The following is a 57,433-nucleotide window of genomic DNA, read 5'->3' on the forward strand; positions in this document are numbered from 1 at the left end:
TGTAACAATATCCGTAGTCGAAATTGAGTCAATTTGATAAGGGAGTTCTTTTCTTAAATGAGGTGTTAAAGTATCCCCAACATATGCCGATGTACCTGCTCCAGTAAAAATAATCCGTGCCTGTTTGGCAATCAGCTTTCGACTGATAAAATCCTTAATGACCGCTTTTTGTTTTTCGATAATACTAACTGTCTGAAGCCAGAGTTCCGGCTGTTGAAGAATTTCTTTTACAGTGTGCTGCGCGCCTTTTAGTTCTTCTTCGTGTAAATTTTTTACTGAACCCATAGGAATTCACTCCATTCTTGATATCTATTAACTTTCTTATAAAGGGCTGTTTCCCATCCTTTTTACCGAAGTTCGATACAGACATCCAAATAATCCGGCATCCGCTTTTAACTTGCTTAAATGCACCCTTTTTCAATCCCCTCCTGGAGCGGGTTTTGCACTATATTTTTAAGTTCCTGTTTTATAAGATCAAGAAATTCAGGCTGGTTAATAATAACCCCTCCACCAACCACGACCAAATGTGGATCGACTATGGTAAATAGCTGATGTAATCCTCTTGCAATACACCTTGCAGCTCTATGAATCATCTCAGAGGCCTGAAGGTCTTCACGATGATATAGATCCATCACTTCAGCAACGGTAAATCCCGGGTTAAATATTTTATTTGCGTTTACTCCAATGGCCGTTCCTGAAGCAAGATTCTCTAAGCTTATGAGTTCATCCCCATTATCCAATAGAGTGAGTCCGATCTCTCCAGCAATTCCTGCTCCTCGCAAAAACTTACCTTCAGATAGCAGACATGAGGAAATACCCGTACTAATCGTTACATAGGCAAAAGTCTCCTTTGCCATTTTCCATTCAGTCCATTCACCATAAGCAGCCATATACACATCGTTATCCATCACTATTTCTGCATTAGGATAAAATATCTTGAGCTTTTCTCTAAGGGGAAAATTCCTCCATGGCAGATTATTTTGATAAACAGCAAGCCCATTAACTGAATCCACTTTTCCTGGAATCCCCAATCCAATGAAGCTGATTTCTTCCGGTTTTAGTTTTTCGGCTTCCATTATTTGAAAAAACAAGGCAAGTATACGTTCAAATAGCGCATTTGCATCAAGTGATATACTGCCAGCCTGTACTCGTTGTTTTAATGTCTTTTCATTATCAGAAACAAAGGCAGCTGCGATCTTTGTACCGCCGATGTCAGCTACTAATGCTGTCATATTTCTACTCCCTTCTGAATGGTTTCAACAATTGCATTACAACCCATCTATAGGAAGATGGGTTGTTGGTACAAGTTAACGGAAAATTTAACTCATAGCCTTGACACTATGAGTCATTAATACTTATTAGGTCAGTTCAGTATAGAAACGGCAGCGGTCACCGCGGACAATAGATCGGCAAAACTCTACAGGCCTACCTTCTTTATCAAATGCTGTCCTTTCTAATAGTAATGCAGGAAGACCTTCCTTGGTTTGAAGAAACTTGCTCTCATCTCCCCGGATTAGAACTGGTTCAAAAGCTTCTTTTGCTCGCGTAACGACAACATTAAATTGCTGATCGAGCAAATCATATAGTGATATCGAACCAACTTCATTTAACTTGGTCATATCAGATACCGTCTCTTTTGTAAAAAAAGATGATTCCAGAATAAAGGGTTCGTCATTCGCACATCTCAAGCGTTTTAATTCAATGACATTGCTGTCATTTTTCATTTGCAGCCCTTCTTTAATTTTGGCACCAGGCTTGACTTCCCGAATATCTATAATAATGTCTTTAGGATTCATTCCATGTTCTTTAAGGACTTTGCTAAAACTATAAAAACCCATTAATGGCTGCTGAAACTTGGGCTTTGAAACAAAAGTGCCTTTGCCTTGGATTCTATACAGAACCCCATCCTGAACAAGCTCTTCGATCGCTTTTTTTACTGTATTCCTGCTTACCCCATACTCTTCCATTAATTGATTTTCAGAAGGAACTTTGTCTCCAGTATTCCAATTACCATTGTCTACCGAATCCTTTAATATCTCTTTAAGCTGATGGTAAAGCGGGATAATACTATCGTGCTGCAATTGTTTCATTGAATCCATTTCCTCCAGTTCGTGCTTTAGCAATATTAATTATTTGAAAATTTAATTAAATTATACCATTTCAAGTTACCGTGTCAACCCAACAACCCGTTTTATATGGTATCAATTAATGGGCATTTTCGATAATAGTCTGAAATTAGCCAATAATCTATTACCCGCCTCCAATAAACACTCTTCGAAGATGGATTGTTGGGTTAAGTGGATTCAAATAAAACTTATAGAAAACCAAAAGAGGAGTTTTTTGAATCTGAAAAAATATAAAATAATTTTCTTTTTATTTTCCTCCCGTAACAGCAATCCCTTCAATAAACTGCTTCTGCAGGAAGATAAACAAGATTAGCATTGGCAAGATGGCTAAGAATGATCCAGCCATAAGAATTGGGTAATTAGTCAAAAATTGACCCTGAAGTGAGGATAATCCCACTGATAGAGTCATAGACTCAGGAGAACTATTGACAATCATCGGCCACATCAATTCATTCCAGCTCCAGAGTGTTGTAAAGATCCCAAGAGCGATTAAACCCGGCTTTGCAAGCGGGAGCATCACCTTCCAATAAATTTGGAAATGATTACAGCCATCTAGTCTGGCTGCTTCCTCCAATTCTTTTGGCAGTCCCATAAAAAACTGCCTCAATAGAAACGTGCCAAATGCGCTGAATAAACCCGGTACAATGACGGCCTGAAGGGAATTGAGCCAGCCTAATTTCACCATTATCATATATTGCGGCAATAGAAAAACTTGCCCAGGCACCATTAAAACAGTAAGCGCTAACAAAAATAGAATGTTCCTTCCCGGAAATTCAATTCTGGCGAATGCATATGCAGCTAATGAACATAAGAACAATTGGCCGGCTGTTCGAAGAACTGTAATAATTACGGTATTGTACATAAATTTGAAAAAGGGCAGGAGTCCAAATACCTCTTTATAATTTCCCCATTGAAAGTCTTCGGGAATCAAAACCGGGGGACTTGAATCGACTCAGCATATGTCTTTAACGAGGTAAGGATCATCCATAGGAAGGGCAGAACCATTGCTGCAGCCCCAATAATCAGGATGAAATGGAAAAGGAATGTTTTACTTGTAATAAGCTTAATTGCTCTGTCCATCAACACCACTCCCTTTAATCATAATGAACCCACTTTTTCTGAAGAACCATTTGGATGGCTGTAATAATTAAAATGACCGCTAATAAAAGAACGGCAATAGCCGCAGCATATCCTTTATCATTTAATACAAATGCATGCTGATAGAACAAATAGACTATAGACTGTGTACTTTCAAGCGCGGTGCTGCTTTTCCCAATCATCATGAAAATCAAATCGAATACTTGAAAAGCACCAATCAGTGACATAATGGACACAAAGAAAATAACCGGTGAAAGCAGCGGCAGTGTAATTTTAAAAAATACAGTGACAGGGCCTGCCCCATCTATTTCTGCTGCCTCATAATACATCTTTGGAATACCTTGCAGCCCTGAAAGAAAAATGACCATATTGTAGCCAATACCGCTCCAAATCGCTACTGCGATAATCGAATATAAAGCAATACTGGGATCACTTACCCACTGTGGCCCGTCAATTCCGGCCAATGATAATAAATAATTAAACATCCCATAGTCTGCGTTATATAGCCATTTCCAGACCATCGCAATGGCAGCTGGCATAGTGATGACTGGTAAAAAGTATAAAGTACGGTAAATAGATTTACCTTTGATATTCTGATTTAAAAGAACAGCCACAATAATGGAAAGGAAAATTCCAATCGGCACGGTAAAAATGATATAGATGCTTGTGTTTTTAAATGCTTGCAGGAGAGTTGCATCCTCAAGCAATCTCTTATAATTGTCTAAGCCTGTCCATTCATACTGTCCAAATGCACCCCATTCGGTGAAGCTAAAGTAAAAATTCTGAACAATGGGCCAGAGATAAAAAATAAACAATCCCAGCATTGTAGGTGCAATCATAAGATAAGCCCAAAAATAGTCTGAACGCTTCCTTGTTTTGGCGAGGCTCGAAACCTTTATCCTTTTGGCTGATTTTACTTCTGTCTGAAGAGGTACTTCCTTCAAAGTCATCCCTCCTTATTAGAATGGAAGAGAAGAATAGCAAAATCCTTCTCTTCAATTAGTAATTACTTGGACAATGCCTCATTTGCTTTCTTTGTCAGCTCTTCTGCTGCTTCTTCAATACTAATTTCCTCACTCCACGCCTTTTTAAGTACATCTGTTTCGTACTGCCAGATTTCCCCCGTGTTTTCCACACTTGGCAGAGGCACTGAATATTCTGCTCCATCAATAAATGCTTGAAGGTTTAAATTAGGGACTGATTCTTTCCATGCATCCTGTGTACCATTAAATGCAGGAATAACGGTTCCTGTCTTGGCATAGACTTCTGCTGCTTCTTTAGAACCAAGGAATTGAAGAAACTTCCAGGCTTCTTCTTTATGTTTTGTATTCGAAGATATTACATTGGAAAGCCCGTGAATAGAAACGGCACGTTTTTTCCCTTGTGGAACCACCGCTACATCTAAATCGGGATTTTTCTTATATTCAGGAACCATCCAAGGACCATCAAACATCATCGCTATCTTTCCAGAAGAAAATAATTCAGAAGCCGCCGTTTCGGTCATCTGTGCTTGAGTAGGAGAGAGTCCTTCTTTAATAAAGCTGACATTGTATTCTAATGCCTCGATTGCTTCAGGCTGGTCGAACCCTACAGACTTACTATCCTTAGAAATGATATAGCCGTCATTCTGCCAAATGAAATCATAATATCCGCCTTGATTCCCCATCAATGCCGCATAGCCCCAAATTCCCTTTTCTTTGTCAGTCAGCTGTTTTGCTGCTTCCTTCAATTTCTCCCAATCCCATGTTTCATCCGGGTAGGACACTCCAGCTTCATCGAAGATTTTCTTGTTATACCATAGCCCAGTTGTATCGTAATCTTTAGGGATCCCATAAATATCTCCATCTACCGTGTACAGATCAATCAATGATTCCGGATAATTATCTAAGCTATAGTTGTCCTTTTCCGCCATTTCACTTAATGGGAGAATGACCTTCCCTTCTGCATACTGAACAACGTGTGCACCATTCATCCATAAAACATCTGGCAAAGCACCTCCCGTTGCCGCTGTTTCGAGCTTTTGAAAGTATTGGCCATAAGGAGTGATTTCTGTTTTCACTTTAATATCCGGATATTTTTCATTAAATAGCTTAATAATTTCTTCAATCGCAGGAACCTGCTTTTTATCCCAAAAACCATACGTAATCTCAACCTTGCCATCTTTTTCTCCGCCGGATGCTGCATCACTATCACTGCAGCCAGATAAACCAATCAAACCTAATACAACGGTTACCAGCATGATGATCCATTTCTTCATCCCATTTCCCTTCTTTCCTAAAGTTTTTTGTTAACCTAACTCTAAACATAAGGGGTTTATCTCTAGATGAATCAAAATGTTATGGACAATATGACTTTTATAACGTTCACCACCTCCTTGGATAACGTTTTCCAAACACCCATTTTTCTGCATTAAGAACAATCTTAACTGGTCAAATATATTACAACACTGCTTAAAGAGCTGTGCTCACAAACTTTTAAACTTGTATATTGCCAATTAAACCAAGATAATATTCATCTATATTGATAGATTGTCCCTGGTTTAATCGTGACTCTTCCGCCGCGAATGCCATTAGATGACTTCTTACAGATGCGGAAACAGAAGTAACACTGTCATTTTTATTACCGTTCCGGACTTCTTCCAGGAAAAGTCTCATAATTCCGCGGTCTCCACCGCCATGCCCGCCTATTGGCTGACCAAAATGGATCACAGTTTCCTGCCTGGTTAGGAAATCATAAATTGTGATTTTATTTTCTTCCATGTTCCCGCGGATTTCACCTTTGGTTCCCATTATTTGTACGATTCGAGTTTGTTCTCTTGTAAAGCCGCACATGCTGAAGGTTGCAGTTGCCCCGCCATCGAATTCCATATTGACGACCTGATGGTCAACGACATTATTATCTGAACGATATACACACTTTCCATAAGGGGTTTTATTCAAGGCTTCAATTATGCCTTCATTTGTATAGTCTTCTGTGAATTTTTTTGCCCATCCTCTTCCTTCACCGAGATAATACCGTCCTGCATGGAATGGACACTCCAGCTCGGCAGGACATCCATCCAAGCATCGCAATGGGGCTCCTTCCGGGGCATTTTCCGCTTTAAAATGCATCAGGGATCCATACGAACTTAATCGTTTACATGGTTTTTCCAGTATATATGAAATGATATCCATGTCATGACAGGACTTCTGGAGGATCATCGGACTTGATTTTTCTTTGTTATTCCAATTGCCTCTTACAAAGCTGTGTGACATATGCATAACTTCAACATTTTCATTTAATTGAAGAGATACAACATCACCGATCTCCCCTCTGGAAATTACCTTCTTAATAGCTTTCCAAAAGTCGGTATACCTGAGCACATGGCAGATGGTCAGCTGCCGGTCATATGTTTTAGCTTGCTGTTCCATTAATATACATTCCACCGGGTCTGGTGACATTGGTTTTTCCAAGAGGACATGATACCCTTGCTCTAAAGCTCTCATGGTAACTTTGAAGTGATTTCTATCCAGGGTGCAGATAATGGCAATATCGGCAATTTGTTTGTCCAGCTGTGAGATCTCTTCCCATGATTCATAGCAATTTTCATTTGGAATCTGATGTTCTTGCTGGATTCTCCCTCTCCTTTCCTTATTTGGTTCTGCAACAGCAATAATCTTTAGTTCATGCGGATAATCGAGCGCATACGGTGCATATGCTCTCGCCCCTCTGTCTCCAGCTCCTATAAGGAGCGCTGTCATTGTCTTCATGTAAATTTCTCCTCTCTATTGAGCCAAATAAATCCGGAAATTTTCCGTTTTTTTATCCAAACGTTTTCCAAGCGTTTTTAAAAAAAGAACCGATTAGGTCCGTTTTTTAGAAGATGATTCACGAATAACTAACTCAAATGGTAAAATAATTTTGATTGGCAGTACTACTTTTTCCTCTACCATTTCCATAATCGTTTTCGCGGCCATTTTCCCCATTTCATATTTTGGGATTTCTACTGTTGAAAGCGGCGGTGATGAATATTTCCCCATTTCAATATTATCCACTCCAAAGAAAGCAATATCTTCGGGTATTCTTAACTTATTTTCTATAACTGCTCTCATTGCGGCCAGTGCCATTAAATCACTTGCACAAACCATAGCTGTCGGCAAATCTCCCGGACTGCTTTTAATGAGCTGATTCATTCCCTCATAACTATTTTCCATTTTCCATCTGGTATTGATTACCCATTCATCCCGAATAGAAAGGTCTGCTTCTTTCATAGCAGATTGATAACCTTTAAATCGTAATTCTTCATTTAAGTCCTGGAAGGCTGCATTAATTCCACCGCCGATAAACCCAATATCACGATGCCCCAGACTCACTAAATGCTGTACAACTTTTTCCAATGCGGCCACACGATTATAATCTATTATGGCAATATCTTTATCGGAATAGTAGAAGTCAAGTCCCACAACAGGAATCGTTTGCTGTATGTAATCAATTAAGCTCTCATCAATACTGTCTATCAGCAGCAGTCCTTCAATACCCAGATCATGAATGGTCTTAAGAAGAAGTGCTTCATTCTCAATCTCATCCTTCGTAATACTTATCAATGTATAATCATTTTCTGTTAAAGTATCACGAATACCAGTATAGATATTAGAAAAGTATGGGTTGATTTCAGCCTGTGTAGGATTGGCAACCCATCCAATTTTCATTGTCCTGGCATCACTTTTATTTTGTCTGTTGTTAACGAGATTTCTTGCATGCTGATTAGGTGTATACCCCAGCTCTTTGACAGCCTGCCAAATTTTATTTCTCGTTTCCTGGTTAACATTCCGTGTCTGGTCATTCTGAATGACTCTGGAAACAGTAGAAATAGAAACTCCAACATACTCCGCAATATCCTTTAATCTAACCACAAAACACACCTCTAGGCTGTAACTTCCTGCAGTAATCGCCGGAATTTTTTGAATTTAAATAGACTATAGCACCTGGATTTATTTTAAGTCAATAGCTTTTAATATTTATTTATTTCTAATAAACTCCTTCCAGGCTGTAATCCCACCCACTAAAACAGTAGCATTGAATTCTTTTTCAGAAAGGACGGCTGCACACCGAGCAGCTGAATTTCCTGTTGTACATGCAACAATTATTTCTTTCCCCTGTGGCAAAGAGTCAGTTTTGGCATCGAAAGTGTGATTTAAGATATGTGTTTTTGGTATATTTAAACTTTCGATGTTAGAACCTTCTAAATGATACGCTTTGTATTTTTCCTCTGCTCTTACGTCTAATAAGGTGACATTCTCTTGCTTCATTTTTTCATATAATTCTTTTGGAGTAATTTTGTTAAGTGCCAATTTAATCTGCTCCTTCAATTTAACTTTAATTTAATTTTACGACAGATGGAAGGATTTCTCACGATTCAAAGAATTAAGATAGGACGTCCACGCTGCACAATACATTTACAGTATGGACAGACCCATTTATTTTTCATTTTTAAGCTTTATTATTCCCACTCACACCTAACACCTGTCTTGCCATCTCCACATTTTCCTCCTCCCCGGAAACTATAGCAAACTCTGCTATGGCAACTGGAAATGCTGCTTCCAATTCAATGATGTGCTCTTTCATCTTAGGCCATGTGTATCCCCCTGCTTCCCGATATGCTTTAATGAGGGATTCAAGCCCATCTTCACCGAATGCTTTATATTGGAATACAAAGTCATTTGATATATCTGAGACCTTTGCTTCAGTCCAATCTATTAAACCTGTTACATTTGCGTTTTTATCAACTAAAGTATGGCCTGCATGTACATCACCATGAATAAACCCCGTTTCCATTGGCCACAGCTCATCATCGGTTAACCAGGCCTGCCATCTTCTCCACAGCGATTCACCTGCTCCGAATTTTGCCTTTACTGCATCCATGCGCTCTCTCATTGACTGTCTCAGCTCTTCTGGTGTATGAACCACCAATCCAGCTTCGGCCGCCTGATCCTTTGGAATACTATGAATATCAGCCAATGCCTTTCCAAGGGTTTCATGAAAACTCTTCGGCACATTATTGATATCAATTTCCCAAACATAGTTTTGAATTTCATGGTCGATTGTCCCGGCAGGTATTCCATTTAACTTCTTATATGCAATCAATTCATTCGTATAAATGGACCAGTCTGGTGCCTGGTAATTCGTTATGTTCTTATTCACCAAATCTAATGCTTTTTCTCATCCTTCGTTCTTGGCATAACATCATCACGTCTGGGAAATCGAAGCACCCACTCATTTTCCTCCAGATCAAATGCAAAAACTACCTGAAAGTCCATCCCTGATTCATTAAATACTAACGTGTCTCCCTTAAGCATCAGACCATGACGTTCTGCAATTTCTATCACTTGCTTTTTCGTTCTACTCATTTTTTCACAACCTAACTTTTAAAAATAATACTGGTATTAAAGATTATCTTGTAAGTTCTTTTGCTGCAGCATTGAAAAGAATTTCCTGAACTGCTGGATAAATCTCCTCACCAAGATCTTTTTTATGAATAACCATTGCTAAACATGCTCGTATTACACCCGCGATTACTTCTACATCTTTATTTATGATTTTGTTAAGTTCCTTATTCTCCTTTATAAATTCCATAAGGGGAACAATGCTTCTTAAAGTATTCGTTGCTGTATATTCGTGATTTATCTTTCGGGAAACCAGGTTGTATTCTTCCAGATTGGTGATTAATCTCTGTGTTAATACATTTGATTCCAGTGCAGAAGACATTTCATCAAGCAAAACTTTTATGGCTCTGCCTGTATCCTTTTCCTGTTTCACTTTTGGCCATACCTGTCTTTCAACACTTTCCCCTTCTAAAGTTAATAACTCAAGGTAAAGCTTTTCCTTTGATTCAAAAAATACATAAAAGCTGCTTTTTGCTATAGATACAGAAGATGTTATTTCTTCAATGGATGTATTTTTCAGCCCCTTTGCTATAAAAAGCTGATGTGCATTCCGCAGCATATCCTGCCTGATTCTTTCCTTTTCTGCTTCAGAAAATTTCGGCATTTTTTTACACCTCCGGCTTAAAGATTCTCATAAACATAAAAACAATTTGATTATTTGTTTTTATAATATGCAAACTCAAAATAAATGTCAAATAGAATATAGGATTACAAGAACAGGAAGAACTCTACGCAATCCTCCATTGCCCGCTGTCAAAGCTGTCAGATACAAGCACAAGCAATTCTAAAAATCTATAAGGACAATTTATATTCGGACAATTAACATTATCCCGGTCAATATAGATTACTTTAAACGTAGTCTACGGCTTTTAGGACTCCTTCAGAATTGAATTTAACATGGATTCAATTCTGAAGGAGGATATTATCCAGAAAGTTATTAGTTTTACAAAAACACATATATATTCTCTAACATATACGGGAACTAACGAATGGACCAAAAAAGTAAAAGGAAAGGCATTATTCAATTGAATAATGCCTGACTCCCCAAGTATTTACTTAGTTGATCCCCACTGCATCAAATCCCGCATGAACGGCTGCTTCTTCCACGCTGCCTTCACCATATAGATCAATGGCGGACTGAACGATTGCCTGTCGCGCGTCACTAAAATCAGAATTTGAGGTTAAGTAAACCGTTAAAGCACGGTAGTAAATTTTTCCTAATTTCTCCCTTCCAAGTTCTTGACCAATCAAGTATGCAGCATGGTTGGTAATAGAGGAGTTCACATGTACACCGCCATTGTCCACATTAAGCGGCATATTATAAAACTCATCCATATGATCCGGATATACTCCGCTTCCATAGGCTGCTCTTTGAGGGTTACTTACTACAACACTGTTTGGATCACTTAAGCTGCGCAATCTCGTTACACCATCAGCTTTGGCGCTTGGGGCCATAATGTCCTCACCCATTTCCCAATCTTCATCATCAACAAGTACACCAAAGACATCGGCAAATGATTCATTCAGTGCACCAGATTGATTCCGGTACGCCAGATTAGCAGTATGGGAGATAACACCATGCGTCATTTCATGTGCCGCAACATCAAGTCCCGCTGATAATGGGATAAAGAATTCACCATCTCCATCCCCATAGGTCATAAAACGCCCATTCCAGAATGCATTGTTGTAATTGCTGCCATAATGAACATACGAATTAATAGCCATTCCTTCCCCATCGAGGGAATTGCGGCCATGCTCATTTAGAAAATAATCATAGACCTTTTCAGAATTATAATGGGCATCAACAGCAGCACGATCATAATCGCCAATAAAGGCAGCGGAATTCCCAACATAAAGAGTATCATTACTAGAATTTCCATCATTTTTAGCATCATAGGTAAGAATCCCACCGAGATTTTCATGAGAATAATCTGCCAAGGCAAACTTTGTACCTGAGGCCTCTTCCTTTACTCGGGTAATATGCAGCTCCCTGTGGTCACCATGTACCCCTTTACCAAAACCTTTTTGTGTTTTGTTTTCTTCAGCATGCATTATGCCATTGTATTTATCAATAACATGGCCTGTCTTTGCATCAACAAACACAAACCAGTTCCCAGGCTCTTCCCCCATGAAGTTCACATTTACTTTATAAGCTGTATGATTCTTTCCTTCAAATGGATAGACAACAAGCTCGGAAGTTGGGGTATATGTAAGTTCTTTTGGAGCACTGACAGCGGATAAGGCTTCTTTTATTGCAGCATCATTGCTTAAGGAAACAGACGAGTCCACTGCATCATCGGCAATTGCCTGATTTACTCTTCCATTAACGGATACTACTTCATGTTTCTCATTATAATGGACAGTCACTTCAGCCCCTTCAACAGTCACGCCATTAACTGCCTGTTTGAAGCGGACGTGAGTCATTCCGAGTTCATCCTTTTGAACATTTTTCAATTTCAGGTTTTTATCCGGATTTTTAATTCCTGTTTTATCCTGATTTTTCTTCAAATAATTTAACGCGTTTGAAGGGCTGCTGGAAGAGAATTTTGTTGCAGATCGCTCCTTAACAAACAATGGGACACTTGCATTCTCATTCCACTCCTTTAAAGCTTGTTGATGATGGTCGTTTGCTGAATCTGCCGGCTTGGCAAAAACATTTACAGGGATCGACCCCGCCAGTAGAGCGGACGACAGTAATACGGGTAAAATCAGCTTTTTTCAAACTTTTGACCTCCTATTATTTAGATACTCTAAATTATAGAATAGGAGAGTATAATTTAAATGAATAATACGAATTATTTTTATATTATGAATTTTGTCGATTAAATAGTGAAAATTTACCAAATTGAATCTTAATACAGAATTCAACTCATCAACTAATTTATTGCACAGACTCTTATACCACTGATAGTATATATTTACAAACAGTTTCTCTATTACTCTTCAAAAGCATAAGGTTGGCAGTTTGCAGCAGATATTCAGTCATGAAGCGAAACGTACATATCACCAGTACATACCTAAGTTAACCTGGCTGCATCAAAGAAATGGTGAGGTAACGCAGTGAAAAGCAATATACGACAACATTAAGAAAAGAAAAGGATAAATCCTATTAATGGATTGCTGGATGACAGCACCCTTTTCTAAAAAAGATATGCCTATTAATCTATTAAACAATAGTTGGTATGAAATTTTACCTTATAAAAGTATTGAGGGATTTAATTACTTCGAAAGGGGGAAAGATCATATGGGAAACATACATAATACGTTTGGTTTAAACAAATTCAAAACAATGAAAGAAACATCAAAAGCTGTGGAATTTAGAAATATCGTAAACGGTGAAGTCATTTATCTACTTCCAAACAAAGAAATTACGATCGTTTTAAACCCGAAAAAAGTTGAAGGAAATAAGGAACTGGAGGAAAAATCCACAGGTCTTAGTCATAGTACTGCTCTCAGGGAATTCCCTAAAAGGGAACACACAGGAAATGGACCGATTTGCTATGGTTATGCATTTAAATTTTTATCCGTTGAGGAATTAGATGTATTCTTAGATGAGTTAACTAAATTATAGTTTTTTTCAATGTGCCTGCCCCCAAATTACAAAAGTCTGGGGCAGGCACATTGCTTATTTCTTCTTCTGCCTAAACAAATCCACCGATTTATACCCTTGTGATAAAATCTCCACCATCTGGGCTTCGCGTTTCTCACGTGTTTTCTGCTGCTTAACAGAAAAGACATAACGGGCCCAATCCCTTTGATACCCAGGGTTAATTCCAGATAAAATTTCAATTCATCTGGATAATTTTCTAATAGCTTTTCAATGTCTTTCACGTTATCCTCGTAATCAGCTCCACATTGACTCGGGGCGGATGACTTTTTTCTTTCTTTTTCTCCCGTTTTAATCCAACAACAGTAAAGACATCATCCATACTCACCATCCGTGAGAATTTCACATCGCTATTCCCCACAAATCCATCTTCGCCTACTTTCATGGCTGGAAAAATCTCATCTCTGTGAACGAAGGTATCATACCGCTTGTTCCCTTTTTTGGGGTAAGCGAAAAATAAATATCCTTTATCAAGAAGCTGATCCTCATGGATAACTGTTTGAGTATGCTTCACCATTTCATCAATCGTTTCAACAAAAATGAAAATGGCATCATGCTCTCCTGATAATTCCGTCTTAAATCCATTAAATATATCATAATCACTTGGCTGATTTAGCACAGCCATATTTTTATATTTGCTCAGCTTTAATTTATCTATGATTGTCATAACTTGCTCCTTTTTAACTTTGGTCTTTAGACCGAACACTTATCTCAAAACAGTGTTTAATTTTGCGGTTCGACTTTACTAAAATCATCACTTCTCTAAATAGCTTTTCAAGGAATCCAGATCTTTCGCACAGGCTTTTTTAAAAGCACCAGCTATCATCTTTCCAAACAGCTTTGACAAACCAGTAAGCCCCTTTATCTCACCTACTAAAGTAACCTCTGAAGCATCACCTGCTGATTCGATTATGTAGGTAAATATAAATTCTCCTTTTCCTGTTGTCCCTTTGGTCCCGTCACAGCGAAGGACCATTTTGCAGGGCTCATCAAGATCAATAACTTCAAAATGTTCAGTAGCCTCGTTTCCAAACATTTTCCTTGTCTCTTTCCACTGACTCCCCACCTTCAATGGCCCGCTTTCGAACCGCTCTATTCCAACTAGGCCTTGCATCCAGTCCTTGGCCGAATCAAGATCAATTAAACCGTAGTAGGCCTTTTGTGCAGATACCTGAATGGTTCTTTTCACTTCAAAACGGATACTCAAGCAAACTGCCCCCTCTCAATAACTAATAAGAATCTCCATTTCACACTAATATTTTATTATATAATTGTCATTACTTTTAGTATATTTTATACTTCTATTAAATTAAGTAATTTCTGTGATATGAAAGGATGAATGAAAATGAGTGCGGAGCAGCAATCGACTTCAAGCCTATCACTGAAAGAAAAAGCAGTATCTTTCCTGCAGCTCGTGGCATCAGGCCAAGTCCGCGAAGCCTACCAGTGTTACATCAGCCCTGGTTTTACTCACCATAATCCCTATTTCAAAGGCGATGCAGATACACTCATGCTCGCGATGGAAGAGAATGCAGAGAAAAACCCTGACAAAATACTTGAAGTCAGACTCGCAATCCAGGAGAATGAAACCGTCGTGGTTCATTCCCATGTGAAGCAGAATCCAGAGGATCGCGGAGGAGCCGTCGTACATATCTTCCGGTTTCAAGGTGGCCAAGTGGCTGAGCTTTGGGATGTTGGGCAGCCTGTGCCTGAGGACTCACCTAATGAGAATGGCATGTTTTAATCTATTTTTATGAACTACCAGAAAATAGGTGCCCATCCAAGAATCCAATAATTTATGAGCCGGACAATGCTCTTATAACCTTTTGCTTACCCCAGCTGAAAATTTTAGCACATTATCACTTTTACGCGTTTTCACTTTAATTAGTTGAAATTACATTCTGAATTGTATAAAATTAAATTGGTCGAACCCTCACAATTCGACCCCCTATTATCCATTGGGCTTAGGAATTTTCTAAGCTCTTTTTTAATGATGCTTCCATAGGTGCTTGTATAAGATCAATTGAAACTGAAAAACCTATCCTTGCAATGGATGTGCGTATCAGCTTTGTTTTCAATAGGAGGATTACTATGGAAAATGTATTCGATTATGAAGATATTCAATTAATTCCCGCAAAAAGTATCGTCATTAGCCGATCTGAATGTGATACAACGGCATTCCTGGGGGGACGTGCGTTTAAGCTTCCGGTGGTGCCTGCTAATATGCAGACGATTGTAGATGAGAAAATTGCCATATACTTAGCAGAGAACGGGTATTTCTATATCATGCATCGTTTCGAACCGGAGAAGCGAATTTCTTTTATAAAAGACATGAAGGCGAGAGGGCTATACTCTTCGATCAGTGTAGGGGTCAAAGAAGGCGAATATGCATTTATACAGCAGATTGCTGATGAAAAGCTTTCACCCGAATACATTACCATTGATATAGCTCATGGCCATTCCAATGCTGTCATCCAAATGATCCAGCATATTAAGAAATACCTTCCTCAAAGCTTTGTGATTGCCGGCAACGTCGGCACCCCGAAGCCGTCAGAGAATTAGAGAATGCTGGAGCTGATGCTACAAAAGTTGGCATAGGACCTGGCAAGGTGTGCATCACAAAGATTAAAACTGGATTTGGGACGGGCGGCTGGCAGTTAGCTGCACTTCGCTGGTGTGCAAAGGCAGCAAGCAAGCCGATTATAGCTGATGGAGGTCTTCGCATCCATGGTGACATCGCTAAATCGATTCGATTTGGTGCAACAATGGTGATGATTGGTTCCTTATTTGCAGGACATGAGGAATCTCCTGGAAAAACCATCGAGAATGAGAAAGACGGAAAGCTCTATAAAGAATACTTTGGCTCAGCCTCTGAATTTCAAAAAGGCGAAAAGAGAAATGTTGAAGGCAAAAGAATTTTAGTAGAGCACAAAGGATTTTTAGCAGATACCCTGAAAGAAATGGAGCAGGATCTTCAGTCCTCCATTTCTTATGCAGGCGGCAACAGGCTGGATGCCATCCGCCATGTCGATTACGTTATTGTTAAAAATTCGATTTTTAATGGTGACAGGGTTTTTTAACCCCTAATTTATAAAACCACAGAAGATGCCTTCCTTTTCCCATAAGGAAGGCATCTTCTGTGGTCTCAGCATTCTCTTTTAAATTGAACAAACACATATTATGTACACTTTGAGGTTAAGATCCTATAGACTGCTCTACTGCATTTTCCCAGCTCGGAAAATAATACAATGCATTTTTCATTAACTCTGGGTTTGATTTTTTTACTTGCTTCTTTCGGGGCGGCTGCCCTTCTTTTTCCAACAGTTCAGAGATCCCGGTCAATACTTCTTCAACACTCATGCTTGTTTCCACATCATTCCTCCTTTTTGAATTCAACTATATAATCTCCATATGACGAAAAATTATTCAGTATTCCTTCAAAATGATTCTTCCGTATTTAGCTAGTATTCTATCTTGTACAAAAATCGCGACTAAATAAGTAATAAGGTTCCGGATTAAAAGATTAGTTTCATCCCTTCGTGACTCGCCATAAACCCCAGCTTATGATAAAAACGATGTGCATCATCACGCTCCTTATCAGTCGTCAATTGAACAAGACCACACTCCTCAGACTTTGCTATGGCAATCGCTTCTTTAAACAAGGCTTCCCCCACCCCTTTACCACGGCAGTGCTGATCAACACGCACCCCTTCAATTTGTGCTCGTTTCATCCCTTGACGTGCCAGCCCAGGAATGATTGTTAATTGAAGGCAGCCAATCACAGCCTGACCGTCTACCGCCAAAATAATCTGATTTCCCGCCTGTGCTTCTATTGCCTTAAATGCTTTATAATAACAATCCGGCAGCGGGTCTTCATACCTCTCACGCTTTGCTCCTAATTCATCATCGGCAAGCAAGCGGACAATAGCTTGTAAATCTTTTTCATCTGCATTTCGAAAATGCATTGAAAATCACTCCTTCAGCTAGAAAATATTTAAATGCATCACTGATTACTTTCTATGAATATTTTATTTTCCCTTTATTAGGATATTTTCACAAAACCTCTGCATTTCACCTAAAAAATTAATAAATTTAAATTTTTAATTAAAATTATTAATTTTTTTCATTTTAATTATTTATTTATTTGATTCATTATTATATAATCAATTCAAATAAAAGGAAGGAATTTCATTATGGCTTATAAATTAATCACAGATTGTCCTGTTTGCAGTAAAACATTGAAAATTACAAAGCTGCAGTGCTCTCATTGTCACACAACGATTGAAAATGAGTTTGAATTATCTAAACTGGCATCATTATCAAAGGATCAGCTTCATTTTGTGGAAGTATTTTTAACATGCAGAGGAAATATCAAAGAAGTTGAAAAGGAACTGGGGATATCCTATCCAACGGTTCGAGGCAAGCTAACAGACATCATATCATCCCTCGGATATGTACAGAAGAAGAAGAATGAAGCAGATGAGAAAAAAGTTGTCACCATGTTGGAAAATGGCGAAATCACACCAGAAGAAGCCATTAAGCTATTAAAAGAGGAATAGGGAGGATTTATCATGAAAGAAGAAATTACGAGAGTGTTAACAATGGTTCAAGAAGGGAAGATTGATGCAGATAAGGGATCAGAACTGATCCAAATATTAAAAGATAAAGAAGAAACAGGTAATAAGCCAGCATTAAAAACAACTAAATATTTAGATAAAACTTTAAAAATCCGTGTTGTATCCGCCGAAAATGATAACGTCACGGTCAATTTGCCAATAAAACTTGTTAAGGCAGTATTAATGGCTGGACACAGCATCGCAGCGAGTATCCCTCAGTCAGAAAAATACGTTAAAGATATAGACATAAGCCTTATTATCGAAGCAATCGAAAATGAATTAGACGGCCAAATCGTTGATATTAAATCGGCAAACGGAGATACCGTTTCGGTCATCATTGATTAGTGAGTTGATTATGCTGCATGTAAAAGTGAAAGCAAAAGATGTTCGGTTAACCATCCCAATTCCATATGCAATTTTAAACATTGCTATTTCCATTTTTTGTTCAAAATTGTTTCATCAAAATGTAAACAAATGGACAAAAGTGCACTTCGAAAGAAAAAGACTGGACTTTACATTTCCATTAATAGATAAAGAAGCGCTAAAGCCTATTGTCAAGGAACTGAAAAATCAAAAGGGGCTCGTGATAGTAGATGTCAAAGCTAAGGACGGTTCTGAGGTTCGGGTAAGACTATAATTTATTTACATCTATCACTGACTGGATTTAAAGAAAAAGCCTAATTTCTGGCTTACAATACCAAGATAATTAGGCTTTGTTTCCTTTATTCCTCTTCATTTTTAAAAGTTCCATAGAAATATTTTCATTAAAGATAGGCCTCTGCGGCTTTTCCCAGCCTGCGAATCCCCTCAGTTATTTCCTTCTCATCCGCATAACTGAAGGAAAGGCGCAGAAATTCCGTTCCGTCTGCCTGATCTTTGAAAAAGTACTTGCCAGGAATAAAAGATACCCCCTTTGCCAGGGCATGTGTCAGCAGTTCCGATGTATCGGCACCGGGAATTTTCATCCACACGAAGTACCCCCTTCGGGCACATACCAGGAAGCTGATTCAGGAAAGTACTGTTCCAGTGCGGAGGTCAGAACATTGCATTTGGACCGGTATGTATCTCTCATGGTTACTAGTTTATTATTTAAATCTGTGTTTGCTAAATAAACAGCCATGGCAGCTTGAGCAAACGGATGGTTCAGATCTTTTTTAAACCAGGCGCATGCATGGATTATTTCACTTGCTCCCGCTATCCATCCTATACGCATGCCCGGGGCCACTATCTTGGATAAGGAACCAACATGCAGAACTTGAGAGTTTTGATCCATTGCTTTTAAAGTGGGGAAACTTTTATTAAATGATAATTCCCCATAAGCATCATCCTCAACTATTAGGAAATTATATGTTTTGGCAAGCTCCAATACATGCTGCCGGCGCTCTCCTGTCATCGTAGTGCCTGTAGGATTTTGAAAGGTTGGGATTGTATAAAGAAAACGCGGCAGAGTGAGCCCTTTTTGCTTCCTATCCTCTAGAATCTCTTCCAATACACCTGTTTGAAGTCCGTGCTTGTCTACAGGAATACTAATTATATGTTTGGTGTAATTTTGGAAAATTTCTAAAGCCTCCATATAAGTAGGTGATTCTATTGCCACGATTGACTCCTCATCCAGGAGAATGCGGGCAATCAAATCGATCGCCTGACAGGCACCTGAAGTGATCAAAAGCTCTTTTTCCGTAACAGATACCCCCGCTCTTTCAACCTCTTTAAAACCTGTTCCTTGAGTTTTATTATTTTGGGACTTCCTATATAATGGAGCGGCAAATCATGTTCTTCCTCTAATAAACTGTTAACAGCTGCCTTTACCTCTTCATCAGGTATAAGGGCAGGAGCTGGATAGCCGCAATGCAGGCGTATACACTTATCTGGAATCTCCGGAATCCACTCCCCAGGGGGAGTATTCTGAAGCGCCCCTTTGATATTATCAGGAAAAAAAGAACCAGCACTCATTGTATCCACACCCTTCCAGCAGTTTTATTATTCATTATAAACTTCTTGCCTGAGATGCTCCACAAAAACTATATAAGCAAGTGCTCCTGGAAAAGTTTTTTTACTTTTGCCCAATCTTCCTTTATGACACTATACAGGACAGTATGACGAATAGTCCCTTCTTTTCTTATCATATGATTTCGAAGAATGCCTTCTTTTACCGCACCGATTCGTTCTATCGCTTTCTGTGATCGGATGTTTTCATGTCCGGTTTTGATTTGGACGCGATTAAGTGACAGTTCTTCAAAACAGTATTTCAATAACAAATATTTACAGTTTGTATTGAAATTCGTGCGCCAATAAATAGGGTTCATCCAAGTGGAGCCGATTTCTAGATGTTTATGCTGGGCTGAAATATCGAGAAACCAAGTAGCGCCAATGATCTTCCCTGTATTTTTATGGATAATGACAAAAGCAAAATCGGTGCCTTGCTCCCGTCTTTGTATGGCATCTTTGACATAATGAATGACCCGGCCTTTCTCAGTTAAATCAACAGACATATGGTCCCATATTCGTTTATCCTGAGCTGCTTCACAAATTCCTTCAACATGATCAAGTTCCATAGGAATTAACTGCACAACATTGTTTTCTAATTTTCGCATGCTATCACTCTCCTTGAATCAATTAAAACCGATTTCTGGTATGATAAAAATAACCAAAAATGAATTTTAATATAATACCAGGGAATGATTTGATGGAGCTTCAAATTCTGCTTTCGGAAAATGGAATAAAGTATAAAGAAATCTATGAACAAATTCGGCTGGCGATTTTAGATAAAAAATTGTCAGCTCATGCAAGACTTCCTGCAAAGCGGAGGCTGGCTGAACAATTAAACGTAAGCATCATAACTGTTCAGATGGCTTACGAACAATTGCAGAGTGAAGGGTACTGTTATTCAGCAGAACGCAAAGGCTATTTTGTTTCTGAAATTCAGGATGAAATGCATTATAGTCAGATTAATACAATGGGCCTGGAGAAAAGAGATCAGCAAGAGTTTCTCATTAATTTTAAAAATGGGCAGATTGATGCCTCTGCATTTCCTTACAAACAATGGAATAGACTTTATCGAAAAGAGCTTAAGGAATCCAATGCCAGCAATGGCCCGTGGCAGGGTGAATATTCTTTGCGTGTTCAAATTGCACAATACCTTCAGCAAGCTAGAGGGCTAGCCTGTCAGCCGGAACAAGTGTATCTATTCAGCGGATTTCAGCCGCAGCTGTTAAATGTCTGTTTGTTTTTTAAGCGGAAAGCCATCGGGATTGAAGATCCAGGTTTTATTCGGGCAAGATCTGTTTTTGATCAATTACAGCTGCCTTGTTATCCGATTTCTGTGGATGAGGATGGATGCTGTGTGCCTGATGCTGAAGAGCCAATAAAATTATTGTATACGACACCTGCTCATCAATACCCTACCGGTACAATTATGTCTATTGCCAGAAGGATTGAGCTGTTAAATTGGGCAATCAAACAGGACGCTTATATTATCGAGGATGACTATGATTCTGAATTCCGCTACAAAGGGGCACCAATCCCGGCATTGTCCCATTTGGATTCAACCGGGCGGGTACTGTACTTTGGCACCTTTTCAAAAACATTGCTGCCATCACTTCGGATCAGCTATCTGATTATGCCAGTATCTCTGCAGCAAGACTTTGAAAAATTTAATGGTTACCAAAAGACGAATGTTTCAAGAATCGATCAGCAGGCTGCTGCAAAATTTATGGAAGAAGGACTTTATACATCTCATATAGCAAAAATGAGAACGTTATATCGATCCAAGCGGAGCTGTTTAATAGAAAGCCTGTCAAAACACTTAGGAGACCACTTTGACATCATTGGAGATACAGCGGGCTTGCATATCATCGTGAAATTACCCGAAGAATTGACTGAAGCGAAAGCAATTGAACTGGCAAAGTCGGCAGGTGTTGAAATCGATGCTGTTTCGCCTATGTATCAGCTGCACAAGCCAAACCATCATGTGATGATTGGATATGGCGCACCCTCGATGGACGAGATTGAGAGAGGAGTCCAGTTAATCGCTAAATCATGGAAAAGTTGTCTGAGCAACTAAGCTAAGCTATAAATTCCACAATTTAAAAGGGCGTTTATCCTACGGGATAACGCTCTTTTGCCGAAGCAACAAACATACACATCTTTTCCTTAACCGCTGCCATAAAATCAAACATATTCATCCCCTGGATTTGCTGAAATTTATACAAGTCCTGGTTATAGTACATATGAATATGCCTGCCGGTGATTCCCCTTTTTTCTTCAATGGAAGTTATATTGATATACGCAAATTCTTCAACTAAATCCTTGGTTGTTCCTGATGCAGGAACTCCATAAAACAGCAGTCTTTTGTTTGTTGCCGCAAAGAAGCCTGGATGCGGTGCTAAACAGAAATGAGCCACTAATGAACAGCTTAGACATTCAATAATGGTTTCACCTTCATACAATACATGTTTAACCTGATTTTTAACGCTACTCATGGAACGTCCCCCTTAATAAACTATCAAACCGCTGTCTTCACTGCCAGTATCAGCCCAGTAGACCAATCCAATTCTGTAATGTCCAGGTCAGGTCTGTCCTGCAGTGTTTTCAGGAGTTTAGTGGCTTTGATCCGAAATTCTTCAGGCAATTTCTGCTGCGGAAACACATCATGAATCACATAAAAACCGCCGATATTTAAATGATCCAGGGTTTTGTCCAGAAGCTCGAATTTCCCTGGCCACGTATCTGCAAAAATAAAATCGAACCTTTCCGACAGGTTTTGAATAAAAGCTGCTCCGTCCTCACAGCAAAATGTAATTCTGCTGTCATACCCGAGGTTTTTTTCGCGATGGATTGAACTGTCGAATCTATGTCAACGGTCGTTAGCTTACTGCTTTCATCCATCCCATCTATGATCCAGGAAGCAGATGCCCCCGTACCTGTGCCCAGCTCCAAAAAGCTTCCTCCTGGTTTGGAGGCAGCCAGCCCCTTTAGTAAAAACCCTGTTTTTCGATCACATGATTGCCCGAAACCCAGCACATCAGAATCCTGTAATATTCTCGAATATGCTTCCGGTACCTGTATAACACTGTTTTCCATTTTGTTTTTCCTCCTCTTTCTTCGTTATTATCTAAACCGAGATCAACCTAAAAAGAACATCAAAAAAAGGCCTCTTTATAAGAGGCCTTTATTATCAAAAACGACCTCTTATCTCCCAGAGCGTCAACTCTGTTGGAATTAGCACCTTCCTGACATAATCAGGGGTTGCTGAGGCTTCGCAGGGCCAGTCCCTCCACCTCTCTGGATAAGAATTTGTATAAAATATTATTTTCAACCAAGTATTGCATATTTTTTGCAAGATGGCAATACTTTAATTCTTTTAATCTAATGAACTGCTTCCTCTCCCTGATAAATTCGAAATGCCGGTACAATCGTATCCGACACAATCTCTTTCCCTTTTTCCCGGATGAAATCCAATTTATAGTACGCATCAAACCTCTGGCTGATCTCTGTTTTTACCAACTCAGGCGGAGTAACGACGATGAATTGAAACTTCAGCTTATCAGCTACAGCGAAAATCGGGTCAAGCACATGGGCAGAAGCCGCTTGTCCGAACGGATTATCACAGACTAACGGAACCCAGCTTTGATCAGTTTCACTCTTAACCGAAAGAAGCATCATCATCATGACCATGCGGGCAGATAACTTTTGGCCGCCGCTGCCATCCGATTTAGTCTTTGAACCCTGGTTGATCGTCTGCCAGGTTGAATAATGCTCACGCTGCGGTTTTCCATACATGAAGGCATTATCAGTACGCATATTATATACCAGCAGTTCCGGGTAACGATTCCTGAGGGAGACAAATAAAATCTGCTCATCACTGATGAGCTGTTTGATTTCCTGATCCAGCTCCAGATTATGGTCATCAATCATCTCGAATCGTTTCGTAATTTTGTTAATGGCCGAAACAAAATGCTGTTTCAGTAAAGGTTCAATATCTTCCGCTTTTTTAGGAAGGATGTCTTCTTTGAGCTGGACGAGTGGGAAAGACCCCCGTTCATTCTTCAGCTTCATTTTCGCAATCATCGAGCGAATCGCTTCCGAAATACTCATCACCTTCATACTCGCACGGCTTGCCCAGAAGTTTTGCGCCTTTTCTGCCCGTTCTTTATCGCGTTCCAGCTGCTCTAAGCCGCTCTGTGAGAAGCGCTTCATGTTTTGGACAACACTTTGAATATGTGCATAATGCCTCGTATCCATATGATCAAGCGTAGTTAAGACTTCATTCTTAAAGCGGATCTCCCAATCCTTGCCTTCAATATTGAGTTTTAAATTGCGCAGGGATTGTTCAATTTTTGCGTGCTTCTCCTGGCCTTCATCCTGGATACCCTGATGTTTTTCACTCCAGGAAATGATGCTTTGCTTTCCCTGGCTCTTTATTTTTTCAATATCTTCATCCGTAAAAGCTGCTGCTTCCTCTTTAAGGATTACGGATAGATGCAATTGATTGTTTTCAAACTCAGCAATGTTTTGCTCCGTCTCTTTTTTGCGCTCTTCCGTTTTCTTAATTTCTGCATTCGTCTGTTTGGTCTGGTCTGTAATCTCAACCGTCTTCACTTCCAGATCAAGTTCTTCCCATTCTTCAGGCTGTTTATCATGCTTGGCCACTTTTTTAACAGTCTTGTCACGCTGCGCCTTCGCATGCTTTAAAGAAGTGTCAGCAACTGTTACAGCTGTTCCCTGCTCTCGCTCTTCTTTCTCTGCTGCCTTTGTTTCCTTTGCAGCTGTTTGAACCATCTTTTCCAAAATACTCATAGGTTCATCCGGTACAGACGCATCCTTCCACTCTTCGTTAAGAGCATGAAGTTTTTTCTCCAGCTTCTTTTGCTGTTTTTGCTCCGATTCTCTTGTCGCCTGGATCGCCAGCAATTCACTGGCTTGTTCTTCTTTTGATTTTTGCAGCTGTTTAAGCTCCTCAATGCTTCCAATGATTTCTTCCAGCATATGCGATGATAATCGCGGAACCTCTTCAGAAGCTTCTGCTTTCTCAGCGGCTGGAAAAACCGCACCATCAATAAAGAAGCTAATCTCCTTAATATTTTGCTCAGCTGATAGCTTCCATTCCAAGTACGTATGGCTCCACTTTTCCTGCAGATCAATGATGGTCTGATGCTCGTTTGCAAGCTCTTTCTGTACACTTTCGAAAGCTTCCTTTTGTTTCTCTTTTTCCTGCTTTACCCGTTTATTTTCAAGGTGCAGCGACTTTTCACGATTAAAGCTTTCCAGAGACTCCACATCTTTAGATAGATTTTCAATCTTTTCCTTCGTCTTTTCAAGCTGATCTCTAAGTCCCAGCTGCCGTTCTTTTTCTTTTTCCTCCTGAACGATGATGGCCTGTAATTCGTTTTTCTTGGAAAGCAGGGCTTCTTTTTCCTGAAGCAGCGCTCTTTCAATATCACCGGCAAGGTCATTGGAAAGGAAACGGTCGATTTCTTTTAAAATGCGGCGGAGAGAACTCTCTGTTTGTTCCATTTCTAGAAGTGCATCTTTTTTCTTCTATTTCTTTGGCAATCTTAATTTTCCAGTTCGTGAACTGATTTTTATTTGTCAGAAGTTCCTTCTCCGTACCGGTGATCATCACAAACGTATTTTGCTGATTTTCATCCGCCATTTCTTCCCTCATAAAAATCGGGACAGGGCTCTTAAACATTCTTCCTGCAAGGACCTGTTTATTCACTTTTTCCCATTGCGGCCTGCTGACCACTAAGCCGTAGGGCAGGAGCGGATGAGTGAGCATGTGGCTAGCCATTTCATCCGGTTTTAAAGATTGCAGAAATTGTGAGCCGTAGAACACATCTATCCCTGTTTTCTCATCAATCCATTCCTTCAGTTCCTTCACATCATTATTCGCAATCCAGAAATGCTCATCATTCAAAGCAAAATCCAGCTGCGTTTCCCAGAGCGCTTTCTTTATTTCTTCCCCTTGCTCACGATTTTGAACGAGGAGCTCTTCCACCTGCTGGGCATATTTGGATAAAAGAGCATTCGTGAACTGCGCTGAGACATCGTCAAGCACAACTTGCAGCTTATCGTACAGCTTCGCTTCTTTTCGATGCATCTCTTCACTTTTCATCTTTAACTCTTTACACTTCTCTTCAGAAAACTGAATGGATTGAGCAAGCGTACCATGCGCAGATGCTAGCTGATTTTGCTTTTCATTTGATTGTTTCTCTTTTGCCTGTAAATCTTCGAGAGCCTCTTTTTTGGTTTCTATCTGCTTGTTAAGATTTTCGATAAATCCCTGTAAATCATAGGTTAAGCGATCACCGAATTCTTTGATAAGTTGTTCTTCTTTTGATTCAAATTCATGAATTTTAGTATAAAGAAAATCAATTTCCGTACGAAGCTGGGCAATCTCCCGGGTCTTTTGTTTATCCTGCTTTGACAGTTCGTTTGTTTTCTTCTTTAAAAACTTCTGATATCCGGAATAATGCTGAACGGCTTCCCTAATAGCTGCGGCGGATTTTTCCCAATGCTGTGCCGCTTCTTTTTTGATTTCATCCATTCTTTGATTCACTTGCTCCAGGCCGCTGTTTTGCTCAAGCTTCACAATCTGCTGGGAAAGAGCGCGGATGCTCTGTTCCCCTTCATGCCATTCTTTCAATAAAAGGTGAAAAGCCAGCTCATCTTTTCGCTCCTGCTTTTCTTTCACCGTTTCCTGCAGGATCGTATGCTTCTTCTGTTCTTCCCCTAGTTTCTTCTCCCAATCCAGCACTTCCCGGTGAGCTTTTGCATACTCAAGGTTATCTTTCTGAAAGCGCAGTTCCACTTGCTTGCCCGTTAATTTTTCGATTTCCTTTTCCAGCTCAATGAGTGTTTCTTCTTCCGTTTTCTTCAAATGCTCCAAAGCACCAAGCAGCTGTCTCCCGACCTTAATGCTGTCTTCAACAATTTCTTTATGCTTGATGCCCTTTGCCAGACTCTCTTCAAATGGAATAATATCTTCCAGGAACTCTTTATGAGCCTGCTCTCTTTTGAGCAAAACAGGCAGGTCCTTTGCAATACTTGCCTGACTCTTAAAAATCTCCACCAGATCGTTCTTCTGATGCTCCGTTCGGTGCAGGATCTGACTGACTGTAGGAATAATCCGCTTTTGGAACAGGGAATGATCATCCTCAGCGCCTTCAAAAAACTTTCCAACGCCGCCTTCATCCTTGTTAATGTCTTTCATAATATCCCAGTCTTTGCGGTTAATGCCGTATGTATCAAGGATGCGGTAGTGCTTCTTTGTATCGCGGTAGACATCATAGCCATTCCATTTTAAATAATCCTTCAGGCCTTCCGTATCAGCCAGTTCACCATCTTCATAGAGCGGAATATGTTCAAGGGATGCTTCTTCTTTCCGTTCAAACTCCCTTGTATAAAACGTAATATTCGGGACAATTTTTGCTTCCTGTTCAAGTGTTTTGGCTTCTCCGCCTTCTTCGTTCATGGAAATCCGCTGTTCTGCTGAAAACATTCCGCCCGTCACCAAATGCCTGCAATCAGCCCCGTCGAGCTCCCATTGCATAAGAACATGAAAGGTATAAGGAATGAATTGCTCTTTATTATTAAAAAAGAATTGCTGATAATAGCGATTATTCTGCTTTCCCCAAGAAGTTCCTGGCTTAAGAATCTGGAAAATGGTCTGCAGGAAAACCCCTTTCCCTCCTCCATTCATCATGGAAATAAGGCCATTTGTGGAGGTCTCTTCATTATGGAAGTTAAATGTTGTATCCTTGTATTGCTTTTGCATGCCATCATATTTCAGGCCGGCAATTCTAATTCGATGGATTTTCGGCATGCTGATCCTCCTCTGTCGTCATTAATTCCTTGAACATTTCATAACGGTCATAATCATGATACAAATATTCAATCCGCTCAAATAATTCCTGTTTCGGAATCGCCTTTGGAATATCCTCCCGATCGAGAATGACGATAAGTCCTTCTGTCTCCAAAAGACGCATACTGCTTGCAATCAAACCGATACGCGTCCGGCGATTGGCTTTCTTAGATCCATAATCATCGGTGTCGACCTCCATGTATTTCCATGTTGTCACAACATCCTTCATATCAATTTTTTCCTCTTCTCCAAAATCCTGCTTTACCTTAAGTATGCTATCCCAATTCATGATGACATCATTGACTTGCCGTTCCAGGGTATAGAAGCTAATCCCTTCACGCTTCGTACGGATTTTAGCCGCCTGGCTGCGGTCGATGCTTGCCAGGAATGCCATAATGACTACGCTCATCAGGTGAAAATGTTTCTTCGTTTCAACCTGCTTATGCCTATCCTTCATATGAGTAAAATTTGTAGCAAAAACAGAGCCGGTCGGCTGCACGACGAGCTGAATCCGTTTTGGCGATTCAATGATAAAGGTGCCGGATTCGTCTGCCAATAAAAGTACCGTCTGTCTTACATCAGGATCGAAATACGCCTGAAAGTGCTCGCTGTTTTCGTCGATGACTTTGTCTTTTAAAAGCGTAAAATAAACCGCTGATGCTTTCTTGATACTATCTGCACTCATCATTTCTCCTCCTGTACACAAATTTTAAACGGAGTGATTTTCATTTGATACCAGAGGAAGGGTTCAGCCCGATGATCAAATTCGGTATAAATTTTCAAGCCTTCAAACACCTGGAATTGCGGGTATTCCTGCATCAGTTTATAGAGGAGAATCTCCCGTTCATCACTTAATGACTCTTCTTTCCGATGCAGCACCTGAACCTTCAGCGGTTTTTTATCAAACATCATCCATAAATCAATCGTTTCCGATTCTTCAAACCATAAATCCTGGACTTCGAGCGGCAATGTCGTTAAATCAGCCAAGGAAAACTCTCCGTATGTCTGCAAATATTGAAACACATAGCTCCAGGCCTTGATGACAGAATCCCAGTTCGTTACCCTCTGATGGATAATGCTTTCCTCTTGCGCTTCTTCCTCCATTACCTCTGTCAGCTGCTTTTCATCAAATTCCTGCTCTCCCCAAATCCAGTCCAAAGGTAAGATAAATTCATTCCTTGGCGAAAATAAAGGACCTAATACTTTTTCAACTCTATCGAATGAAGAAAACCCTTCTTTCATGAACCAGTTCTCATAAATATGTTCCCTGAATGAAACAAGGCTCGTTTCCCAAAACAGGGATGGGTTTTCCGCTTTCAGCTTCATTTCATAAGAGATATTTTGAATCACAAGCTTGGCGAAACGGTCATGCAGCTGCCTTGTATGGCCGATCTTTTCCTGGAGAAGGATCAATTCTTTTTGAATAAGATCATCTTCCTCATTTCTTCGTTTCGTTTTCTCAATCATGCTGCTGATGGTGCGGAAGTGATTCTTCTCTTCTTCGAACTGCTTTTCAATTTCCGCACGGTTATCAGCCCTTTGCATTTCTTCTTCCATCAATAAGATTTTGGGATTGTTGATCATTTCTTTTTGAAAGGAAAATTCTTTTGCCATTAAGCGGTTGACCCGTGAAATGAGGTGATCGAGGTTTCGAGTAGCTTTGCGGAAATTACCGTTTTTTATCAGCTGCATACTATACAGCTGTTCAATGGTGATCGAGAATTCCTCTGCCATTTCCCTGCTCATGAAAATCATCTCCTGTGAGACATCGGTGAGCTTGTAGACAATGGTTCCGCCCATCTCCAGGTTCGTATATAATTCATCCATCGTCACATAGCGGAAAACCTGAGTCTCCCATGATTGCCTGATTTCATCGTAATATAGGGCTTCAAAAGGTCTGCTGTACTCCTCTTTCCCCTGATACAGAAGCCCACTTGTGATCCGTTCAACCTGCTTCTCATCGGCCAAAAGCTTCATTTGCTTAATTGAATCTTCGACCATATACTTAATATCCGATTTTCTCCGATGATCATCATCATTCAATTCCCGATAAAAAATGGTAAGGAGCACCTGCATCAGAATCGTTTGGATATGAGGCTTCAGCTCTCCGACTTCCATTCCTCTCCCAAGCTCAAACAGCGGGTTCAATCGCTGCATCCGCTGGGCGAATCCTTCCCATGATTCGTTCACATCCATCTCCTCCATGTTTCAATTGTTAAGACTTCCTGAGGAATCCGTTTATTTTCCTGCCATAATTGCATTAAGAGTTCCTGCTCTTCTTCCGTAAACCACCTGAAGAACGCATCTCGGTATTTAAGATTTTGAAGCTGGCCAGATTTCTGTTCATTTCTTTGATCCAGACATTCAAGCATTTTACGATAAATCTTTAATGCAGGCTGAATGCAGCAATCCGGGTATTTTTCAATCAGCCGGGTCATGATCCCGTATCCTGCCGCATCAAGATCTCCTGCATAGTAGAAGAGATACGATTTAGCCGGAAAAATTTTAAAGAAAAACGAAAAGCTCCGTTCAATTTTAGTGCCTTCCCCATAAATGATGAGTTCCGGCTCATAATCAAGCAGATCACTTTCCAATAATTGAATGGAAGTATGAAAGAATGATAGTTTCTCGACAATCAGCACTCTCTGAATATCTTTGATTTCTTTTCCCTGCTTCATCCAAAATACAAAAGGCTCCCCGTTTTTCACTACTTTCAGCTGCTCTTCAGATACGCCAATTCGGGCTAAAAAGCCTTTTCCATCAGGAAAACTGACCCCGTCATGCAGGAATTCTTCATGGCCGAACAGCTCCAGGCTTCGTTCTTCTAGTGAAACGACTTCCCGTTCACCGCTGGATTGGAGAAAACCATATAAACTCTGAATACGGCTCCATTCCTCTTTCGTCTGCCATTCCGGGTGCCTTTCATAAAATGAAAAATCAAACAGATCACTCAGCTTCATCATCCCGAGCCGGTCCCATTTGTCGGCTTGAGCCTTCACATTAACCCAGTAATATAAAGGCAAAGACGGTGTTTTCCCATTGTGTTGATTATTATGTATAGGAGTCAGCTGCCCTTTATCTTGCAATGATTGAATGGCTTCATAAAACAGCGAATAACCATCCATTTCGTAATAATCATCCAGCAATTTTCGCAGCTGAAATTCTAAATCGTTTATGTTTAACTTCTTCTTTTGCTTCGGGTGCTGAATATCTTCAATGAAACTTCTCACCCTTGTTTCGATGATGTTGATTTTTTTCACCTTCTTAAACATCTTGGGGTCAATAGAGACCACTATTATCCATGAGGACATCATTTTTATTATAAACTAGTTGAGGAATTGATGGTAATTGGATTTTAAAATGGATGGTAGTAAATAGGTGCTTGCCCCACACTTGTTAACGTATAAATTAACAGAGGGCATGCACCTTTTTTTGGTAATCCTATTTGAGTTTGGAAGAGGCGAAGAGGACAACTTATAAAGATGAAAAAGTCTTTAGCACATTTTACTAAAGTTTGAAATAGTGTCTTTTGAATGCTATTTTATCGTAAAAAACAATTTTTACGAAATGTAGTTTCACTCACCAGACCATACTAGGTCCAGCATATAAAGTTGATTGTTTTAAAGGTTTATTAATGTTATATTTCGTTAGAAATCCCTGAACTTGTTGAAAAAACCATTTTGGAGCATTTGGGTGTATGTAATTTCATCAATTAACCGATTTAGATCCACATATAATCCGGCACCCTCTTCTTTGATAGATTCGTATATCGCCAAATCGAAGAATTTCCACCACTCACGCTGTTTTCTACTGAAGATGGTAGTTATGCAAAGGACATCAAGGGTTGTTCGTAGGGTTTTAAATATTTTATAGTCATAAAAAGTATGGATATCAATCCGTTCTTATGTCGGTAATTATGAGGGAGATCTAAGGAAATGTCCGTTTCCAACAGTTGGATATATATTTAAAATACCTTTTTTCCTTCATGTATTGAACCAGCTATTTATAATAGCCTGGTTCTTTCTTCGTTTTGGATTATTAGTAGAAATGGGAGCTGCCATATCCTCAAAAGAAATTAGGTTTTATTTTGTTCTGTTCTTAATGTAGTGGTTGAAAGAAAGCTTCATAAGCTTTTCGTGGATTTGCAAACCATTCTGCAACTTCATCTGCGATCTTTTGATTTTCTGCGCCCGATAACAGGGTTTGAACAACATGCTCAGGCAGTACCTGAGTCATTGCATTTGTCCATGCTGTTACTTCTTTTACAAATGTTTTTGTACGATTCCAATATGTCTCTCCAAGTTGGATGTCCCATTTTGAATTTCTATATTGTATCAAAGTCTCATACAATTGTTCAGCACAATGGGAAGAAAGATTACAGCCTTGGCCAGTAATCGGATCATTAAGAAAAACACTATCTCCACAACCAACTACTAGTTTGTTTTTAAACGTTACGTAAGGTTTTCTAATTACAGGCTTAATGGCAACCTTAAGAAAGGCATTTTCATCGGAAAGAGCAAAGATATCTAGTTCGATACGTTCATGGATATCTTGGAAATATTTTTTTGTTACATTTTTCATTTGATTTGTAAATTCTTTTTCGTGCTTAATTTCTTTAAATACATCTAACTCTCTGTCTGGAATTGCCATAATGAACAATATAGTAACAGGCCCTTGTTCTGTGATTGCAGGAATCTCAAACATTTCACCTATTTCAGGCAGAACTGTTACGCTTATACCAAGAGGATGAACTGGCTTCACCCCAAAAAATAACCAACGATGCATTTTCGTTGAGGCACTTGGAAGGAGAAAACTCCTTTTCAATAGGAAATGAAAAGAGAGGGCCCGATTTTCCAGTACAATCAATTATTAAATCAAACTCATCTACCAAACTTTCTACCCGTTGTTTATTTACTCTTAAAAGTCTAAAAGAGACACCCTTGCTTTCAAGATCCTTCAAACAGTGTGAAAAGTATAAACGCTGGTCAACAGATAATGCTGGCTCTTTTAGCTTTCCAACAAATAGTTTTTGATTACCAATTGTCATATGGATACTTTTGAGAAGAGTTTTATCTTCCCACTTTGGCATTTTAAAGCGATTTTCACGGGTTCTTGTTGAACCAAAGTGTACTTGGGTAGACAAAATTCGTCCATTTCGGATCTTATCCGAAGAGTTTGAGTGAATAACAGTCACATCAAATTCTTCTTTAAGAGAATAAGCCAGCTGTAAACCTGCTGTGCCACTGCCTATAATACATATTTTCTTTCTCAAGATTCTCTCCCCTTTGTTATTTGGTAGCCGTAAAGATAGTATAATAACATTGTTAATTTTCTGACTTTTATAGTCTAAATAAAACACAAAGTGATGTAAATGCGACGATTTATTTAATTTCCATATTTATGATGTCTAAGTCAACGATCGCTTTTTCCGCAATCTGGCCCGATTGCAGAATAAAAAATTCCTGTATATCAATACAGGAATTTTAACCAATCTTTTTTATAAATTATCGAACTTTATTTTAAATCAACAGCTGTTCAAAAGATTAGCTTAAATGGTATTTATGCCACTATCAGTTCTGTAAACGATGGCTGCCTGTATATTATTTCTTCAAGTCCTAATAAGAACAGTATATTTTGTTTGATTATATTTAGTGTGGACATTGATTCAGGAGCATTGATCCGCTCGCCATTTGAAAGATTTATTTTGTTACCCCCTTCCCTCTTTCTTGCATTAAGAAAGCTTGTGGAGTCTGCAAAGAATAGATTAAACTCCAGGAGCATTTCGTCTGCTAAGCCTAATCCATGAAAACAAACACTAGGGAGTCTCTTCTTGATTTATCGAGTTTATCCCTAACATGTTTGCTTCTTAGGAAAGGTACACAACAGCCTAATCCTAGCTTTTATCGCTAAACAGATATTAAAGGCTGCAATAAATATGGAAAAACAACTTTAAACCAAACTTCTTATAGATGAATGAATCTGCTGCCAAGGCTGTTGCAAAAGAATTAGTTTATTCCGAAGTAAAAGGTCAATACTCACACGGAGCTAGGATTTATTTAATGGGAAAAGGTATGTAAAGATGCTCATATAGGGGGAGCGTGGAAGGACCCAACCACAATCAAAAACCCCGGAAGTAAAAAGACTAGGTCAGGCACCTATGATATTGAAAAGTTGCTGCGTATTTTGCAGAAAAAGCATATGAAAAGGCAAAGAAAGATGGTTCTAGGCATCAAATCACTCAACGCAGTCGACATCAACTAAATCCTCCTTAGATAAAACAGGGAAGCCATTATCATCTAAAGATTTAAAAGATAGTAAAGGTGTAAAGCAGCGAAGATATTATGATAAAAATGGAAAAGCGGACTTAGATATTGATTAACGTCATGCCGGAAATTTTAAATTCAAAATATCTAATTTTAAAAATTAAATTTAGTATTTTTTTGCTAACAAAAAACGCGGAGCCTATGCTGTCCGCGCTTTTTAAAAACAAACGTATGTGATTACCGTTCTTCATAATATCATGAGAAAAGATCAATGATTTGTAACTAAAAAGATCTCCAAATTTTAGCCCCTTTTTATCAAGGACCTCACATATCATTTGTTATTATTTTTTATTGAAAATCCAGTTATTAATATCAGACTGTACGCCCAAAGCAGCCAGGAAGCGAATAAAGGAAGAGAATCATTAGTTAAATTCGGAAACACTTTTGCAAAATAAATAATGCTTAATATATCCAGCAGCATTCCTGGGAGAGCAATTTGCACAGCTGCCTTTAAACGTTCTGTTTCTGGAATTTCCCTAAAATAATAGTAAGGATAGGTTGCAATTATAATCAAAGGAATCGCCAGAATAAAAATCGAGAGGACTAAAAATACCTGTCCAGGAATTAAAAAGTTTGTCCAAATAAACGGAATAATATAGTTGCTGACATCCATAATAAAAAGCCCCATGCAAAGTTAATCATAAAATACACCTCCTGCAAAGATGTGCTTTAATATCCGCTGGAAATCATTTACCTCCTGCTAATAATTGGTGAATTTTATGTGAAGATTCTTCAGGTCGTACCCTGCATCAGGAAATTCTTTTTCTTACTGGTACATATAAATCAACCTTACATTTCCCCTCTTCATCTTCAGCGGGACTATTCAAATTAAACTCAAGGTTGTACCGATCGTAATCCGGTTCATATTCGCTATTGGGCAGCCATTCCCCAAACATGTATTGGTAGGCGCCATTCAATTTATCAGGGATATCATAGAAACGATACAGAGCATAATCTCCGCCAGGCAGCTTTCTAAATTTCACTTCTTTATGTTTTTCTTTATCAAAACCATCGGGAATGGTAACACAGGCATCGTGGCGGCAATCCTTGCTTTCCACCAGTTCAGGATTATCCAATGAAATGCCGATAAAAGATTGCTTCGGCGGCCTCAGCCCATTGGTGTTTGCCCAGCTAATCAAATCTCCCCAATGATCCTGCAGTTCAAAATAACTTCCGGTACGCCTGATAAACGCAACTTCAGTTTGGGGTAATTCCATTACAATGATATTCATTTTCATATCTCCTTTATGGAAGTATTTACCTCAAACAAATTTCGCTATCTTTCTTAAATTTCCTCCTCCCTTTGCTTTTTTTGCCAATAAAAAAAGCGCGCAGCTTTTATGACTGTACGCGCTTTTATATAGCAAATGCATGATTGCCGATTTTTTTCACAACTTCACGTGAAAAGATCCACTGGCTTGTAGCTGTTTCAGGGTTATAAAAATATAGGAGCTCCTCGTTTTTCTCCTTATCAACAAGAGCTGTCTCAACGGCCTGAACTGCTTCATTACTTGCCGGTTCATTGATGGAACCATTTTGAACAGGTTCAAAAGCATTCTTTTGATAAATAACATCCTTGACTGTATCCGGGAATTGTTCATGCTCGACACGATTCAGCACCACGTCAGCAACCGCAACTTTCCCTTCAAACGGCTCCCCTTTTGCTTCAGCCTGTACAAGTCGGGCAAGCAGCTTTTTTCTTCCTCTCTGATGAAGCGATGATCCGTTGATGATGACTCCTTCGCGTCAATCTCAACTTTTTTATATGTCAGTGTTTCTGCGGCTTTTTGATCCACTGTCTCAGCATCAAAATGATCAGCAGGAAACACGCTATATGAACCCATTATGAGTGAAATGGCAGCAACAAACGTTACTAAATTTTTCATTTGTAAACCTCCTGTTTGTAGTTTTTAGGCAAAAACAGGCCACTTACAAGGCTAACAGGTTTACAGGGATAACTCATTAGTGAATCTATGGGAGAATTACCAATCTAGAAAATGGAATTTTTAATTTGCTATTGTAATAACTTAACTTATATATTTGTTATAGGATGACTTATAAAAAAATATTTTTACGAATCGGTTCAACAGGTATAAAAATAAATTGAAAGAGGTGTTACTTTAATTGAAAGTACTTGAAACAGATCGATTAATTCTTCGCTGGTTAACACCAGATGATGCAGCCTTTATTCTGGAACTTTTAAATGAACCTTCATGGATTCGTTTTATTGGAGATAAAGGTGTACGTACCCTTGAGGATGCTAAGAAATATATTGTTGCCGGCCCAATGAAAATGTACTCCCAGATGGGCTTTGGCCTTTTTATGGTTGAACGAAAGGAAGGAAGCATTCCTATTGGAATGTGCGGATTGATAAAACGGGATACTTTAGATAATGTTGATATTGGCTTTGCTTTTTTATCCAAATATCATAATAAAGGTTATGGTTACGAGTCAGCTTCTGCTACATTGAAATATGGTCATGAACAACTCGCTCTTAAGCGGATCCTGGCCATCACATCCTTAGACAACCATGCTTCCTCCCGGCTGCTTGAAAAAATCGGGATGAAATATGAAGGAACGATTATTTTGGATAAGGAAAAGCTTAAATTGTTTGCATCCGAAAAATAAGTTCTTGGAGTATTTTTTCTATCCTTTAAAAAAGGTGTCTCCCCCACTCATTAAAAATTATGCAGGGGCAGACACCTTCTTTCAAACTTAAATATCCATTAAATTTCCCATCAGTTTTTCCTTTGTCGCTTCATCCGCAAAAGAAGCTTCCACACTATTCATATATATTTGTTTATAATCCTCAGCACTCATAGCAAATTCATTTGAGACTATATCACATTCCTTTGTCATTGTTGTATCTGATACCGTTCTGTTGTCCGTATTAACTGTTACTTTTATGCCATCCTTATGGAAGTCGTAAATGGGATGATCGCTGAATTGGTTAACAGCTTTGGTTTGAACATTACTGGTTGGGCATAGCTCTAGCACCACTTGTTTTTCCTTCACAATTTGGTACGCCTCTTCACAGTCTTTAATAAATACACCGTGTCCAATTCTTTCAGCTCCCAGCCATTCAACGGCCTCCAGCACATTTTTACCGATTCCCGTTTCACCGGCGTGGATGGTAACTTTGTATCCATATTCTCTGGCCAGTGCGATCGGTTCAATGAATTTTCCGCAGAAGCCTTCCTCCTCGGATGCACATAAATCGATTGCGACAACCCCTTTTCCGAGGAATGCCTTTCCCTTTTCGACGACCTCAAATGCACTTTCCACACTCATCGTTCGCATACATGACAAAATGATATTTCCTTTAATATCAAATTCTTCTTCTGCTTCTCTCATCCCTTCAATCACACTTTGGATGATTTCTTCTACGGTTAATCCCTTTCGCGTATGAAGTAATGGGGCAAAGCGGACCTCCATGTATTTCACATTTTCCTTTGCTGCATCTTCAAAGAGCTCAAAGGAAATTCTTTTTAAATTTTCCTTTGACTGCATGACTAAGTTTGGAATGGAGAATCTTTTTAAATATTCATCCAGGGAATCGCAATCCAACGGGGCAATTAGTTCTTCTTTGATTTTTTCTTTATCAAAGGAAGGCAGGCTAATGCCTTCTCTTTTGGCGATATCTATGATGGTTTCTGGTCTGACACTCCCGTCCAAATGGCAGTGAAGTTCAATTTTAGGCAAAATAGTAAAATTCATAGCTGGACCTCCTAGATTTTTTACAAAAAAATTCCTGATTACGAAGAAAATACAGCACATGTATCTTCTTCGTAATCAGGAATTATTGGTTCCTGGTAGAGACCTCCAAACCATATTATTGGAGTTATACGAATGAAAGTATTTCATTAGGTTTTTTTAAAGGATAAATAATATTAGCTTTTTTGTCAATCACTTTTTTAAAGCTTTAGCAGCTCTTCAATATGCCCTATTGCACTATGAAGCCGTTCCTTATAATCTCCGCTCAGGGTTTTGTAATCAATCTTATGATTGTTCAGCAGTGTTTTTAGAGCATCGTTGTTTTGGAGCCTTATATCGTGCTCTCCATGAACACGAAGTCCATCGTCCACCCATTTCACATCAGGTTCAAGGTATAGCCAAAGGTCATAATCCTGCAGGCTCGCTATTTCATCCAGCACTGTTTGATGCTCATTGTTGTATAGATTTGAGTAAAATTGAGTCACGATTGCCTCTGTGTCGATAAAAACAATCCTATTCGCTTTTTCAATCGCCTTCATTTCTTCAAGCTTATGGCCGTAAGCGATTTTGTGGTAATCTTCCTTCACTATGATACCTTCGCAGCCGCCTAGTTCTTCACATACAATTCGGCCATATTCCTCAACATAGGAAGTATTATAAACTTTAGCAAGATTTCTTGTCAGGGTAGATTTCCCGCAGCTTTCGGTTCCTACCAAAACAACCTTTTTAACGAAATAAGGTTTAACAAAGTCAGGAATGTACTCCCAATGATGAAAGACGCCTTCATTACGGATCGCTGTTGCTGATATATTCACATGTCCCCGATTCGGATCAATCAATTCGTGTTTCGCCTCAGGATAAAGTTCATTAAAGATATCGCTATATTCATACTCTGAACTAAAGACATAATCAATGTGCTTTCCAATTGCCTTTTTTATATTCCCGGCACCTTCAGCCCAGTTGTAATCTTCATTCCCCTGATCGTCTTGAATGGAAATGACCTTAACATGCGTCATATCTTTTGTTAATTGACTGAGCCACCGCAAACGGATCTGAGGCGGAATATAATCCATTTTAGAACGCTGGCACAATTGCCTGTCACGCAGTTCGCTATGGGACAGTACAACGTACAGTTCGTCAACGATGGATGAGGCCTGCACGATGGCATAGACGTGGCCAAGATGCAGGGGGAGAAACTTGCCTCCAATAAACCCAACTGTCATTTAAACCGCCTCCTTATTCTGTTTCACATATAATTTCCGCCAGTTGATATAACCATAAATGCTGTTGAACAGGAAAGCAGTCCACATGACTAGCATCGAAAAGTCATTGCCTCCCTGTGAGATGAGAGCACTTGCCCAAAGAATAATGGATAATACATTAACGGAAATCCACAGGAGCCATTGCTCCGCAAATCTCTTCAGCATCAGTATCTGCGCAGTTATTGAAAGGACGTTTGTAGCTGAATCCGTCCAGACAAAATTGCCCTCTAAATATCTAAGGAAATACCCATATCCAATTGTAAGGACGACAATGGATACTAATGTATAGAGCCAGCCCTTTGTTGTCAGACTATTAACCTTCACATCTTCCCCTTTAACATCCCGATTTGTTTTATGCTGTCTCCACAGATAAATCCCGATAAATTGCACCGGAAAATAAAACAGGGCATTGAGCATGGCTTCTCCATAAAGACCATAACCGTAAGCAATATAAGCATAAGTTAAGGTCTGCACGATACCAAAGTAATAGTTTGCAATCTTCCCCTTCGCCACCAGAACCACACATAACATCCCGCTTATGGATGATATGAGGCCTAGAAGTGAATCTGACCAGGCAAAGAAAAGATAAATGTTAACCAACGTAAAAGTGATCAGCCATATAATTTCAAACCGCGTCCAGTTCTTAAAAATCCCCATGTGAATCTCTCCCCTTATATGATTTGCTTTTCACCCTTGCAGCTTATTTCTATACACGGACACAATCGGCTGGAAGTCATTAAATCGATAAAGCTGAGCCGGCGTCTTGGAATATCGGTTCGATTTCTTAGGCTTCCCGTCTTCAGATACCGCTTCAATAAAAGGAAGTGTCGGTGCTTTTCTGAAAAAGGCAGCATCAGTCGAGATCGAAGGATCATCCAAAACTGTCAATAAGACGCCCTGAAGTTCAGAAAGCACAAATTCCTCCGGAAGAAAATGCTTAGCAAGTGTTGTGAGTGCCATATCTTTTTTAATAAACCAAAGTGCATCATCCATAATGGTCCGATGATCGAATGCAAGATCAAGTTCAAGTGCCTCTTCAAGAGTAAACAGCCCAATTTCAGAAGCATCATAAGTCTTTTTCCGGCTCCTTAATGCCGCTTCATTTGCAATGACATAATGTGCATTAGACATAATCCATCCCCGCAGATCCCGGCCAGGAGAATCATAGACACCAAAATGCTTTATTTTCAGCCCTTCCACTCCGGTTTCCTCGGCTAACCTTCGCTCTGCTGCCTGAAACGCTGTCTCATTGGGACGTACAAATCCTCCCGGGAGTGCCCACTTTCCTGCTTCCATATTTGGATTTCCATCATGGTCCAGCTCGCTTCTTTTAATCAGCATGATTTTCAATTCTTTTTTGGAGGTTTATATTCTCCCGAGAGCTTAGATGTAATTGTAAAAACCGCTATATCACTTGTATAACCGTCTGGGGTAATATATTTATTCTTCAATTTTGTTCACCTCATTTTTAATTAACATTTTGTTAATTGTTAATTAAAATATATTCCATAATTTGCTGTTAGTCAAGATAATTTTACAAAGAGGATTTCTTTTAAGAGAAAGATGCTTATTACCTTAGTTCATTTACCTTTTAACGCATTTTTGAGCATAAAAAAAGAAAGTGCCAAATGATTAGACACTTTCTTTTTTATCTTAATGCTGATTTTTAACTACTTCTTGACCACGGACATTCCACGTTACAGCGAATATGATGGCTGCAAGGACACAAGATGCGGTTAACAGCATAAATCCTGCATCCCATCCAGATGCATCTACGATAACACCCATTAACGCATTAGCTGTTACAGTACCTCCGAGGTAACCAAACAATCCAGTTAATCCTGCTGCAGTTCCGGCAGCCTTTTTAGGAACGAAATCAAGTGCCTGAAGGCCGATTAACATTACCGGTCCATAAATAAGGAAACCGATCGCAATCAAACAAATCATATCGATCGTTGGATTTCCTGCAGGATTAAACCAGTAAACAAGAACAGCGATCAATACTCCCAGCATAAACACAAAGCCTGCAGGACCACGGCGCCCTTTGAAAAACTTATCTGAGATCCAGCCGCATAATAGTGTTCCTGGTATACCCGCCCACTCATATAGAAAATAGGCTACGCTGGACTTGCTCATATCGAACCCTTTTTCTTCGCTCAAATAAGTTGGTGCCCAGTCCAGTACACCATAGCGGACGAAATAAACGAAAATGTTTGCAATAGCAATGGCCCAAACCCATTTATTATTTAATACATACTTGAAAAGAATTTCTTTTGTTGTTAATTCTGTTTCAAAAGTTTTCTTGGTTTTACTTGGATAATCATTGCGATATTCTTCAATGGATGGCAGCCCAACCGATTGAGGAGTATCACGAATGAGGAAGTAGGCAATGAATGCAACAACAATAGCTACAAGTGCAGGTAATATAAATACACCTTCATAGCCTGAAGAAGAGCTTCCGGCTATGCCTGCGAACATCGCTGCACCCGCCACGGCAAGAGGTGCCATCAGCCCCCCGCCGACATTATGGGCTACATTCCAAATGGCTGTTTTGTTTCCTCTTTCATTGATGCTGAACCAGTGTACAAGAACACGGCCAGATGGCGGCCAGCCCATTCCCTGGAACCAGCCATTTAAGAAAAGCATAATAAACATAATAGCAACAGACGAAGTAAAGAAAGGAACAAACCCCATTAATAAAGAAATAATAGCAGATAGAATTAACCCTGCAGGCAGGAACATCCTTGGATTGCTCCGGTCTGAAAAGGTCCCCATGACAAATTTACTGATGCCATAGGAAATAGAAATAGCAGATAGCGCAAAGCCAAGTTCAGTTTTGGAAAAACCTTCTTCAATAAAGTAAGGCATGGCCAGTGAGAAGTTTTTCCGGATCAAATAATACGCTGCATAACCAATGAAAATTCCCAGAAATACTTGAAATCTAAGTTTTTTATACTCAGAATCAATTTGTTCTTCAGGCAATCTTTCAATTGGGGGAGCAGGCTTAAACAGTTTGAACATTTAGGTTCCCCCTAAGATAGATTTGACAACAATATTAACTGCTAAAAAAACAAAACCCATACTTTAATAACACTTCCAGGAATGGAAGTGCAAAAAAGCATGGGTTCTCCGTTTCTCCACCATAGTTAACTTGTTATGTCACAATTCTAGTATTATTTGTAAACGTTGTCAATAGCCTATAAAACTATTTAGATTGTTTTCGATAGGTACAAAAAAGGTGCCTGCCCTCTTAATCTTTAAGGGCCAGACACCTAAATCCATACCTATAGCTTCACTTCAACTGGCTTAACTGCCGTTTCTGCTTCACTTTTTACAGCAGGTTTCTTCGACCAATAAGTCGCAAGAATCGGCCCTGAAATGTTATGCCAGGCAGCTGCCAGCACACTTGGAAGTGCTGCCAATGGACCAAAGTGTGCAGTTGCAAGTGCAACACCTAAACCGGAGTTCTGCATTCCAACTTCAATGGCAATCGCTCTTCGGTTTACTTCATCCTGCCCAAGCACTTTTCCTGAAAAATAGCCAAGCAGGAGTCCGAATCCATTGTGAAGCATGACGGCTGTAAAAATCAGAAGCCCAGATGCGGCAATGGTTGCTGAATTGCCTGAAACGACTGCAGCTACAATTGTGATAATAGCTGCTACCGAAATAAGCGGTAATATAGTTAAGCTTTTTTCAACGGCCACAGGGAAGAATTTCTTGATGGCCAGACCTAGAACAATCGGTACAATGATAACCTGGACAATAGACATAAACATGGCTACAGCATCAACCGGCATCCATTGGCCGGCAAGCATCAGGAGAAGGAGCGGTGTCATGATCGGTGCCAATAGAGTTGAAACGGAAGTCATAGCGATGGATAACGGTACATTTCCCTTTGCCAGATACACCATAACGTTAGAAGCCGTTCCCCCAGGTACACACCCAAGCAAAACAAGTCCTGCTGCCAATTCCGCCGGCAAATTCAACAGTTTTGCAATGACGAAAGCGACCAGCGGCATGATGATGAACTGTGCACAAACTCCGATTAACACAGGCAATGGTTTGGTAAAGATGATTTTAAAATCGACTGCCTTCAGTGTAAGCCCCATTCCAAACATGACGACGCCGAGAAGGATGGTGATATAGCCCCCAATCCCAAAAATGGGTCTGGAAACATAAAGGCAATAACCGATGTTAAGATAACCCACACGGCAAAATATTTTCCGGCAATGGTACTGACCGCTTCTAATACCTTCATATCATCACGCTCCTTCTTTAGTCTTTAAGATTTTATTTGGATTAAAAAGGTTTTCTGGATCGAGTGCCTGTTTGATTTTTTCCATCACTTGCAGGGCTTGCCCATGTTCTTGTTGCTGATATTTCTGCTTGCCTACACCCACTCCATGCTCACCTGTGCATGTTCCGCCCCGCTCAAGAGCATAGAGGACAATTTGTTCATTGAACTTTTCTGCCTTAGCCACCTCATCCGGGTTACTCATATCAATCATGAGAAGTGTATGATAATTTCCATCTCCCACATGACCGACGATGCCTCCAGGAAGCCCCAGTGAATCTACCGCTTCCCTGGCATGGCTGATAGCGCCAGAAAGTTCTGAAATCGGAAGGCATACATCTGTCACCATCATTTTCTTACCGGGATGGCCGTGGATATAAGCATAAGCAAGGTTATGCCGGGCCTCCCACAAACGATTTCTTGCGGCATTATCTGTTTCAAATTCAATATCGAGGCAACGGTGGTCCTCAACTATTTCTCTTGTGAATGCGACATCCTGTTTCAAGCCGGCTTCATTGCCGTGAAATTCCAGAAAGAGTGTTGGACTTTCGTTATAGTTTGTTTCACTGAACAGGTTCACCTGCTTCATGGATGGTTCATCGACAAGCTCCACCCTGGCAATCGGAACACCTGCCTGTAATATGGATACAACCGCTTCAACCGCATCGTTCAAGGATGGAAATGAGGCTCTTGCAGCCATCACATGCTCGGGAATTCCATATACTCTTAATGTCAATTCCGTAAAGCAGCCAAGCGTCCCCTCAGAACCAACAAATAAACCATTCAAATGGTATCCCGATGAAGATTTAGCAGCTAAATTTCCTGTATGTATGATCGACCCATCAGCCAGAACCACTTCCATATCACGCACCTGATCACGCATGACTCCATATTTGACCGATGTTGTTCCGCTGGCATTGGTTGCCGCCATTCCGCCAAGCGTAGCATCCGCTCCCGGATCCACAGAGAAAAACAATCCATATTTTTTCAATTCCTTATTAAGCTGCGTGCGTGTCACACCAGGCTGTACACGGACAAGAAAATCATTTTCACGCACTTCCAGGATTTTATTCATTAAGGAAAAATCAATCGTAATTCCATGTTCGTAAGGTATGACATGCCCCTCGAGACTGGATCCCAGACCAAAAGGAACGATGGGAACTTTATATTGGTTTGCCAGCTTTACAACTTCACTGACCTGCTGGGCTGTTTCAGGAAAAACCACAATATCAGGAAGGCTCTCCTTATGGTAGGATTCATCCCTTCCATGCAATTCTCTTACTGTCTGATTTTCTGTTACCTGCTGCTCAGAAAGAACCTCCTTTAAAGCATGTACGAGGCTCATACTAGCTGTTTCCATCCTATACTCCTTCTTTCTTCTGCTGAAAATTTGGTCAAACCAATGGTATAATTGGTCCAACAAGTTAAGTCAATTATACTAACTTATCAGAAAAATTCAATTATTAATTTAATTATTTTTTCATTATTGATTAATAGATTTTAGGTCTGTTACATTTAGAAAAGTGAATGAGGCCTATTTTGAAAAGAGGTTACGGGGAATGTCGGAGAAAAAAAGACCTATCTGGTTTTAGTAGATAAAATTATAGAATGCTATTTAGGAGGAACTCTCAAACCGGGTGAAAGACTGCCTTCAGAAAGAGAATTGGCAGGCCAATTTAATGTCAGCCGGACAACCATCAGAGAAGCCCTGAGAACCATGGAACTGAACGGGCTCATCGATATCCGCCAGGGAGGCGGAAGCTACGTTAAAGTCTCAGATGTCCATTCAAGAAAAGAGGAAATCATCACAGCTGTCAAAGTAGAAAATCCGCTAGTATATGAAATGCTGGAGCTCAGGCGTGCACTGGAAGTCGAATCCTCCTTCCTTGCTGCCAAAAGAGCCACTTCTGTAGACCTGGAGAAGCTGCGTATAGCTTTGAATCATATGGCTCTGTCCAAACAAGACCCGGTGTTAGGGTTAAAAGCCGACCTTGACTTCCACATTGGGATTGCCGAGGCTACCCATAATTCGATTTTCATTGAATTGATACATACCCTCAAAGGACATATGGAAGATACCATTAAGGCTACACAGAATCATCGCTTTAAGGATCCCTCTCGTTACGAGGATACAATGGAAGAGCATAAGGAAATTTATCTGGCTATTGCCTCTGGGAATGGGGATAGAGCGAAGGAGTTGATGGAGGGGCATATTACGAAGATACGGGAAGAATTGGTGGCGTCGATGGTGTTTAGGATAGGAAAATGAAAAATGATAAGTTCCCTGCCCCTTTTATTGAAAAAACCGGTGTGTAAGAAAAATCTCCAAAAGTGCCTGCCCCAGTTTTAAAAACCAACCGGGGCAGGCACTTGTTTTCTCCCGCTCCATATTCGGACTTAGAATGCTTTTCGCTGATAAATAACTGTAGTAACTCCCCAGGAAACCGCATAGAAAGTTAAGATTACAGCTGCTGCTCCCATATATAAAAGCTGGGTGGATAGACTGAAAATAAAATCTGTAATCACCGTTAGGTTTTCGTTAATAAACGACACAATAGGCCCAGATAGATATGTTAAAAGCAGGAAACTTATAAGAACGACAGTAGTAATATAGCCTGATTTAAATAGATGAAATAACGGGAAGGTAAACGCAGCAAATAATAAAAATAAGCCACTGCCAATTGCAATATCAGTAATGGAAAAAGGTTTATTAAAAGCCAGCAAAGCCAAACTTGCGATCCCAGTTGAAAGAATCATATATAGGAGTGCACCAAGATAGCGCGATGCGATAATTTCCCTGCGTGTGTAAGGCAAGGAATTTAACAATATATTGGTCTCTGCTTTTTCATCATAAGCATAAGTGTTAAATGGAATGAAGATACTTGCAACCAGAAAAATTAGAGCAGGCTGAGCCCCCATTATAATAAAGAATAAGATAAAAGGAATAAAGATTAACAGCTGTCTTTTCTGGAGGATAACATCACGTCTGATTAAATTAAACATGGTGTACGCCCCCTTTAAAGGAATACATAATATCTTCCAGAGAAGCGCGTTCAATGACAACTGTGTTTCCGAACGTATTTTTCACCGCATTGACATTGGCAGTTAAGGCCTGGAATCCCGTTGGTGCACGATGAATATGGACAAACTCTTTTTCCGTGTCTCGATCCAGGAGGTCCAATCCGCCTTTAACAAGTGCATAGTTTTCAGCTATGTCGTGAATGGACTGATTAAAAACCAGTTTCCCACCCTGCATAAAAGCTATATAATCTGCAATCCGATCTAAATCTGTTGTAATATGCGTAGAGAAGAAAATGGTACGGCTGCCATCGATCATCAATTCCTGTAAAAGATCCAGCAGCTCGCGTCTAAAAATGGGGTCCAAACCTGCTGTTGGCTCATCCATAATAATCAGCTCCGCCCGATGTGAAAGTGCTATTGCTAAGGATGCCTTCATTTGCATTCCTTTTGAGAAGGTTTTAATTGCTTTATTAAGAGGCAATCCGAATGTTTCAATGTATTGATCAAACAGTTCATCATCCCAGTGTTTGTAAGCTGGTGCTACAATACGTTTGATATCTCTCAAGTTCAGTCCTTCAAAAAAGACATTTCCATCGTACACAAAACCAATGCGCTCCTTGATCGCCTTCTCATGATTCTTGTAATCCAGCCCAAAAATGTTTATTTCCCCGGCATCCGGCTTTAACAGATTCATCATCATTTTGATGGTAGTCGACTTACCAGCCCCATTTGCCCCGATAAACCCTGTTATAAAGCCTTGCTTCACTTGCAAATCAATATTTTTAACTGAAAAATCTTTGAAATGTTTCGTTACATTTTTTAACTCCACTACATTTTCCATATTCTCACTCCTCATATAAAATCTTCATCAATTCCTGCAGTTCATCGAAAGTCAGGCCAATTTCTCTGCTATTGGTAATGACTGCACTCAGCTGCTCTTCAATGACCTTCAGTTTTTTCTCTCTAATTACCTCTAGATTTTGCTCTGCGACAAAAGAACCTTTTCCCACAATGGAATAGATAAAGCCCGCCTTCTCCAATTCCTCGTAGGCACGCTTTGTCGTTATTACACTAATTTGCAGATCTTTTGCAAGTTGACGTATGGAAGGCAATGCAGTACCCTCTTGCAGATCACCTGCTAAAATAGACGATTTAATTTGATTCGTAATTTGTTCATAAATCGGCTCCTTTGAACTGTTGGAAATAATGATTTGCATGCCAATCCCTCATCTCGAAATAAGTGCCATTATTATTGTTACATTTGGATCAAAGTTATTATTTCACACCCTAATATATTGTGTATATACTATATATACACTATACACACGTATTTTGCAATAGTTTCCATTTTGGTGAAGTAAAAAAGCGGGCAACCCTTATTGGGTTCCTGCCTCATCTTTTATAATAAGTTCTGGCTTGACCTGTACTTCCTCTTCCAAATACTTTGTTGTGCTATACCCAAAAAAATCAAGACTTTTAGGAATCACATTATCTCCTAGTATCTTCGTTTTTTGAACAGTAATGAAATGACGCGGCTGTTCCATCTCTTCATACAAATTAGGTGTTATATTTTTCATATCATATTCTTTTCCATTCCTGTCGACAAAGATTCCTTCTTGGTCCATCTCCATCGAAGAATCATTACCCTCCTCAGTCACGATCATGAAATGAAGCGATTCATACATTCGATTCTTAATATCATGATTACTGAAGATAACAGTAGTAGGCTGTCCAATTTCAACCTTATCTATGGAGATCGTACTGCCTGCGTATTCAATGGATTGCGGATATTTCCCGCCTGCATCCAATTTGAAACTTTTCTGATCATCAATTGATAGATTCACACTGTCAAAATGAATCTTTACCTCTTTTGTTTCTTTTTCAAAAAGAGGTTCAAAGTGCGCTTGTAACTTGCTCCACTTTAAATCAGGCTGTCCATGCACGTAGGAACTTCCATATAAATCGGCTTCTACTAATTTATTACTAATCTCCATATCTTTAAAATTCATAATGTCTATCCGCTTTTCCTGCTGTTCGTTTTTGAAACCATACTGCAGGATTGTCGCAGTCGGAGCAAGAATTAGTTTATCCAGTTGAACCGGAACGCCCTCAATTTCTATTTCTTCATCCAATGCATACTCGACAGAAGGCTGTTTTTTTACTGGAATATCAAAGTCCCACTCCCCATTCTCCGGTTCCATATTCACATAAGAATCAGAAGGATCACGGACCAGTTTCATCACCTTATTAATGTTAAGCTTAATGGTATCACTTTCTTTTTCAGAGGCCTAAGACTAAATTTTCCATGATAGACGTTCTTTTCTTTATTATTTATTTCCGATTCAGTATCAGGAAGATAGAACCTTGGATACGTATTTGCCATCATGATTTCACTTTCGCCCTCTATAAAAACCCCATCATCAAAGTTAATCATATATTGATTATTTTCATTTGCATCTTCAATCTCATAAAATATAAGAGTCTGGATATCATCAGCTATTGCACTCTTAATCTTTATTTTCACCCCACCACTTTCTGCTTCCAGGTTCAGCCTTTCACCCACATCCTCCTGCAGAAAGGCACGCAGCTCCTGATTTTCTTCTGTCCAGGTGTAATAAAGCTTTGAAAAGACACCTGAAAAAATCCCTGCAAAAATGGCTAGAACGAATATACTTGCGGCAATTATGCCATTTCTTTTACGTTTATTGTTCTTTTGCTGAATATGCCTTTCCCTTTGTGCAACTCGTTCTTTGATATTTCCAATAAAACCATCAGGTACACGGAATTTCTCAATCGCTTCAGTAAAGCCCACCATAACTTCCTGTAAGGCTGCTAAATCCTCCTGGCAGTCCTGGCAATGATAGATATGCATTTCAAAATCAATTTTTGCGGGCCGTTCCAGGTTTCTCTCCAGATAATCAACGTAAAGCTTTCGATACTCATTACAGCCGTGATAGTGCTCTCCATATCCCATTCCGTTTCTGAGTGACTGAAGTCCTGAAAATAAAAGCTCCTTAACCTGTTCGGAAGAAACCTGGAGAAGCTGTGCTGTTTCGTCCTTTGAAAGTCCTCTTATGTATGTTAAACCTAGTACTTCTCTTTCCTTCTCTATTAACTTATGAAGTTCATGAAATATCTTTTGATGGGAATCACTTTCCTCCGAAGCTTGTAAACTTTTATTAAGAGAAAGTTCCCTGCAGATATGGATAAAAATAGATAAAACCCATATTTCGAAAGATGTGCTGCTTTTAAACCTAGGCAGCTCCTTATGCACCTGTAAAATGGCCCGATAAAAGGCTCCTCTATCTTGCGTTGATTCCCAAGATAGGACCAGCCAATTGCATATAAGGATCGCTGATGCTGTTCGAACCAGTTAACGATGGATTCTATGTCTTTTACTCTAATCTTCACTGGTAAAATGGGATTATTTTTTACTGGGATGATCAAGACCATTCTCCCCTCTATGTATGCCTAATTATTTATATACTGGCTTTATTATAACGATTAAAGTGATATTATTCACCAAAATTTGGATAAGAAAGACAAATTAAAAAACTCCTTTACAGAAGTTCTGCAAAGGAGTTTTCCCAATGAAAAGCTATCGATATCCCTCAGCATTGGCCGGTTTCCCCGCCTCCTGGACCTCCACCAGATATCTGAAGGCATCCGGCTGCGAACCGTCCAGATCTTGAAAGTTGTACATTTTAGCCAGCTGGCCACTGGAATAGGAGCCGCCGTTTAACCGTTTTTTATCTGGATCTTTTGCAATGGCACTAATCGCTCTTCCTATATACCTTGGTGTTTCAGAGATCACAAAATGAGGCTCCTTAACGGCAGCATCTCTCCAGTTCTCCTCTGTTACCCCAAACACCTCCAGCATGATTTCCGAACGCATCCAGCCGGGTGAAACAGCAACCGCTGTGCAATCATAAGGAGCAAGTTCATGTGCCAACGCTTTGGCCATCCGGATAACCGAGCTTTTAGCCAAATCATAAAATAGAGACAGACGGTAACGATTTTGATTGTACTCCTCTGTTCCGTCTGTGATTTCCGCAACTAATCCGCCTTTATTTTTAATCAGGAGCGGGAGGGCATAATGACTTGTGATAATATGGGTATCAATCGCCAGACGAAGCATTCTCATCCCCTTCTCCAGGGAATGCTCCCAGACAGGAATATCCCATTCCATCAAATTTTCGCTTCCCCATATATCATTGACGAGGATATCCAGCCTTCCCTGTTCTTTCTCAATTCTTTCAATCAATGACTGCACCTGATCAGGTATCAGATGATCCACTTGGACAGCAATACCTTTACCGCCAAGTTCGCTGACTAATTCAGCTGTTTCTTCAATGGTTTCCTTGCGGCCATATTCCGACATCTGATTTCGTGTCGTACGGCCTGTAACATACACAGTCGCACCTGCAGCTCCCAGTTCCATGGCAATGCCGCGGCCAGCTCCCCTTGTTCCTCCGGCTACCAATGCTACCTTGCCATTTAATGATATCATTCCTATCTGCCCCCTTTTGTGTTATATCTATACTATAATCATTAATGTTGACATCTAATGTCATATTTAACATTTTTATTGTCCAGGAGTGAACAGAATGCGGGCAGACAGACTCATTTCTATATTATTATTGCTTCAAAATAACGAAAGAATGACCACAAGGGAATTGGCAAAAGAATTGGAGGTAACAGAGCGGACCATACACCGGGATATGGAAGCATTAAGTGCTGCAGGCATTCCTGTCCTTGCTGAACGCGGAAAATTTGGCGGATGGAAACTGCTTGAAAAATACAGAACAAATCTTACAGGTTTAAAAGCAGATGAAATCAAAACACTGCTTCTATCCCCTTCTTTCGAGCATCTTGCGGACCTTGGAATCAGTGAGGAATGGAAAGAAGCACGCCAGAAACTCCTCGCGGCCATTCCTGCTCCCCTGAAAGAGGATGTTAAAGACATTTCCAATCGGATTCATATAGACACCAGCACGTGGAGACAAACACCACGGGAAATGAAGTCATTTGGAATAGTCCAGCAGGCGGTATGGGAAGAAAAAACTTCAAATTCAATACGAGAAGGCAGGTAAACAAACGAGCGACAGAATTGTTGATCCATTAGGTCTGGTCGCTAAAGGGAACACTTGGTATCTCATAGCTGCTTCTGATGAGAAGATAAAAAGCTATCGTGTTTCAAGAATATTGGATGCCGAATTGATTAATGAGAACTTCAGCAGACCGAATGACTTTGATCTCTCAGGCTATTGGCAGGAATCGAAGCAGAAATTCATTAGCAGTCTGCCTCGGTTTGAGGTAGAAGTGGAGATGTCTCCGTCCATTATTCAGCGGATTAATTTTACTGGGCGATTTGTACAGGTGATGCACATGGATAGCCCTAAGGATGATGGATGGATTTCAGCAAGTCTTTGCTTTGATACTGAACAAGAGGCAAGGGAGTATATACTTGGGTTTGGGGATCAGATTAAAATTGTAAGTCCTGTTTCGCTTAGGAAAAGTGTGGGGGAAATGGCGGAGAGTGTTGTTAATCTATATAAAGAGTATGAGGAATAAGCAGAGAAAAAAGGTTTACTAGATGATCAGCGCCTTTCCCGCAGTCATTTACCGATTAACGCATACCTGGTCAAGCACTAAAATTAAAAACGAGCCTCCTCAACCATTTCTGAGGCTCGTTTTTAATTTTGGCGGAGTCCATTTATACTTTCTAAAGTTAAATTAATTTTGATGTACTATTAACTTTTTAAATAATCTCAGACAGCTTTGCTTTATAGGCTATTTTTATATGTATCACTCCAATTCTTTTCTTCCTTAACTCCTATACTTGATCGCTAGACCTTTTAAGAAGTTTCTGGCAAAATTGTCTAAGCATACTTTATAATTTTTATGTCCCTCTTTTCTTAAAAACGCTCCGAGTTCTCCTTTTGATACGTTTAATCCGGCTTTTTTGAATACATCTATCATGTCCTCTGTTGTTAAAGATAAGGCAATTTTGATTTTCTTTAAAAGGATATTGTTTACATTTGCAGTATTTTCTTTGGATGGTTCTGGCGTATTATTTTGACCTGATTTTGGCTCTTGTTTACCTCTTTTATAAATAATGAAGCCATTCAAAAATGAATTTAACATATTATTTGTCAATTTTATTTGGCTGCCATTCTCTTCTTCATCATCTGACTTTTTCAGGATCTTTACTACATCAGGTACGGACACTTCTACTCCTCCAAGTTTAAAGATCTCTGACATTTCACTATTTTTGATTTCTAACGCATATCTTAATCGGATTAATATATCATTACTATCCATCAACTTACTTCCTCCTATTTTAAAGTGGCCACTGGTCTTTATAGCAACAGGCCCTTTTAACTATCTTAAGTCTATCATCAACGCATCCTCACAATGCATAGATTACGCAAACAATTATTTAATATGTTTTATCACATATAGATAGGCACAAAAAACCGCACAGCATCCCACTATGCGGCAATTATATGTATATTTGGCGGGACCGCCTGGGAATCGAACCCAGCTGACCACACACGGTGGTCACAAGCGGTTTTGAAGACCGTGGAGGGCACCAGCACCCCAATCAGCCCCGTAAAGACTCTTCCTATTATAAGGGCAAATGGTGCTGTTTTCAAGACTAATGCTTCCTTTCTTGTCGTATCGCGGCACAAGGCTTATAATAAAGACAGGAAAATATGTGTGTAGGTGAAGGAAATGCTAGAAGGCTGGTTTATGTATTTTATATTGTTTTGGGTTGTTGTTTTGATTTCTTTCTTCGCGATCGGCGGCTTTTTTATGTTCCGTAAATTCTTAAAGCGCATGCCGAAAGAAGATGGCAAATCGGATTTGGATTGGGAAGAGCATTACGTCAATGAAACACGCCATCTATGGCAGCAGAAGGAAAAAGATCTGCTTGAGGATCTAGTAAGTCCAGTGCCGGAGCTATTCAGAGATGTAGCAAGAATGAAAATAGCCGGCAAAATCGGCGAACTTGCCCTAAAGGAAAAGGCAGCACAAATCGATCAGGACCTCCTGATTCGCGGCTATATTTTAGCCACTCCAAAAAGAGATCACAAATTTCTCCGCAAGAAATTGACGGAAAAACAGATAAATATGACTCCATACGAGCACTTATTTTAGGCCATTTCGTATCATCGGAATGGTTTTTTATTATACGGGCTTTTAAAAGCCACACATAGTTTCAGCACGGGTGGATTGGAATGGAAGTCACTCGACTCCTGCGGAGTAGCATACCAAGAGGGAGACCCCACAGACGCGAATGCGTCGAGGAGGCTCCCGGTAGCCCCGCGGAAAGCGAGTGTCTGGAACGGAAATCCACACATGCTTAATTCAATTCTTGAAATTAAATAGGATAGTCTGAATATCTAATGAATAGAAATGAAGAGTACTCTATCCAAAAAAGGAGAAATCCAATGACCATAAAAGAAGTCTTATTAAAACAACTATCCGCCTGCCTAGACCAGCCCAATTGGTTTGTCCCGTTATCCGCTGCCATAGAAGGACTATCAGCAAAAGAAGCATCATTCAAGTCAGGTACCGCCAATTCGGTTTGGCAGATCATCGCCCACCTTACCTTCTGGAATGGCCGGTATCTAACAAGATTCAAAGAATTGCCGCTCGCCCAAACCCATATCGCCAATGACGAAACATTCAGCACCAATGAATCCGTTACGGAAGAGGATTGGCAGTCTGCCATAAAAGCTCTTCAAAACGTATTGTCTGAGTGGATCAAAGCCCTGGAAGAATGCAGTGAAGAAAAGCTTCTCTTATCCGCTTATAAAGAACCATTTGAACCCTGGTCGTCTGTCATTTCCAACCTAACCATCCACAACGCCTATCATATCGGACAGATCGTCGAAATACGGAAAATGCATGGACTTTGGGACCCTAAGAATGGAGTCCATTAATCGCAAACGCAAAAAGCCGCCGAGCGCAATGCCCGGCGGCTTTCATTCTATCAAGTTGTTTTCGGATTCCCCGATCCATGCAGCTCCTGATGAAGCTTCCGAAAATTCATATACATCGCTATCCTCCACGGTAAGATCATTGAAAACGCGAGAATCCAAAACATGCCGCTCAGCTGACCATAATCAATCGTTGAGCTAAGGACCATTTTACCAATAATCCGGATAACAAGCAATCCTATCAATATAAAAGCGAAAGCTTTGGAACGCTTCAGGTAAATGTCGCTGTCTCTGATTTCAAAGGAAGAAGTCTTAATTAATAGGATGGAAAACAGCATTCCAACTGTGGCTGCTTCTAAGATCTCCATTGACGTTACGCGAAAATAAGGAACGACAAACATAAGAGCACCAGTGCTCATAAAAATCGGCGGCAAGATGATTTTCTTGGCGGAAGCCGGCTTTTTTGCAGCCTTCATGCGGATGAACATCACGAAGATCGCCATAAAAACGGCACCGATTGATGAAATTAATACAAAGTCCATTCGATTTCATCCTCTATTTCATTTGATTACTACCCATATTATATCTTAATAGGCTTGATTTAGGTATTCAGAAGGATAAAAGTTCATTAAAAAAAGCCACTTCAGCTGATACCCGGACACATCCGTATGTCTAGGGTACCCTGAGTCAGCTCCTAGCTTAATACCCGATTCACTGCTTCTAATACACGGCCTTCATCAAATGGTTTTATGATAAAGTCTTTCGCGCCGGCTTCAATGGATTCAACCACTACCTTCTGCTGGCCCATGGCTGAACACATGATTACTTTTGCATTAGGGTTGTCCCTCTTAATTTCCCTGACAGCCTCAAGTCCGCTCATTTCAGGCATTGTGATATCCATCATCACCAGATCAGGCTTCAGATTTTCGAATAGGTTCACGGCTTCTTTTCCGTTTTCCCCTTCTCCCACAATTTCGTGGTCTGCTTTTTTCAAAATGCTGCCAAGGGTAACCCTCATAAATTTTGCATCATCTACTATTAATATTCTCGCCACCGCTGTTTCCCCCTTGTAGTGCATTGGAAGCTATATCTCTATTATACTATAATCATAGTAAAAAATACCCATAATAACAAATATTAAACATCTTGGGGAAGAAATTCATTTCCTTTTGTGAAAAACACTCTTCCACGCTCAAAGAACACATATTACAATATATCGAAGTATCAGATAAATAGCAATTGAAAGAATATGACAAATTTCGACCAGATCGCATAGCCCTTTTTACTTATAGAAAAAAAGGAGCACATTCCCTAATTGAATGTGCTCCTGCTTTTAAAAACCTCTAAATCCGCCAAAAAACGGTGAAAGGAATATGATTATTTTTGTCATCCAGTCAAAGAATAAGACGACACCCATGATCATCATCAAAACACCGCCGATTTTCATGATCTTGGCGCTGTTTCGCCTGATCCATTGCATTTTTCCGATAAAGAAGGAGAGAACAAAGAATGGAATAGCAAAGCCAAGAATATAGGCAAACATGTAAACCATGGCAGAATTAGGATTTGTGACAGCTAATGACCACACCGCCCCTAATATTGGACCCGTACACGGAGTCCAGCCTGCTGCGAAGGCCATTCCGATCAAAACTGAGCCAAAAAGGCCAGATGGACGGTTCTTAAATTCAAAACGCCTTTCCTTCATAAGAAATTCCGGTTTAATGATACCTACGATCAATAATCCAAAGATGAATACAAAGATAGCGCCAATTTGCCTGATTAAATCCTGGTATTGCTGAAAGAATTGGCCAAGCAAAGTCGTGCCAAACCCAATTGCGATAAAAATTGCCGAAAATCCGATCAGGAAGAATAGCGTATGAAGCATGCTTCTTCTCTGCAGCATTGCATTCTCTTCTTTAATCTCCCCTACAGACATTCCGGTAATATACGATAAAAACGCCGGATATAATGGCAGGCAGCAAGGCGATACAAAGCTTAAAAACCCTGCCCCTAATGCAATAAATACATTCAAATCTGTCATAGTCACAACTCCTGATACTCATTCATTCCCATTTCATTCTAACAAATCCCATATAGAAAAGATAATGGATAGAATGTGAACATTTTGTGTCCCGAATATTACACACATTTCTGAGTAAACCACCTGCTATTATATTAATTCATATTAGATTTCAACCTAAAACATGTATTTTTAATGTAAATGTTAATAAAGTTTAAAACAAGTTTCTTTTGAATTAATTACCATTATTCGATATACTAGGATAGGACTTAACAAATTCTGTTATTATCTTTCAGCTTTTGACATGGAATCGAATTGGCAGTGAAAAGCCTACATATAAGAAATTATCAGAGAGGAACTATTGGCCATGTGTAAACAGGAACTGCTTACATTGATTGAACAAAAAAGAACAGAGTTAATTCAAGTGGCCATGAAAAGCGGCTTAAGCTCTGCCGCAGCAATCCGGTACAGCCAGGAACTGGATGCCCTATTAAATGAATATAACCGAACCTTTATAAAAAAAGTGCAGACACATTAGAAAACAGCCATGCAACCTATGCAGGCTGTTTTTACATTCCATCCCTCTGGTTTTAAGCAGTTATTTATTAATAACAATCGATAATTTATAATTTGCATGCTTATTTAAATCTGTTAAAAATTGATTTAACCGCTCATTGGACGGAAATTTGCATTCAAGTATATAACAGCCATCCCCGCTGATTTTAAAATTATGTATGATTTCCTGCTGTGTTTTTACGAAGGTCAGGTACGGCTGATGATTCATACTTTGAGTAATAACCGTAATAAAAGCATGGATGGAATACCCTAATTTCTCCTGGTTCACTTTGATTGTGTATCCCTCAATTACGCCCTGATCTTCTAATTTTGCCACTCTTGATGCGGCCGCCTGGCCAGTTAAATGGACATTCTCCCCCAGCTCCTTCATGGTGATCCGGCTGTTTTTGGAGAGTTCCTCCAAAATACGCTGATCCGTGTGATCCAGCATTTTTTCAACTCCTTTCACTTTTCAAGTTAAACGGCAAAAAGACTTGATTTTATCTATGTAAGTACCAATGGGTCTTAGTATAAACTATACGTAAATCAAAGAAAAGGAGT

Annotated in this window: 56 protein-coding genes, 1 tRNA gene, 10 pseudogenes and 2 riboswitches (1 of these 69 cut by a window edge); of the genes and pseudogenes, 16 read left to right on the forward strand and 51 right to left on the reverse strand. The window is 39.7% G+C overall.

Features of this window, described 5'->3' with window-relative positions:
• The 13 genes and pseudogenes from M5V91_RS10445 to M5V91_RS30420 form a co-directional block, all read right to left on the reverse strand.
• Nucleotides 1-285, reverse strand: partial view of an SIS domain-containing protein gene (locus M5V91_RS10445; RefSeq protein ID WP_251175458.1) — the 5' end (the start) only. The gene continues 885 nt to the left of window position 1, outside the view; the window shows 285 of its 1,170 coding nt (coding positions 1-285); its start codon is at nt 283-285; its stop codon lies off the left edge, out of view.
• A gap of 116 nt (nt 286-401) precedes the next feature.
• The gene (locus M5V91_RS10450; RefSeq protein ID WP_284522097.1) at nt 402-1,232 is read right to left on the reverse strand and encodes an ROK family protein; all 831 of its coding nucleotides are present in this window, start codon (nt 1,230-1,232) and stop codon (nt 402-404) included.
• A gap of 126 nt (nt 1,233-1,358) precedes the next feature.
• Nucleotides 1,359-2,090 (reverse strand): GntR family transcriptional regulator, encoded by a 732-nt coding sequence (locus tag M5V91_RS10455; RefSeq protein WP_251175456.1) that lies wholly within the window; start codon nt 2,088-2,090, stop codon nt 1,359-1,361.
• Nucleotides 2,091-2,373: 283 nt separating this feature from the next.
• Nucleotides 2,374-3,206: pseudogene (locus M5V91_RS10460) on the reverse strand (carbohydrate ABC transporter permease).
• 14 nt (nt 3,207-3,220) lie between these two features.
• Nucleotides 3,221-4,174 (reverse strand): carbohydrate ABC transporter permease, encoded by a 954-nt coding sequence (locus tag M5V91_RS10465; protein WP_071156507.1) that lies wholly within the window; start codon nt 4,172-4,174, stop codon nt 3,221-3,223.
• Nucleotides 4,175-4,230: 56 nt separating this feature from the next.
• On the reverse strand, nt 4,231-5,481 hold the full coding sequence (locus M5V91_RS10470) for an ABC transporter substrate-binding protein (RefSeq protein ID WP_009330499.1): 1,251 nt from the start codon (nt 5,479-5,481) through the stop codon (nt 4,231-4,233).
• A gap of 217 nt (nt 5,482-5,698) precedes the next feature.
• Entirely contained in the window at nt 5,699-6,973 is a 1,275-nt protein-coding gene (locus M5V91_RS10475; RefSeq protein WP_009330500.1) for a Gfo/Idh/MocA family protein, read from the reverse strand.
• Nucleotides 6,974-7,066: 93 nt separating this feature from the next.
• A complete protein-coding gene (locus M5V91_RS10480; protein ID WP_251175454.1) occupies nt 7,067-8,116 on the reverse strand; it encodes a LacI family DNA-binding transcriptional regulator in 1,050 nt (349 codons plus the stop codon).
• 105 nt (nt 8,117-8,221) lie between these two features.
• The gene (locus tag M5V91_RS10485; RefSeq protein WP_034295663.1) at nt 8,222-8,554 is read right to left on the reverse strand and encodes a rhodanese-like domain-containing protein; all 333 of its coding nucleotides are present in this window, start codon (nt 8,552-8,554) and stop codon (nt 8,222-8,224) included.
• A gap of 139 nt (nt 8,555-8,693) precedes the next feature.
• Nucleotides 8,694-9,610, reverse strand: a pseudogene (locus tag M5V91_RS10490) (macrolide 2'-phosphotransferase).
• A 43-nt stretch (nt 9,611-9,653) separates the two neighbouring features.
• On the reverse strand, nt 9,654-10,250 hold the full coding sequence (locus tag M5V91_RS10495) for a TetR/AcrR family transcriptional regulator (RefSeq protein ID WP_009330504.1): 597 nt from the start codon (nt 10,248-10,250) through the stop codon (nt 9,654-9,656).
• 452 nt (nt 10,251-10,702) lie between these two features.
• Nucleotides 10,703-12,154, reverse strand: coding sequence for a M4 family metallopeptidase (locus M5V91_RS10500; protein WP_369425956.1), 1,452 nt, complete (start codon nt 12,152-12,154; stop codon nt 10,703-10,705).
• An 82-nt stretch (nt 12,155-12,236) separates the two neighbouring features.
• Complete coding sequence (locus M5V91_RS30420; RefSeq protein WP_369425957.1) at nt 12,237-12,368, reverse strand: hypothetical protein; 132 nt, start codon at nt 12,366-12,368, stop codon at nt 12,237-12,239.
• Nucleotides 12,369-12,890: 522 nt separating this feature from the next.
• Here M5V91_RS30420 and M5V91_RS10505 point away from each other — a divergent pair.
• A complete protein-coding gene (locus M5V91_RS10505; protein ID WP_019381989.1) occupies nt 12,891-13,217 on the forward strand; it encodes a hypothetical protein in 327 nt (108 codons plus the stop codon).
• Nucleotides 13,218-13,271: 54 nt separating this feature from the next.
• On the opposite strand, the pseudogene M5V91_RS10510 reads toward M5V91_RS10505, so the two are convergent.
• Nucleotides 13,272-13,920, reverse strand: a pseudogene (locus tag M5V91_RS10510) (YdeI/OmpD-associated family protein).
• 87 nt (nt 13,921-14,007) lie between these two features.
• Nucleotides 14,008-14,460 (reverse strand): SRPBCC family protein, encoded by a 453-nt coding sequence (locus M5V91_RS10515; protein ID WP_217025217.1) that lies wholly within the window; start codon nt 14,458-14,460, stop codon nt 14,008-14,010.
• Between the two features lie 138 nt (nt 14,461-14,598).
• Here M5V91_RS10515 and M5V91_RS10520 point away from each other — a divergent pair, with 138 nt between their 5' ends.
• Complete coding sequence (locus M5V91_RS10520; protein WP_009330509.1) at nt 14,599-14,997, forward strand: nuclear transport factor 2 family protein; 399 nt, start codon at nt 14,599-14,601, stop codon at nt 14,995-14,997.
• Nucleotides 14,998-15,344: 347 nt separating this feature from the next.
• Nucleotides 15,345-16,333 (forward strand): annotated as a pseudogene (guaC, locus tag M5V91_RS10525) (GMP reductase).
• Between the two features lie 115 nt (nt 16,334-16,448).
• On the opposite strand, the gene M5V91_RS10530 reads toward guaC, so the two are convergent.
• Nucleotides 16,449-16,625, reverse strand: coding sequence for a hypothetical protein (locus M5V91_RS10530; protein WP_019381986.1), 177 nt, complete (start codon nt 16,623-16,625; stop codon nt 16,449-16,451).
• Nucleotides 16,626-16,768: 143 nt separating this feature from the next.
• The gene (locus M5V91_RS10535) at nt 16,769-17,218 is read right to left on the reverse strand and encodes a GNAT family N-acetyltransferase (RefSeq protein WP_217025219.1); all 450 of its coding nucleotides are present in this window, start codon (nt 17,216-17,218) and stop codon (nt 16,769-16,771) included.
• 228 nt (nt 17,219-17,446) lie between these two features.
• On the opposite strand from M5V91_RS10535, the gene M5V91_RS10540 reads away from it, so the two are divergent.
• The 3 genes from M5V91_RS10540 to M5V91_RS10550 are packed head-to-tail and all read left to right on the forward strand — an operon-like array spanning nt 17,447 to nt 18,506.
• Entirely contained in the window at nt 17,447-17,812 is a 366-nt protein-coding gene (locus M5V91_RS10540; RefSeq protein WP_009330513.1) for a DUF2089 domain-containing protein, read from the forward strand.
• 12 nt (nt 17,813-17,824) lie between these two features.
• The gene (locus M5V91_RS10545; RefSeq protein ID WP_019381985.1) at nt 17,825-18,214 is read left to right on the forward strand and encodes an SHOCT-like domain-containing protein; all 390 of its coding nucleotides are present in this window, start codon (nt 17,825-17,827) and stop codon (nt 18,212-18,214) included.
• 10 nt (nt 18,215-18,224) lie between these two features.
• A complete protein-coding gene (locus M5V91_RS10550; protein WP_009330515.1) occupies nt 18,225-18,506 on the forward strand; it encodes a hypothetical protein in 282 nt (93 codons plus the stop codon).
• A gap of 127 nt (nt 18,507-18,633) precedes the next feature.
• Here M5V91_RS10550 and M5V91_RS10555 read toward each other — a convergent pair.
• Nucleotides 18,634-19,822, reverse strand: a pseudogene (locus M5V91_RS10555) (aminotransferase-like domain-containing protein).
• Between the two features lie 68 nt (nt 19,823-19,890).
• Nucleotides 19,891-20,463, reverse strand: a complete 573-nt coding sequence (locus tag M5V91_RS10560; RefSeq protein ID WP_009330517.1) for a GNAT family N-acetyltransferase — start codon at nt 20,461-20,463, stop codon at nt 19,891-19,893.
• A gap of 92 nt (nt 20,464-20,555) precedes the next feature.
• On the opposite strand from M5V91_RS10560, the gene pdxR reads away from it, so the two are divergent.
• Complete coding sequence (gene pdxR, locus M5V91_RS10565) at nt 20,556-21,932, forward strand: MocR-like pyridoxine biosynthesis transcription factor PdxR (protein WP_251175450.1); 1,377 nt, start codon at nt 20,556-20,558, stop codon at nt 21,930-21,932.
• A gap of 34 nt (nt 21,933-21,966) precedes the next feature.
• On the opposite strand, the gene M5V91_RS10570 is transcribed toward pdxR, so the two are convergent.
• From M5V91_RS10570 to M5V91_RS10615, 10 genes are all read right to left on the reverse strand, one after another.
• Complete coding sequence (locus M5V91_RS10570; RefSeq protein WP_284522098.1) at nt 21,967-22,350, reverse strand: PH domain-containing protein; 384 nt, start codon at nt 22,348-22,350, stop codon at nt 21,967-21,969.
• Nucleotides 22,351-22,373: 23 nt separating this feature from the next.
• Nucleotides 22,374-22,529 carry a hypothetical protein gene (locus tag M5V91_RS10575; protein ID WP_284522099.1) on the reverse strand — a complete coding sequence of 52 codons (156 nt, stop codon included), beginning with the start codon at nt 22,527-22,529 and terminating at the stop codon, nt 22,374-22,376.
• A gap of 17 nt (nt 22,530-22,546) precedes the next feature.
• Nucleotides 22,547-22,951: an O-methyltransferase gene (locus M5V91_RS10580; protein WP_284522100.1), complete on the reverse strand. Its 405-nt coding sequence runs from the start codon at nt 22,949-22,951 to the stop codon at nt 22,547-22,549.
• Nucleotides 22,952-23,056: 105 nt separating this feature from the next.
• Nucleotides 23,057-23,163, reverse strand: a riboswitch (SAM riboswitch).
• A 73-nt stretch (nt 23,164-23,236) separates the two neighbouring features.
• Nucleotides 23,237-25,384 carry a coiled-coil domain-containing protein gene (locus M5V91_RS10585; protein WP_284522101.1) on the reverse strand — a complete coding sequence of 716 codons (2,148 nt, stop codon included), beginning with the start codon at nt 25,382-25,384 and terminating at the stop codon, nt 23,237-23,239.
• Nucleotides 25,320-27,695 (reverse strand): coiled-coil domain-containing protein, encoded by a 2,376-nt coding sequence (locus M5V91_RS10590; protein WP_284522102.1) that lies wholly within the window; start codon nt 27,693-27,695, stop codon nt 25,320-25,322. The genes M5V91_RS10585 and M5V91_RS10590 overlap by 65 nt, the downstream gene beginning before the upstream one ends.
• Complete coding sequence (locus tag M5V91_RS10595) at nt 27,673-28,422, reverse strand: DUF6063 family protein (RefSeq protein WP_009330523.1); 750 nt, start codon at nt 28,420-28,422, stop codon at nt 27,673-27,675. The genes M5V91_RS10590 and M5V91_RS10595 overlap by 23 nt, the downstream gene beginning before the upstream one ends.
• The gene (locus M5V91_RS10600) at nt 28,419-29,930 is read right to left on the reverse strand and encodes a hypothetical protein (RefSeq protein WP_251175447.1); all 1,512 of its coding nucleotides are present in this window, start codon (nt 29,928-29,930) and stop codon (nt 28,419-28,421) included. Before M5V91_RS10600 ends, M5V91_RS10595 begins: the two co-directional genes overlap by 4 nt.
• Nucleotides 29,921-30,994 (reverse strand): Wadjet anti-phage system protein JetD domain-containing protein, encoded by a 1,074-nt coding sequence (locus M5V91_RS10605; RefSeq protein ID WP_251175446.1) that lies wholly within the window; start codon nt 30,992-30,994, stop codon nt 29,921-29,923. Before M5V91_RS10605 ends, M5V91_RS10600 begins: the two co-directional genes overlap by 10 nt.
• An 838-nt stretch (nt 30,995-31,832) precedes the next feature.
• Nucleotides 31,833-32,519 carry a styrene monooxygenase/indole monooxygenase family protein gene (locus M5V91_RS10610; RefSeq protein WP_284522103.1) on the reverse strand — a complete coding sequence of 229 codons (687 nt, stop codon included), beginning with the start codon at nt 32,517-32,519 and terminating at the stop codon, nt 31,833-31,835.
• The gene (locus M5V91_RS10615; protein WP_284522104.1) at nt 32,449-33,006 is read right to left on the reverse strand and encodes a hypothetical protein; all 558 of its coding nucleotides are present in this window, start codon (nt 33,004-33,006) and stop codon (nt 32,449-32,451) included. The genes M5V91_RS10610 and M5V91_RS10615 overlap by 71 nt, the downstream gene beginning before the upstream one ends.
• A gap of 706 nt (nt 33,007-33,712) precedes the next feature.
• Here M5V91_RS10615 and M5V91_RS30950 point away from each other — a divergent pair.
• Nucleotides 33,713-33,902: pseudogene (locus tag M5V91_RS30950) on the forward strand (toxin C-terminal domain-containing protein); the annotation flags it as partial.
• Nucleotides 33,903-34,328: 426 nt separating this feature from the next.
• Here M5V91_RS30950 and M5V91_RS10625 read toward each other — a convergent pair.
• The 3 genes and pseudogenes from M5V91_RS10625 to M5V91_RS30955 form a co-directional block, all read right to left on the reverse strand.
• Nucleotides 34,329-34,670, reverse strand: a complete 342-nt coding sequence (locus tag M5V91_RS10625) for a DUF5367 family protein (RefSeq protein ID WP_284522105.1) — start codon at nt 34,668-34,670, stop codon at nt 34,329-34,331.
• A 136-nt stretch (nt 34,671-34,806) separates the two neighbouring features.
• On the reverse strand, nt 34,807-35,289 hold the full coding sequence (locus M5V91_RS10630) for an AraC family transcriptional regulator (RefSeq protein ID WP_251175444.1): 483 nt from the start codon (nt 35,287-35,289) through the stop codon (nt 34,807-34,809).
• 124 nt (nt 35,290-35,413) lie between these two features.
• Nucleotides 35,414-35,943: pseudogene (locus tag M5V91_RS30955) on the reverse strand (cell wall hydrolase).
• Nucleotides 35,944-36,181: 238 nt separating this feature from the next.
• Between M5V91_RS30955 and M5V91_RS10645 the strand changes: the two are divergent.
• The gene (locus M5V91_RS10645; RefSeq protein WP_251175442.1) at nt 36,182-36,685 is read left to right on the forward strand and encodes a GNAT family N-acetyltransferase; all 504 of its coding nucleotides are present in this window, start codon (nt 36,182-36,184) and stop codon (nt 36,683-36,685) included.
• An 87-nt stretch (nt 36,686-36,772) separates the two neighbouring features.
• On the opposite strand, the gene add is transcribed toward M5V91_RS10645, so the two are convergent.
• The 7 genes and pseudogenes from add to M5V91_RS10680 form a co-directional block, all read right to left on the reverse strand.
• Nucleotides 36,773-37,774, reverse strand: coding sequence for an adenosine deaminase (gene add / locus M5V91_RS10650; protein ID WP_009330532.1), 1,002 nt, complete (start codon nt 37,772-37,774; stop codon nt 36,773-36,775).
• Nucleotides 37,775-37,826: 52 nt separating this feature from the next.
• Nucleotides 37,827-37,926: riboswitch (purine riboswitch) on the reverse strand.
• Between the two features lie 45 nt (nt 37,927-37,971).
• Entirely contained in the window at nt 37,972-38,994 is a 1,023-nt protein-coding gene (gene nadR / locus M5V91_RS10655; protein ID WP_009330534.1) for a multifunctional transcriptional regulator/nicotinamide-nucleotide adenylyltransferase/ribosylnicotinamide kinase NadR, read from the reverse strand.
• Complete coding sequence (gene pnuC, locus M5V91_RS10660) at nt 38,995-39,690, reverse strand: nicotinamide riboside transporter PnuC (protein WP_009330535.1); 696 nt, start codon at nt 39,688-39,690, stop codon at nt 38,995-38,997.
• A gap of 30 nt (nt 39,691-39,720) precedes the next feature.
• Nucleotides 39,721-40,484, reverse strand: a pseudogene (locus M5V91_RS10665) (NUDIX domain-containing protein).
• A 202-nt stretch (nt 40,485-40,686) separates the two neighbouring features.
• On the reverse strand, nt 40,687-42,054 hold the full coding sequence (glpT, locus tag M5V91_RS10670; protein WP_009330537.1) for a glycerol-3-phosphate transporter: 1,368 nt from the start codon (nt 42,052-42,054) through the stop codon (nt 40,687-40,689).
• Nucleotides 42,055-42,317: 263 nt separating this feature from the next.
• Nucleotides 42,318-43,291, reverse strand: a pseudogene (locus M5V91_RS10675) (bile acid:sodium symporter family protein).
• Between the two features lie 4 nt (nt 43,292-43,295).
• Nucleotides 43,296-44,687 (reverse strand): FAD-binding oxidoreductase, encoded by a 1,392-nt coding sequence (locus tag M5V91_RS10680; protein ID WP_009330539.1) that lies wholly within the window; start codon nt 44,685-44,687, stop codon nt 43,296-43,298.
• A gap of 243 nt (nt 44,688-44,930) precedes the next feature.
• On the opposite strand from M5V91_RS10680, the gene M5V91_RS10685 reads away from it, so the two are divergent.
• A complete protein-coding gene (locus M5V91_RS10685; RefSeq protein WP_284522271.1) occupies nt 44,931-45,596 on the forward strand; it encodes a FadR/GntR family transcriptional regulator in 666 nt (221 codons plus the stop codon).
• A gap of 128 nt (nt 45,597-45,724) precedes the next feature.
• Here M5V91_RS10685 and M5V91_RS10690 read toward each other — a convergent pair whose 3' ends face one another.
• From M5V91_RS10690 to M5V91_RS10715, 6 genes are all read right to left on the reverse strand, one after another.
• Nucleotides 45,725-46,330, reverse strand: a complete 606-nt coding sequence (locus tag M5V91_RS10690; RefSeq protein ID WP_192908515.1) for an ABC-2 transporter permease — start codon at nt 46,328-46,330, stop codon at nt 45,725-45,727.
• On the reverse strand, nt 46,323-47,189 hold the full coding sequence (locus tag M5V91_RS10695) for an ABC transporter ATP-binding protein (RefSeq protein ID WP_009330542.1): 867 nt from the start codon (nt 47,187-47,189) through the stop codon (nt 46,323-46,325). Before M5V91_RS10695 ends, M5V91_RS10690 begins: the two co-directional genes overlap by 8 nt.
• Before the next feature lie 4 nt (nt 47,190-47,193).
• Nucleotides 47,194-47,565 (reverse strand): GntR family transcriptional regulator, encoded by a 372-nt coding sequence (locus tag M5V91_RS10700; protein WP_009330543.1) that lies wholly within the window; start codon nt 47,563-47,565, stop codon nt 47,194-47,196.
• Nucleotides 47,566-47,724: 159 nt separating this feature from the next.
• Nucleotides 47,725-48,588, reverse strand: coding sequence for a hypothetical protein (locus M5V91_RS10705; RefSeq protein ID WP_284522108.1), 864 nt, complete (start codon nt 48,586-48,588; stop codon nt 47,725-47,727).
• Complete coding sequence (locus M5V91_RS10710; protein ID WP_284522109.1) at nt 48,588-49,622, reverse strand: DUF4179 domain-containing protein; 1,035 nt, start codon at nt 49,620-49,622, stop codon at nt 48,588-48,590. Before M5V91_RS10710 ends, M5V91_RS10705 begins: the two co-directional genes overlap by 1 nt.
• A gap of 324 nt (nt 49,623-49,946) precedes the next feature.
• Nucleotides 49,947-50,858: an SDR family oxidoreductase gene (locus M5V91_RS10715; RefSeq protein ID WP_192908512.1), complete on the reverse strand. Its 912-nt coding sequence runs from the start codon at nt 50,856-50,858 to the stop codon at nt 49,947-49,949.
• 97 nt (nt 50,859-50,955) lie between these two features.
• Here M5V91_RS10715 and M5V91_RS30425 point away from each other — a divergent pair, with 97 nt between their 5' ends.
• The 3 genes and pseudogenes from M5V91_RS30425 (at nt 50,956) to M5V91_RS30430 (ending at nt 51,922) form a co-directional block, all read left to right on the forward strand.
• Entirely contained in the window at nt 50,956-51,441 is a 486-nt protein-coding gene (locus M5V91_RS30425; protein ID WP_369425958.1) for a helix-turn-helix transcriptional regulator, read from the forward strand.
• 16 nt (nt 51,442-51,457) lie between these two features.
• Nucleotides 51,458-51,505 (forward strand): annotated as a pseudogene (locus tag M5V91_RS31105) (hypothetical protein); the annotation flags it as partial.
• A 60-nt stretch (nt 51,506-51,565) separates the two neighbouring features.
• Complete coding sequence (locus M5V91_RS30430; RefSeq protein WP_500797320.1) at nt 51,566-51,922, forward strand: helix-turn-helix transcriptional regulator; 357 nt, start codon at nt 51,566-51,568, stop codon at nt 51,920-51,922.
• 255 nt (nt 51,923-52,177) lie between these two features.
• On the opposite strand, the gene M5V91_RS10725 is transcribed toward M5V91_RS30430, so the two are convergent.
• A complete protein-coding gene (locus tag M5V91_RS10725; RefSeq protein ID WP_019381961.1) occupies nt 52,178-52,672 on the reverse strand; it encodes a YehS family protein in 495 nt (164 codons plus the stop codon).
• 194 nt (nt 52,673-52,866) lie between these two features.
• A tRNA-Sec gene (locus M5V91_RS10730) sits at nt 52,867-52,963 on the reverse strand.
• Between the two features lie 123 nt (nt 52,964-53,086).
• On the opposite strand from M5V91_RS10730, the gene M5V91_RS10735 reads away from it, so the two are divergent.
• Together M5V91_RS10735 and M5V91_RS10740 are read left to right on the forward strand one after the other, a co-directional pair.
• Nucleotides 53,087-53,512 carry a DUF2621 domain-containing protein gene (locus M5V91_RS10735; protein ID WP_019381898.1) on the forward strand — a complete coding sequence of 142 codons (426 nt, stop codon included), beginning with the start codon at nt 53,087-53,089 and terminating at the stop codon, nt 53,510-53,512.
• 293 nt (nt 53,513-53,805) lie between these two features.
• Nucleotides 53,806-54,300, forward strand: a complete 495-nt coding sequence (locus M5V91_RS10740; RefSeq protein WP_251175439.1) for a DinB family protein — start codon at nt 53,806-53,808, stop codon at nt 54,298-54,300.
• 50 nt (nt 54,301-54,350) lie between these two features.
• On the opposite strand, the gene M5V91_RS10745 is transcribed toward M5V91_RS10740, so the two are convergent.
• The 3 genes from M5V91_RS10745 to M5V91_RS10755 form a co-directional block, all read right to left on the reverse strand.
• Nucleotides 54,351-54,839 (reverse strand): CcdC family protein, encoded by a 489-nt coding sequence (locus M5V91_RS10745; protein WP_019381897.1) that lies wholly within the window; start codon nt 54,837-54,839, stop codon nt 54,351-54,353.
• A gap of 152 nt (nt 54,840-54,991) precedes the next feature.
• Nucleotides 54,992-55,351, reverse strand: a complete 360-nt coding sequence (locus M5V91_RS10750) for a response regulator (protein WP_019381896.1) — start codon at nt 55,349-55,351, stop codon at nt 54,992-54,994.
• A 279-nt stretch (nt 55,352-55,630) separates the two neighbouring features.
• On the reverse strand, nt 55,631-56,338 hold the full coding sequence (locus M5V91_RS10755; protein WP_009330552.1) for a cytochrome c biogenesis CcdA family protein: 708 nt from the start codon (nt 56,336-56,338) through the stop codon (nt 55,631-55,633).
• 346 nt (nt 56,339-56,684) lie between these two features.
• Between M5V91_RS10755 and M5V91_RS10760 the strand changes: the two genes are divergently transcribed.
• Nucleotides 56,685-56,855, forward strand: coding sequence for an aspartyl-phosphate phosphatase Spo0E family protein (locus M5V91_RS10760; RefSeq protein WP_009330553.1), 171 nt, complete (start codon nt 56,685-56,687; stop codon nt 56,853-56,855).
• Between the two features lie 60 nt (nt 56,856-56,915).
• On the opposite strand, the gene M5V91_RS10765 is transcribed toward M5V91_RS10760, so the two are convergent.
• Entirely contained in the window at nt 56,916-57,323 is a 408-nt protein-coding gene (locus M5V91_RS10765; protein WP_217025282.1) for an Lrp/AsnC family transcriptional regulator, read from the reverse strand.
• Between the last annotated feature and the right edge of the window lie 110 nt (nt 57,324-57,433).

This window comes from Cytobacillus pseudoceanisediminis (genome assembly GCF_023516215.1).
Lineage (GTDB): Bacteria > Bacillota > Bacilli > Bacillales > Cytobacillaceae > Cytobacillus > Cytobacillus pseudoceanisediminis.

What these genes read in the sequence shown, in the direction of transcription:
- M5V91_RS10505 (WP_019381989.1), top strand. Translation starts at nt 12,891, where the DNA reads ATGGGAAACATACATAATACGTTTGGTTTAAACAAATTCAAAACAATG.
- M5V91_RS10630 (WP_251175444.1), bottom strand. Translation starts at nt 35,289, where the DNA reads ATGAATATCATTGTAATGGAATTACCCCAAACTGAAGTTGCGTTTATC.
- nadR (WP_009330534.1), bottom strand. Translation starts at nt 38,994, where the DNA reads ATGACAGTTGGGTTTATTGGAGGCAAGTTTCTCCCCCTGCATCTTGGC.
- M5V91_RS10590 (WP_284522102.1), bottom strand. Translation starts at nt 27,695, where the DNA reads ATGCCGAAAATCCATCGAATTAGAATTGCCGGCCTGAAATATGATGGC.
- glpT (WP_009330537.1), bottom strand. Translation starts at nt 42,054, where the DNA reads ATGTTCAAACTGTTTAAGCCTGCTCCCCCAATTGAAAGATTGCCTGAA.
- M5V91_RS10600 (WP_251175447.1), bottom strand. Translation starts at nt 29,930, where the DNA reads ATGGATGTGAACGAATCATGGGAAGGATTCGCCCAGCGGATGCAGCGA.
- M5V91_RS10455 (WP_251175456.1), bottom strand. Translation starts at nt 2,090, where the DNA reads ATGAAACAATTGCAGCACGATAGTATTATCCCGCTTTACCATCAGCTT.
- M5V91_RS10560 (WP_009330517.1), bottom strand. Translation starts at nt 20,463, where the DNA reads ATGCGAAAATTAGAAAACAATGTTGTGCAGTTAATTCCTATGGAACTT.
- M5V91_RS10690 (WP_192908515.1), bottom strand. Translation starts at nt 46,330, where the DNA reads ATGTTTAATTTAATCAGACGTGATGTTATCCTCCAGAAAAGACAGCTG.
- M5V91_RS10585 (WP_284522101.1), bottom strand. Translation starts at nt 25,384, where the DNA reads ATGGAACAAACAGAGAGTTCTCTCCGCCGCATTTTAAAAGAAATCGAC.
- add (WP_009330532.1), bottom strand. Translation starts at nt 37,774, where the DNA reads ATGAATTTTACTATTTTGCCTAAAATTGAACTTCACTGCCATTTGGAC.
- M5V91_RS10695 (WP_009330542.1), bottom strand. Translation starts at nt 47,189, where the DNA reads ATGGAAAATGTAGTGGAGTTAAAAAATGTAACGAAACATTTCAAAGAT.
- M5V91_RS10725 (WP_019381961.1), bottom strand. Translation starts at nt 52,672, where the DNA reads ATGGATAGTAATGATATATTAATCCGATTAAGATATGCGTTAGAAATC.
- M5V91_RS10625 (WP_284522105.1), bottom strand. Translation starts at nt 34,670, where the DNA reads ATGGATGTCAGCAACTATATTATTCCGTTTATTTGGACAAACTTTTTA.
- M5V91_RS30425 (WP_369425958.1), top strand. Translation starts at nt 50,956, where the DNA reads ATGCGGGCAGACAGACTCATTTCTATATTATTATTGCTTCAAAATAAC.
- M5V91_RS10550 (WP_009330515.1), top strand. Translation starts at nt 18,225, where the DNA reads ATGCTGCATGTAAAAGTGAAAGCAAAAGATGTTCGGTTAACCATCCCA.
- pnuC (WP_009330535.1), bottom strand. Translation starts at nt 39,690, where the DNA reads ATGGGGATTTTTAAGAACTGGACGCGGTTTGAAATTATATGGCTGATC.
- pdxR (WP_251175450.1), top strand. Translation starts at nt 20,556, where the DNA reads ATGGAGCTTCAAATTCTGCTTTCGGAAAATGGAATAAAGTATAAAGAA.
- M5V91_RS10760 (WP_009330553.1), top strand. Translation starts at nt 56,685, where the DNA reads ATGTGTAAACAGGAACTGCTTACATTGATTGAACAAAAAAGAACAGAG.
- M5V91_RS10745 (WP_019381897.1), bottom strand. Translation starts at nt 54,839, where the DNA reads ATGGACTTTGTATTAATTTCATCAATCGGTGCCGTTTTTATGGCGATC.
- M5V91_RS10450 (WP_284522097.1), bottom strand. Translation starts at nt 1,232, where the DNA reads ATGACAGCATTAGTAGCTGACATCGGCGGTACAAAGATCGCAGCTGCC.
- M5V91_RS10465 (WP_071156507.1), bottom strand. Translation starts at nt 4,174, where the DNA reads ATGACTTTGAAGGAAGTACCTCTTCAGACAGAAGTAAAATCAGCCAAA.
- M5V91_RS10475 (WP_009330500.1), bottom strand. Translation starts at nt 6,973, where the DNA reads ATGAAGACAATGACAGCGCTCCTTATAGGAGCTGGAGACAGAGGGGCG.
- M5V91_RS10580 (WP_284522100.1), bottom strand. Translation starts at nt 22,951, where the DNA reads ATGGAAAACAGTGTTATACAGGTACCGGAAGCATATTCGAGAATATTA.
- M5V91_RS10495 (WP_009330504.1), bottom strand. Translation starts at nt 10,250, where the DNA reads ATGCCGAAATTTTCTGAAGCAGAAAAGGAAAGAATCAGGCAGGATATG.
- M5V91_RS10610 (WP_284522103.1), bottom strand. Translation starts at nt 32,519, where the DNA reads ATGCATCGTTGGTTATTTTTTGGGGTGAAGCCAGTTCATCCTCTTGGT.
- M5V91_RS10545 (WP_019381985.1), top strand. Translation starts at nt 17,825, where the DNA reads ATGAAAGAAGAAATTACGAGAGTGTTAACAATGGTTCAAGAAGGGAAG.
- M5V91_RS10705 (WP_284522108.1), bottom strand. Translation starts at nt 48,588, where the DNA reads ATGAAACTGGTCCGTGATCCTTCTGATTCTTATGTGAATATGGAACCG.
- M5V91_RS10755 (WP_009330552.1), bottom strand. Translation starts at nt 56,338, where the DNA reads ATGACAGATTTGAATGTATTTATTGCATTAGGGGCAGGGTTTTTAAGC.
- M5V91_RS10520 (WP_009330509.1), top strand. Translation starts at nt 14,599, where the DNA reads ATGAGTGCGGAGCAGCAATCGACTTCAAGCCTATCACTGAAAGAAAAA.
- M5V91_RS10700 (WP_009330543.1), bottom strand. Translation starts at nt 47,565, where the DNA reads ATGCAAATCATTATTTCCAACAGTTCAAAGGAGCCGATTTATGAACAA.
- M5V91_RS10535 (WP_217025219.1), bottom strand. Translation starts at nt 17,218, where the DNA reads ATGCATTTTCGAAATGCAGATGAAAAAGATTTACAAGCTATTGTCCGC.
- M5V91_RS10735 (WP_019381898.1), top strand. Translation starts at nt 53,087, where the DNA reads ATGCTAGAAGGCTGGTTTATGTATTTTATATTGTTTTGGGTTGTTGTT.
- M5V91_RS10540 (WP_009330513.1), top strand. Translation starts at nt 17,447, where the DNA reads ATGGCTTATAAATTAATCACAGATTGTCCTGTTTGCAGTAAAACATTG.
- M5V91_RS10595 (WP_009330523.1), bottom strand. Translation starts at nt 28,422, where the DNA reads ATGATGAGTGCAGATAGTATCAAGAAAGCATCAGCGGTTTATTTTACG.
- M5V91_RS10715 (WP_192908512.1), bottom strand. Translation starts at nt 50,858, where the DNA reads ATGATATCATTAAATGGCAAGGTAGCATTGGTAGCCGGAGGAACAAGG.
- M5V91_RS10470 (WP_009330499.1), bottom strand. Translation starts at nt 5,481, where the DNA reads ATGAAGAAATGGATCATCATGCTGGTAACCGTTGTATTAGGTTTGATT.
- M5V91_RS10680 (WP_009330539.1), bottom strand. Translation starts at nt 44,687, where the DNA reads ATGGAAACAGCTAGTATGAGCCTCGTACATGCTTTAAAGGAGGTTCTT.
- M5V91_RS10570 (WP_284522098.1), bottom strand. Translation starts at nt 22,350, where the DNA reads ATGAGTAGCGTTAAAAATCAGGTTAAACATGTATTGTATGAAGGTGAA.
- M5V91_RS10765 (WP_217025282.1), bottom strand. Translation starts at nt 57,323, where the DNA reads ATGCTGGATCACACGGATCAGCGTATTTTGGAGGAACTCTCCAAAAAC.
- M5V91_RS10740 (WP_251175439.1), top strand. Translation starts at nt 53,806, where the DNA reads ATGACCATAAAAGAAGTCTTATTAAAACAACTATCCGCCTGCCTAGAC.